The sequence below is a fragment of the Vibrio sp. D420a genome (genome assembly GCF_030248625.1).
Taxonomy (GTDB): domain Bacteria; phylum Pseudomonadota; class Gammaproteobacteria; order Enterobacterales; family Vibrionaceae; genus Vibrio; species Vibrio fortis_A.
In genome coordinates this window covers 1-57,671 of the sequence record NZ_JAHGAN010000021.1, presented here as the reverse complement: position 1 = coordinate 57,671, position 57,671 = coordinate 1, and the positions used below count along the sequence as shown (strand labels likewise).

The following is a 57,671-nucleotide window of genomic DNA, read 5'->3' as shown; positions in this document are numbered from 1 at the left end:
TATTTAGAGCTTTTACGTGATAACTCTCAGGTTTCGTTCTCACAAGTTTACAAAAATCAGCTCCCGTTACTCTTCAATGGAAATTTCTCTTTTTTATCTTACGCTTATCTTATAAATCTATTATTAACGCCGTCTTATTTTATACATATTTTCATGTCAAAAAGATGCTTCATCGTCCGATTTGCGAGCCATGAACTTTATGAACTTTATTAATTCAATGCTCTTTATCCTCAATATCACCACATTAAAGACAATTCATTAACACAACATTAACCTTTGAGCATCGACTGGTTATTTGAACTTCGCTCAATACCCAGTAGTTAATACATCAATAAGTTTCTCGCTTAACTAAGAGAACAATACATAAGGAACGTGAAACATGTTCAAGGCAATGAAACCCTCTATCGCAGCGACTGTGATCGCCGCTACCTTCTCATTCAACACTTTTGCGGCAGACGTAGAGAAAATCCACTTCTTAATCCCTGGCGGCGCAGGCGGCGGTTGGGACATGACTGCTCGTGGTACTGGCGATGTATTGGTAAAGTCTGACATCGTAGAAAATGTCTCTTTCCAAAACCTGTCCGGTGGCGGCGGTGGTAAAGCGATTGCACACCTTATTGAAACGGCTAAGCGTCAAGAAGATACGCTGATGGTCAACTCAACACCGATTGTTGTTCGCTCTCTAACTGGTATTTTTCCACAATCTTTCCGTGACCTAACTCCTGTTGCTGCAACCATTGCGGACTATGGCGCGATCGTAACGTCAGCAGACTCTAAGTACGATACTTGGGAAGATGTGGTTAAAGAGTTCGAATCTAACCCTCGTAAAGTCAAAATCGCTGGTGGCTCAGCACGTGGCAGTATGGACCACCTAGTCGTAGCAGCCGCATTTAAAGGCGAAGGTTTTGACGCTAAGAAAGTTCGTTACATTGCCTACGATGCGGGCGGTAAAGCGATGGCAGCTCTACTATCTGGTGAGACTCAACTCCTTTCAACAGGCCTTGGTGAAGTGTTGGAGATGTCAAAATCTGGCCAAGTAAAAGTACTAGCTGTGACAGCGCCTAAACGTCTAGATGCAGCACCAGACATCCCAACGCTAACTGAGTACGGCAATGAAACTGTATTTGCTAACTGGCGTGGTTTCTTTGCTGCACCTGGCACAAGCCAAGCGAAAATTGATGAGTGGAACCAAGCGCTTAACAAAATGTACACCACTGATGAGTGGCAAGTAGTTCGCGACCGTAATGGTTGGATCGACAACTACAAAGCCGACAAAGAGTTCTACTCCTTCCTAGAAGACCAAGAGAAGCAAATGGGCGACCTAATGCGCGAGCTTGGCTTCCTCAAGTAACAAAACTATTCAGGGGGAACCGACAGCTCCCCCTTCCTTATTCTCTGTTTTGCCATGCATGAGTTCACTCAATCTCCTTTGTAATTTGTAGGCAGTTGAGCACTACTCTCTTCCTACATTCCGTTAGTGATCCTAGACATTCTTCATTAACCCGCTCATGCATGGCTTTTTTATTTTTTATGGAGTTGGATATGTCGGAACAATCGAACACGTTCTTATCCAAAGAGAACCTACTCACTCGCGATCGAATTGGTGCCCTAGTTTTCCTATTGGTTTGCTTGTGCTATGGCTACCAGACAACCCTTATCCCACTGTTCCCCGGTGATGAATACGAACCTTTTACAGCACGAACACTACCAACCCTACTCACCTTTGCGGGTATTGGGCTGGCGCTGATCTTACTTGTAACCGGAAAACAAGAACCGAAGAAATCCTGCGATACCACACCGCTTAACTGGAAGCTGTTAATCGGTTTCTTAGTTCTAATGGCATCGTATGGTGTTGGACTTACCTATCTAGGCTTTGTACTGGCAACCGGCTTTTTCTTATTGGCAGGCTTTTACCTACTGGGTGAGCGCAGAAAACCAATCCTGATTGGAGCTTCATTCCCGTTTGTCATCGTTTTTTATCTTCTATTAACTCAGGGATTAGATATCTATCTAGAACCTGGGCTTATCTACACACTTTGGTAGGAACCGCATTATGTTAGATGGAATTTTACAAGGACTCTCGACCGCGGTAATGCCGATGAACATCATGATGGTGATCGTGGGCTGTTTCGTTGGTACCTTTATCGGGATGCTACCAGGCTTAGGGCCTATCTCTGCGATCGCGCTAATGATCCCTATCACTTACGGTTTAGAGCCTTCTTCAGGTTTAATCCTAATGGCTGGTGTTTATTATGGTGCGGTATTTGGCGGCTCCACTTCGTCGATTCTCATCAATGCGCCGGGATGTTCATCAACCGTGGTAACTGCATTTGATGGCTACCCAATGGCGCAAAAAGGCCAAGCAGGTAAAGCTCTTGCGTTGGCGGCTTACTCTTCATTTACTGGTGGTACGCTATCAGCGATCATGCTTCTTATCGCAGCACCAGCGCTTGCAAGTGTATCGCTAAGTTTCCAATCGTCAGACTACTTTGCGCTGATGCTACTTGGCTTGTCAGCAGTTGCAGCCTTTGCTGGGCCGGGACAAGTCATCAAAGCATGGATGATGACCATTCTAGGCCTAATGCTTTCAACGGTAGGTATCGATAAAGGTGTCGGTGTTGAACGATTCACTTTCGGCTTAACCGATTTAATGGACGGCTTTAGCTTTTTACTACTGGCGATGGCAACATTCGCACTTGGTGAAACTCTGATGGGTGTGCTTAAACCTCAAAAAGACACCAGTGAAGAAGAAAGCCGCAAAATGTCCGACATCGGCAGCATGAAAGTGACTAAAGAAGAAGTCAAAGACGTAGCCCCTGTATCGATTCGTTCTTCTATCCTTGGTTTCTTTACAGGCGTACTACCGGGTGCTGGTGCCACTATCGCAGCTTTCCTAAGCTATGGTATGGAACGTAGTCTAGCACCAAAAGAGAAGCAGAAAGAGTTTGGTAAAGGCAGTATCCGTGGTCTTGTTGCGCCTGAATCGGCAAACAACGCAGCTTCGAGTGGTTCGTTTGTTCCTCTATTAACACTTGGTATCCCAGGTTCAGGTACGACGGCGATTATGCTTGGTGCTTTGATTGCCTACGGTATTCAGCCAGGTCCGCGTCTGTTCGTTGAGCACCCTGATGTATTCTGGTCAGTTATCATCTCTATGTACTTCGGTAACATCGTACTGGTGATTTTAAACCTACCGTTGATCCCATACATCTCTAAGCTACTAGCTGTGCCAAGAACCGTGTTACTACCTATGATTCTGTTCTTCTCAATTACTGGTGTTTACTTGGTGTCGTTTAACACTATGGATGTCTTTATCATGTTGCTTGTAGCAATGGCAGCAATAGGATTGAGATTAGCCGACTTCCCATTAGCGCCTCTGTTGCTAGGCTTCATCCTAGGCGGATTAATGGAAGAGAACTTAAGACGTGCACTTATGATCAGTGACGGCGAATTAAGTTTCCTTTGGGAGCGCCCGATTACTATGAGCTTTACCATTCTTGCGGTGTTGGTTCTATTCAGCCCTCTATTTATGAAGTTGTTTAAGAGCCTAAAAGCTAAGCCTGTAGAAGCGTAATCAAACTGCACTTTACCTAGGGAGCTTCCGGCTCCCTTTTTTTATTGATAACTTAAGCATCCATTGCAACAAATCACAAACTTGTTCATAACATTCTGATAAGACTGGTTTTAGATTCAAAATGCAGTAAGTTAGTTATTCGTCTCTCAATTAGGAACTGTGCCATGGAATGGCTGATACTCTTTCTCGCTGGTGTGCTTGGTGGCATATTGAACTCCATTGCTGGAGGAGGCAGTTTTGTTACGTTCCCCGCTCTACTATTTGTAGGCGTCCCTCCGGTCGCTGCCAACGCAACTAATACCTTTGCCTCTTGTGCAGGCTACATCAGTGGCGCTTACGCATTAAGGCAAGAGATCCTATCGGGCACAAAGCAACTCAAGTTGACTTTGATTCTGAGTGTACTGGGTGGTGCAATCGGTGCATTCTTACTGCTGCACACTCCTGAAGCTCTCTTTACCCAATCTGTTCCTTGGCTGCTCCTATTCGCTGCACTGCTTTTTACCTTTGGTGGCCACATCAACAGCTTGATTAAAAAAGCGGCATCAAAGCACAAACACGCAGGTAAAGCTGGGGCCTTCTTCTCTGCTCTATTACTGCTTTTGGTATGCGTTTACGGTGGTTACTTCAATGCTGGCCTCGGTATTGTCACGCTAAGCTATCTTGCCTTAGCTGGTTATACCAACATCAATGTCATGAACGGTATTAAGTTATTGGTATCAGCAAGCGCTTCAATGGCAGCCATTGTTTTGTTTATTGTTGATGGTTCAATTGATTGGAGTTCAGGACTTGCGGTATTGCTCGGCACACTAGTCGGTGGCTACTATTCGGCTCAGATATCACGCAACATCCCACAAAACTATGTTCGCAATAGCGTTATCATTGCAAGCTTCTTAATCACCGCGTACTTTTTCTACGCCAATTAATCGGTTATTAAAAATCGCCAGATATGTCCTTTAGCTATAGAAGTGCGTTCGACTTTGCAGTGTTACTTCCGTTCATTAAAATAGCGTTCGCTAAATTTGTGAAGAGAGCCTGATAATCATCTTGTTTGATATTAATTTAGATTAATTTTTATCCAATAATGAGATACTTACTGCGTAAAAGAAGCAAGCATATTAGGGGGCATTATGAACATCAAACTCGGTCATGTTATGTCATCAAGCAGACTGATCTGCTTCATTGCGTTCTTAGCAGCAACCTTTGCGTGGATACTAAAAATGCCCGCTCTGTTTTCGGTTTCTGCTCTGTTTCTCGTCTTCAGCGCTGCAATCTACGTAGGTGATTTCATCAAGAATCAAAAGAAAAATCGCGAAGCCTAATCACTCGCAGAGCAATACAACTTTGATGGGTTTACCCTACTTCAAAAGTAGATAGCAAAAGAAAAGGAGCATGATGCTCCTTTTTTGTATCTTGTTCAGTCCACCATAGCGATTAGCGGCGGAAATTGCGCCCTTTACCACCCGAGCGACGCGCTTTAAAAGAAGACGCGGCCTTAGCTTGAGATGCAAGGATGGATTCTACCGTCAGCTCCATTGGCTCTTTAGGCTCAAGCCCATGGCGGAAAGTGCGTGAACGTGGTGGCATTTGATATTCAAGATCAGATGCTTTTGGCATACGCTTGAAGCGGTACAAGTAAAAGTTCTCCACTTTCTCGCGCGCCCACTGTGTTTTCTTCAAGTACTTCACCGCACTCGCGACAGACGGCTTAGTGTTGAAACAGTTCATGCGCATCGCTGCATCAAGGATTTCCCAACCGTAATGATCCACCAGCTCAGTGATCATGGTTTCTAACTTTAAGCCGTGCAGTGGGTTGTTTTTCTGCAGCTCAATTCTTTCTTCATCTGTCATCGTCATACCTTAAACAGAGCAAGCACTCTGCGTTAGTTCACCATCATCAATAACGGTTGTTTACTTAGGTCTGCTTCCTGCACGCCTGTCAATGAGGGTAATGATGGCACAAAGCCTGCCACTCTCCTAATTATCATCGACGCATATTTCCAATTTTAGTTTGATCGCGTGAGAACTAACCATCACATCACTCAATAAGCTCGTTATATATACCAAATATTTAACAATTATGGCTTCAGTTCGCGGCTAGAACACATCCATTTTCATTATTGGACACACCAACTTATTAATAATCATCATGTTTATTGACTAAAATTTCTGGAACCGACATCGCTGTAAATACCCAAAATGGATTAGAAATCTGGATCGATATAACAAAAAGCCAACCCAGTTAACAAAATGGATGACTCTTAAATGTAATAACCACATTTTTAGTGATGTGATTAGAATTTATAGGATGACAAGATTACAATTCGTTAACAGGACTGGTATGTTCGTATTCTTAAATATGAGAAATCAATAAATCAAAGAAAAACAATTACATAATTATAAATTAAGGTCAGCCCCGCTCATGTTTGACTACTCCCAACTCAGTAAAATCGCAGCTAAAGATCAAGATATTACCTCGACGTTAGACGACCTGTTTCAGCTTGTGCGCTCGTTCTATCCAATGCTCTCGCGCCTCTCCATCGCCTTAACTAACGAAAACAAGGCCACTAATTACTTTGTTTCCGATGCCTTGTGCCAAGAGGCAAGCCATAACTACATTGAATACAACATCAGACCAGAATCCTCGCTAAGAAAGATGTCTGAACTGCCTTCTGTTCGCGTTATCAATGACTTATCGACGATGAACCCAACGCGCCAAATTTGTCGCTTAATCGATATAGGGCATCAAAGTAGTTACACCTCCCCTATCTACTATCGTGACAAAAATCTTGGGTTTATCTTCATTAATGCCACTGCGATTGGCTTCTTTAACCAGAAGAGCATACAAGCTGACATTGCGTATCTATCCCAGCTCATCGCGAGCTTATTTACTCGATTGCATGAGAATCAAAAACACTTTCAAACTTCTCTCGCGATTGCCCTAAATATGGGCCATGCAAGAGATCCTGAAACCAAAGAGCATTTGATTCGTATGGGACGTTACAGCGAGATATTGGCGCGTGCCATGTCTGAGCAAAAGCCAGAAATCACCTATCAGTTCATTCATCGAATTCGTGTTTATGCACCTTTCCATGATATCGGAAAGTATCGAATCCCCGACCATGTACTTTTCAGCACTAAACGATTTACCGATGAAGATCGCGCCATCATGAATCAGCACACCATTTATGGTGAGGCCATGATTGAGGATGTTGTCTCGATTTCTGATAATCACTCTATCTCACACGATGAAGTGCAGTTTCTGAAGAACATTATTCGCCATCATCACGAACGCTACGACGGAACTGGCTTACCAGACAGACTGTGTGGTACTCAAATTCCATTGGAGGCACGTATCGTTACCTTAGCGGATGTGTTTGATGCCCTACTGAGTAAGAGAGCCTATAAATCAGAATGGGAGCTTGATGATGTGCTTGAGTACATCGAAGAAAACGTTGGCATTATGTTCGACCCAAGCTGTGTCGAAGCGCTTAAGCAGAATTTAGATACCTGTATGGCGGTAAGGGAGCAGTTTTCTGACAAAGAAGAAGTCACCAGTTTCCAAGCTTAATGTTGGTTAGGTATATAACTAGAAATCACTAGGGCGTGTTGACAGAAACAAAAAAGGATGCCAGTTAGCACCCTTTTCATTTTTAAAACAACTAATTACAATTATACGTCGTAAGTTGTTGAAGCAGTGTCACCGCCTGTACCAGTCCAGTTAGTGTGGAAGAATTCACCACGTGGACGGTCTGTACGCTCGTAAGTGTGAGCACCGAAGTAGTCACGTTGAGCTTGAAGCAGGTTAGCTGGTAGACGAGCCGTTGTGTAACCGTCTAGGAAAGATAGCGCAGAAATCGTACATGGCATTGGGATACCAGACTCTAGAGATTTCGCTGCTACTTTACGCCATGCCGTTAGGCTGCCTTGTAGGATGTTTTTGAAGTACTCATCAGAACCTAGGAACGCGATGTCTGGGTTTGCTTCGTACGCATCACGGATGTTGCCTAGGAATGCAGAACGGATGATACAACCACCACGCCACATTAGTGCTACGTTACCGTAGTTTAGGTCCCAACCGTTCTCGTTAGATGCTTCGCGCATTAGCATGAAGCCTTGAGCGTAAGAGATGATCTTAGAAGCTAGTAGAGCTTGACGTAGTGCATCAACCCACTCTTGCTTGTCGCCTTCAACTGGAGTAATTGTCTTACCGAATAGAGACTCAGCTTCAACACGTTGATCTTTAAGCGCAGATAGACAACGAGAGAATACAGACTCAGAGATAAGCGTTAGAGGAATACCTAGGTCTAGTGCGTTGATACCAGTCCATTTACCCGTACCTTTTTGGCCTGCTGTGTCTAGGATCTTCTCAACTAGAGGCTCACCGTCTTCATCTTTGTAGCCAAGGATGTCAGCAGTGATTTCAACAAGGTAGCTGTCTAGCTCAGTCTTGTTCCAATCAGCGAATACTGCTTGCATCTCGTCTGCAGACATACCAAGACCGTCTTTCATGAACTGGTAAGCTTCAGTGATAAGCTGCATGTCGCCGTATTCGATGCCGTTGTGTACCATCTTAACGAAGTGACCAGCACCGTCGTTACCAACCCAGTCACAACAAGGTTCGCCAGCGTCAGTTTTTGCAGAGATACCTTGGAAGATTGGCTTAACCGCTTCCCAAGCTTCAGCTGCGCCGCCTGGCATGATTGAAGGACCGAAACGTGCACCTTCTTCACCACCTGATACACCAGTACCGATGAAGTGAATGCCTTTTTCACGACAGTGAGCAACACGACGGTTTGTGTCTGGGTAGTTAGTGTTACCACCGTCAATGATGATGTCGCCTTCGTCTAGAAGTGGAATTAGGTTGTCGATGAAAGTATCAACAACTGCACCAGCACGAACCATTAGCATCACTTTACGTGGTGCTTCTAGCTTCTCAACAAGCTCTTCTAGAGAGTAAGCACCAACGATGTTTGTACCTTTCGCTGGACCTTCTAGGAACTCGTCTACTTTCGCAGCAGTACGGTTGTGAGCAACAACTTTAAAGCCGTTGTCATTCATGTTTAGGATAAGGTTTTGACCCATTACTGCTAGGCCAATTACACCGATATCACCTTTCATTATTTATATCTCCTTGCGGCTATTCGCGATTATGCGATAGCACTTGCTGCATTTGAATCTAGGAACCACTCTGTTTCGCCAGTTTTAGACTGGATTTTCGCTGCCGGATAAGGCAGTTCTGAAGCAGGAGTCGTATGAATTTCTTTAACGATATCAACTTTGCCAGCACCAAGTACTAGATAGCTGATTCGTTTTGACGCTTCTAAAACCTTAGCTGTTTTAGAAACACGGATTTGACCAGACTCAGGGTGAGAAGCCAGTACAGACAGGTTCTCATCTTGGTAGTTTGTTGCACCCGGGAATAGTGAAGCCGTGTGGCCATCTGCGCCAACACCTAGCAGAATCCAATCGAAAACAGGTGTGCCGTTTTCACAAGGAATCACATCAGCCATCTCTTTAGCAAAGCGTTCTGCTTCTGCTTTCGGCTCATCTTCACCACGGATGCGATGGATGTTCTCAGCAGGAAGGTTTACTTGAGAGAATAGAAGTGTGTTTGCTTCACCGTAGTTGCTTTCCGCATCATCTGGTGCCACGCAACGCTCGTCGCCCCACCAGAAATGAAGGTTTTTCCATTGGATACCTTCTGCGTATGGCGCCTGTGCCAACAGTTTGAATAGCATTTTTGGCGTGCTGCCACCTGAAAGTGAAATATGAATAGGTGTGCCCTGCTCGCTGTACGCTTTCATTTCGTTTGCTAGGTTTTCAACAACTAGCTCTGGCGTTTCAAAGATCTTATGGTTGATCATAATTCGCAATAATCCGTATCTGTTAGGTTTTTACAAGGGAAACGCCACGCGCGGCCGTCTCTTTCAAGAAGCTCGTCTGCTTCTTGTGGACCCCAAGTACCACAAGCATAACCAAATAGAGCTTGAGGATCTTGTTTGAAATCTAAGATAGGTTGAACGTACTTCCAACACGCTTCTACCGCATCAGTACGCGCAAACAGAGTCGCGTCGCCATTCAGAGCATCAAGAAGTAGACGCTCGTAAGCCGTTAGCATTTGAGTCTCAGGCAAGTCAGAGTAAGAGAAGTTCATTTTCACTTCTTTTGCTTTAAAGCCTGCGCCCGGCTCTTTCAAGCCAAAGCTCATTTGGATGCCTTCATCCGGTTGAATGCGGATGATCAGCTTGTTCTCTGGTGCATCTTGGCCGAATACTGGGTGTGGTGTGTTCTTAAAGTGAATCACAATTTCCGTAACACGTGTTGGTAGTCGTTTACCTGTACGTACGTAGAAAGGAACCCCATTCCAACGCCAGTTATTGATATGAGCTTTAAGACCAATGTATGTCTCAGTACGAGAATCGTCTGCTACACCCGGCTCTTCACGGTAACCTAGTAGGTGCTGACCACGTACATCAGACGCCGTGTATTGACCAAGAACCAAGTCTTTACGTAGGTCTTCTTCTTCAAGAGGCTTTAGACATTGAAGTACTTTAACCACTTCGTCACGAATTGAATCTGCATTGATTTGTGCAGGCGGCTCCATACCAACCATTGCTAATACTTGTAGCAGGTGGTTTTGGAACATATCCCGCACAGCACCAGAACCATCGTAGTAGCCGCCACGCTCTTCAACACCAAGGAACTCAGCACCTGTGATTTCAACGTAATCAATGAAGTTACGGTTCCACAGTGGTTCAAACATTGCGTTAGAGAAACGAAGCACTAGAAGGTTTTGTACCGTCTCTTTACCTAGGTAGTGGTCGATACGATAGATCTGGTGTTCTTGGAAGTGATGATGGATTTCTTCATCTAGCGCTTGAGCAGAAGCTAAATCATAACCAAATGGTTTTTCGATGATTAGACGACGCCAGCCGTTCGACTCATCGTTCAGGCCATGTGCCGCTAGGTTCGCTGGGATCACACCATATAGGCTTGGCGGTGTTGCCAAGTAGAATAGAGTGTTGTGATTTTCGAATTGATAATCTTGTTCTAGCTTGTCTAGGCGCTGTGCTAAACGAGCATAATCTTCTGTGTCAGAGGTATTAATCGCTTGGTAGTGCAGGTGATTAATGAACGCGTTTAGCGTCTCTGGCTCAGTTTCTTCCATTTCCTGAAGAGATTTCTTCAGTTTTTCACGGTAAGACTCATCGCTGTACTCAGTACGGCTCACTCCAAGAATCGCAAAGGATTCCGGCAGTTGATTGCTAGCATACAAGTGGTATAAAGCGGGGATCAGCTTACGATACGTGAGATCACCCGACGCACCAAAAATAACGATGCTGCTGTTTTCAGGTATTACCATCATCTTTCCTATAAAAACAAGGTTTTCAGTATTCGCCAACGGTATCAGCGACATACAAAAATAGATAATAGGTCTTGGCTATTAGTTCAATAGCGAGCGCCTATCACACTAGAGAATGCGTTTGGTAAACGAGGGTGATATAGATCACCTCAATTCGGGTCAGTATTGTCTATGACTATTTGATTTACATCAACCACTGTGAGGGCAATCGATTAAATATTGACTCATTTAGTCCAAATAATTTGCCATTAGTTAGAACAAAAATGATTAAACGAAGACGGAACTGCATTCCAAATCATTGTAGTGAAAAATAAATGGGATCTGGTCGGCGGAGTAGCACGAAAAACCAGTTTGATAACTATTTAGCAGTTAATTATTAAACTGGTTTTATAATTTGGACTGTTTTGATTAGTGCTTGGGTTTGTGTGCAAATGCCAAGCTAGGGTGGGAAGTGATTAGAATGAATCGTCGATTCTAGTACGATTCTCAAAAGGTTACCGCGTCGCTTTATTATAACAACGTTCTGGTCGGCCGACTGAACCATAGTTTAGATCAGCATTCAGTTCACCAGTGGTGATCAAGTATTCCAGGTATCTGCGAGCCGTGGTGCGGCTTGCACCAATGCGCTCCCCTGCCTCATCTGCTGTCAGATCTTTCGTTTCGGCACTTTCAAATAGCGCTCGGATTTTATCAAGCGTCACGCCATCAATACCTTTTGGCAGTGTTGCTGCTGGTTTCGAATCGGCTTGATTGGCAGCTTGCAACATCTTATCAACTAAGCCTTGGTTGAGATCCGATACACTCTCTAGTTCTTGTTGTTGCGAACGGTACTTTTTGAGTGAAGCTTCTAGGCGTGGAAACATTACTGGCTTTAGCAAATAGTCAACAACACCACCACGCATTGCCTGCTGAAGCGTATCAACATCGCGTGCCGCTGTGATTAAGATGACATCACAGCCTTGGTTGTTGCCTCTTACATGATTCAAAATATCTAAACCACAGCCGTCAGGTAAATAGACATCAAGCAGCACAAGGTCAGGCTTTAATATATCCAACTGCATAATTGCCTCAGATTGAGAGGTAGCAATCCCAACCACTTCGAACCCGCCCATCTGTTCTAAGTAACGATGGTGCAACTCCGCAATCGCAATATCATCTTCAATGACCATGACTTTAGTGACTGCATTCATTTAACGCTCTTCCTTAAACGATATTTGTTCTTCTTTTGGTAGGTAAACGGTCATCCGTGTACCAAAATCTCTGTTTTCAATCATATCAAGCTGACCTTGGTAACGATCCGCAATCTGCTTAACCAAATACAAGCCCACGCCTCGGTTTTGCTTAGCCTTGCTTGAAACCCCTTTGCGCGTGAGATCCTCAATGGCTAGACCTTCTGGTAAACCGCATCCTTTATCGTCAACTTCTAGAATGACTTCATTACCATAATCGCTGACCGAAACCTCGATGATACGTCTCGCAGGCGGGAATGATTCTGCCTGGCTGATTGCCATTCGAGTCGCATCAAACGCGTTATCAATCAGGTTCCCCAAGATGGTCACAACATCATCGGCGTTTAACCACCTTGGCAGAGTTTCTAATCGAGAGCCCTCTTCTACCACCAGCTCTAAACCAATTTCACGAGCACGTTCTGTTTTGCCAAGTAGCATACCTGCTACAAGAGGCTCTTTAACTGTTCCTCTCAAGAATTCGATAAGGCTCTGATAGTGAGCAGTTTCTTGGCCAATTAAATGTTGCACCGCTTCTAGCTCACCCATTTGCAACATGCCACTAATAGTGTTGAGCTTATTACGGTGTTCGTGAGTTTGTGAGCGCAGCAGGTCGGCATACTCTTTGGTTTGCGAGAGCTGCTCGGTTAGATCGTTGATTTCATCTCTTAATCTAAAACTCGATACTGCACCAACTACTTCCCCCGCCACAACGATTGGGCTACGGTTTGCGATAATGCGCTTATTGTTTAGATAAAGCTCGATATCGTGATCCGATTGACCGCTCGACAATAGTTGCTCAAGGTCGCTATTCGGCACTACTTGAGAAAACGGTTTATTAAGTGAGGACTCTCTATCGATAGAAAGAATATCGCAGGCACTCTTGTTGATTGAACGAAGAACGCCGTGGTTGTCGATACTCAGAATACCCTCTTTCACCGTGCTCATGGTGACATCAAGTTCAACGTACAGACGACCGATCTCTTCAGGCTCAAAACCAAGAATTGCTCTCTGGAAACGTCTCGAGACATAGCTAGATATCAAGGCATTCACTGCCACAACCAACAATGCCATGATGATTAAGAATGCCAAATAGGGCTCAATTCTATCTTGTAAAGAGTCAAGCAGATAACCAACTGACACTACCCCAATGATGTCGCCATTTGAGTTTTTAACTGCCGACTTACCACGAACAGAAAGTCCCAACGAGCCTTTGGCTGTTGACACATAGGACTCACCGAAAACCAGTGCTTTTTGGTTGTCTCCCCCTCGCATCGGCTTACCTAATCTTTCATCGACAGGGTGTACAAGGCGAATTCCCTGTTCATCGCCAATCACAATGAATGCTGCGCCGATAAGATGGGTTAAGTTGCGAAAGCGTTGTTGATGTTCAGAATCTAACTGAGACAAAAGATCAGGGTCACTTGAATGGCGTTGGATCAGTTCGATAACACGTGGAGATTCCGACAGGAACTCGGCTACCCCCAAGGCTTTGAGCCCCATCTCTTCTTCTTGGGAGTGTTTGATGTAGGCAAAACCAGCCGCGCTAAGAATCAACAACTCGACTAACCCTGTCACTGTCATAATAATCAGCAATCTTTTCCTAAAGCTGATACTGCTCCACTTCATCGACACCTACTCCCTATGCGATCTAACAATGTTAACACCAAGTTAATTATGAGAGATTTCAAAGGTTCAGATTTGTGACTAAAGCGCATGTTATTAACAGAGTTTTTAGTCTAAAGCCGACTGACTTCAGATTTAGATCAAACCTCAAAATCGCTTTTTAGAAATTCTTAGCTCTTACACTCAGTTACCTGATTAATTGTTGACCTAGATCACTCCGATTTTAGCTGTTTTTTAGGTTGGTTATAAAAAATACAATTATACTAGTTGCACATAACAAATTAAGCATAAAGCTATCACTTAAGAGACGCCGTTTCTCTTGATAGTAGACACAACGAAACAAGTAACACATTGGTAACAATTAGCGATTATCGTATGTGTCACACGAGCACGTAGGAAATGAGCCCTCCTACGTTAATGTGGATGAATTTCCCTATTGATATGGGTCGACTTTCCACCAAAATCACAACAACAAAAGAGGTAGTCTTTAGTTCTCAGACACTCCAATAATAAATGCTGATTGGCAAAAGTGACGCAGTCGATTTCAAAAACGGATTAAAAACATAACGTAATAACATTGTTGAAAAGGAAACCAGGCAATGAAACGCGATTCTTTTGGAATTTGCCTTACTAAGGCTATGCTGTTCAAAAACTTACAATCGACATTTACGCACGTCAGAGCTTACGAAAAAGATGCTACTTCGCCACTTGATCTAAAAGTGTTATTGGCGTTCCCCCAAATGTCCGGAAGAGATTTGCTTCAAACAATGCAAGGTTCGCGTCACCTAGTTTGGCGTGCAGACCACCACTGCCCAGGCTTTGATTAGAACATTTTCATTTTAAAACAATCACTTCTATATTTATCTAAAGAGCACGTTCTAGCGTGCTCTTTCTATTTCTAATGCAACACCGCATCTAGACTGAACGTACTGCTCATCGCAATAGATAATTGCTCAATCAGTTCAAGACAAATTCGGATCGGCCTGTTAACATTAGAGTTATTACTCTAATTTGGTAAGTATGAAGATGACATCACCAAAATTCAGACCAAAATTTTCGCTGACCGCACTGCTAATAAGCTGTGTAAGTTCGGCCAGTTTTGCCGCGCCTCTCTCCTTTCCTGATGCGTGGGATCTGCTACAGCAAAACAATAATTCTCTGGCAGCACAGCAAGCAAACGTAGAGCGCTATCAGCACCTCCACAACGCAACTGGCAGCCTCAATTTACCTTCTGTTACCTTAGGTGCAAACTACACACACCTCGACAGCGATGTCACTATCAATGGCGAGCAGTTTGCGGATAGCTTGAGTGGAGTACCCAGTTTAGGTGCACTAGGTCCAGTATTGCAGCCTATTCTCGGCAGTTTAGGCGGCATCACTTCAACCATTACAGAACAAGACATTTTTAGTTCTTCTATTCGTGCTGTGTGGCCTATCTTCACTGGTGGCCGAATTACTGCAGCTCAAACTGCGGCTGAAGGCCAGAGTGAAGAAGCGCAAAGTCAGTTCTTGATGGAGAAACAAGCGCGCTACGAAGATCTTACCAAGTACTACTTCTCTGTGATTCTGGCGCAAGATGTAGTCCAAACCCGTTTAGCGGTAGAAGCCGGCTTAACTCAGCACCGAGATTTCGCGATTAAGCTGGAAGAGCAAGGTCAGATTGCGCGTGTAGAACGATTACAAGCAGACGCCTCTCTCGATAAAGCAATCGTCGAAAGAACCAAAGCTCAAAACGACCTTAAAATCGCCCAGCTTGCATTAACTCAGATTCTTGGCCTTTCAGAAACTGTTGAGCCATCAGAAGCCCTGTTCATCAACAACAACCTGCCAAATATGGACACCTTTGTTGACCAGACACTAACGACCTATCCAGGTTTGAGCATTTTAGACGCTAAAGAGAAGCAAGCGAGCAGCCTAATTAAAGCCGAGAAAGGCAAATACTATCCAGAAGTTTACCTATACGGCGACTACAGCCTGCATGAAGATGACTCACTTGCGAGTGAAATGAAACCCGACTGGTTAGTGGGGATTGGGGTCAATGTGCCTCTTATCGATACGTCAGGTCGCTCCGACAAGGTTGCTGCAGCGCACAGTGCGGTTTCACAAGTTCAATATCTAAAGTCTCAAGCAAAACAAGACCTCACTGTATTGGTTCAAAAAACTTATCTTGAGGCGCAACAGGCTGTAGAAGAGGTGCAAGGCCTCAACTCAAGCCTTTCTCTTGCACAAGAAAACCTATCGCTACGTAAGAAAGCGTTCAACCAAGGTTTGTCTACATCACTAGAAGTAGTTGATGCCGAGCTATATCTGGCAAGCATAAAAACTCAACAATCAGTCGCTCGCTTTCAATACCTAGTATCTCTAAACAAACTATTAGCGCTAAGCAGTGAGATGAATACATTCCCAAGCTATTCAACCTCTGCTGTTTACCCAAATGCTCACAACACCAATACAAAAGGATGATTCATGAAATCAGTTAAACCACTTATCGCTTCAATCATCGGTATTGGCATTGTCGGTTGGGTTGGGTACAGCTTCTACCAAGCATACCTGCCACAGCCTGTTAAGATTCAAGGTCAGATTGATGCTCAACAATACAGCATCTCTTCCAAAGTGCCAGGACGTATCGACCAAGTGTTCGTTCGTAAAGGTGACACCGTTGAAAAAGGTCAATTGGTCTTCTCGCTACTGAGCCCAGAGATCGATGCAAAGCTAGAGCAAGCAAAAGCCGGAGAGAAAGCAGCAGGCGCACTTGCACAAGAAGCCGAGAAAGGCGCACGTGAGCAGCAAATCCAAGCAGCGAAAGATCAATGGCTAAAAGCAAAAGCAGCCGCTAACTTAATGGAGAAAACATACCAACGAGTCAACAACCTCTATAAAGATGGCGTCGTTGCTGAACAAAAGCGTGATGAAGCAAAAACTCAATGGCAAGCAGCGAAATACACAGAAAGTGCCGCGCTTCAAATGTATAAACTGGCTCAAGAAGGCGCTCGAGATGAAACCAAAGTCGCAGCAGCTCAAAGAGCATTAATGGCAGCAGGCGCCGTTGCCGAGGTTGAGGCTTACGCCAAAGATACCCAAATCCACAGTTGGTTTAATGGTGAAGTTGCTCAAGTACTATTAAGCAGTGGTGAACTGGCACCTCAAGGCTTCCCTGTTGTCACTGTTATCGACACGCAAGACGCGTGGGCCGTGCTCAATGTTCGAGAAGACCACCTCAAGTACTTCGAAAAAGGATCCCAGTTCGATGCTTATCTTCCTGCACTTGATAAAAACGTAACATTCGAAGTGAGTCATATTGCCGTCATGGGTGATTTTGCGACTTGGCGCTCAACAGATGCCGCACAAGGCTTTGACCTAAGAACATTTGAAATTGAAGCTCGCCCAGTCGATAACAACGATACGTTACGCATGGGTATGAGTTTGGTCGTTGAATTGTAAGGTCAATTATGTCCTATTCTCCTCAACCCAACGATGTTGAAGCCACTGATACCGAATTTGTGCGTCAGTGGCGAATCGTGCGCAAAGACAAATGGTTGCTATCGAGCCTCACTTGGATCCCACTACTTCTGGTAGCAAGTATCTGGTTGATTTTCTCTCAAGGTATTGCTCGCGATCTGCCTGTTGCGGTGGTGAACTTAAATCATGGCCAGCTTTCTCAGCAGTTTGTTCGTTTAGTTGATGCCTCTCCAACGTTAGCGGTGACGCAAAAATACACAGATATTAGCCAAGCAAAACAAGCCATGGTCAAACGTGATATTTATGGCTACGTGATCATCCCTAAACATTTTGAGCGCGATATTTACCTTGGACTGAACCCTAAGGTTTCTGTGTTCTATAACAGCCAATTTATTCTGATTGGTAAGCTGGTCAACTCGGCTCTGTTACAAGCACAAGGAACGTTTAATGCTCAAGTGGAAGTCGCTAAGCAGTTATCCCATGGCGACAAAACGGTGAAATCAGCACTTGGCCAAGCAGTGACAATCCAAAGCCAAATTACCCCGCTATTTAACAAGAACACCAGCTATTCGCAGTTCTTGGTATCGGCGATCATCCCTGCCCTGTGGCAAATCATGATAGTCGTCGGCACCATATTGGTTTTGGCAGCCAATTGTCGTGAAAGAGTGTTAAAACATTGGCTCGGCACATCGCCAATCAAAGCACTTACCTCGACATTGCTGCCTTACACTCTACTGTTCTTAGTGTTTGGCATCGGCTTTATGACTTGGTTTTACGTGTTTTTGGATTGGCCTTATCACGGGAGTTTTATAGCTCTGATATTCGCACAATTGATCACCGTCATTTGTTGTATGATCATGGGCAGTGCCTTCTTCTTTTTGACACTCGATCCCGCGAGAGCCATGAGCTTTGCAGGTGCATTTACGGCTCCAAGCTTTGCATTCATGGGGATCACCTTTCCAGTAACAGACATGAATGCAGCCGCGCAAGCATGGCGTAGTCTGCTGCCGATTAGTCATTACATTGAAGTTCAAACCGCACTGTCGAGTTATGGCATCAATGCAGCGCAAACTATAGTGCAGCTGCTACCAATGTTCGGCTACGTGATTCCAGCTATCATCACACTGCTTCTGATCCGTAAACATTTGAACGCACAACCAGTGAATGGGGCCCTACAATGAAACCAGTCAGCTTCATCGAACTCATTAAGCACGAGCTCTTAGCCGTCGTCCGAAACCCTGTCGTCTTATTGACCGTCTTTGGTGGGGTGATTTTCTACTCTTTCCTCTATCCTTTGCCTTATGCGCAACAGACCCCTGAGCAACTAAAAGCTTCAGTGGTCAATTTGGATGGTAGCCAGAGCAGCTATCAACTAGAGCGTATGGTTGATGCCACACCTCAAATTGACATCACTCGCCGTGATTTTAGTCTCGCTGACGCTAAACAAGCGCTACTGAATCAGGAAATTGGTGGCTTTTTGGTGATTCCAGAGAATTTCTACAAAGATTTGCTGCTAGGTAAAAGCCCAACGCTGTCGTATGCGGGCGATGCTTCGTTCTTTCTTGTGTACGGCACTATCATCGAGGGCTTGGCTAAAGCGGGCGGCACACTCGCCGCACAGGTCAAAGTCAGCCACCTACTCGTTGAAGGCGTACCGTTAAAAACTGCGGCCAATGGGTATAACGCATTCAGTCTCAACCTGAAACCAACGTTTAACAGTCGTATGGGCTACATAGATTACGTTGTACCCGCGGTTTTTGTTTTGATACTTCAGCAAACCCTCGCGATGGCATCTGGCTTAATTGGCGCAACCCAAAATAGCCAAGCAACCCCAGGATATTGGTCACGGGTTTCAAGCTTAAAGCTGATTGTCGCTCGTTGCTGTGTACTCGTGGGCATCTATTACCTACTCGCTATGTATTACTTTGGGGCGAGTTTCGATTTCTACGGTATCAACTCACTGGCAACTCATGGTCAATTACTCACACTACTGCTCCCATTCTTAGTCGGTAGCTGCTTAGTTGGTATCTTGATTGGTGAATTTGTGCCAAGAAGAGAATGGGTCACTGTCGTTGTTTTGATCAGTTCTATGCCTTTGATTTTCTCCTCAGGCTTTATATGGCCTGTAGAGATGATGCCAACTTGGTTGGTTGGACTGTCGCAACTCTTTCCAAGCACCCCAGCAATACAAGGCTTTCTTGGGATAAATCAGATGGGCGCCACTTGGCAAGATATAGCACCGCAGTGGACTTTATTATGGGGACAAGTCGCGCTTTGGTCTTCATTATTAGCGGTTAAGTTGTTTCACAAATCTCAGAAACGAACCGCTGGGTATAACTAATAACTACTAGCAATAAGCTTTGTGGTTTATAAAAATAACGTACACTAACAATTACTTCTCAAAAGGCCCTTTATTATAAAGGGCTTTTTTATTCGCCAAATATAAAGTAACACCGGTAAATAGCTCTAACTTTTATACAGCCAAAATATAAGATTTACCGACTACTACTTGCTCACTTCTGTCGTCAGTTTTTTACTGCACCAAGGGCCATGTCTAGAAGCTCAAAACACTCCCTTTAGCAACATGGTCAACACAATTTCACAGGTTTGGCTCAGCATGCAAACTGATGTCCATTCTAAAAGGCCAATAGTCGCAATTTCAAAACAATGACTTACTGAAAACGATGACTGAGCCCAAACAAATGTAAATTAATTGTAAAAAATTCTTTAATGCCATTATTTTTATGTATAGGATTATCAACAAGGTCAGTTATAAAAATAGAACGACCTTACTCACACAGAGAAGCTATATCCATATAAAACTTGTTCAGTAATTATATTTATTCGAAGTATTGAGTTGGTTACAAGCCGTTTGTTGCTGACCAAATGAATAGATAACTTGTTGAAAATAAAAGTTAATAGAAAGCAAGCTCAACAGCAGTAAATAAAATTTAGTAAAATACAGGGAAAACCATGAAAAACATAAGAGCATTATTTTTAGGGTTTATATTATTATTCAGTTCCACCGCATTTGCAGAAGAAGGGTCATTTAATCAAACAATCAGTAATTTAAGCCAGAGTATTGATGGTTTTTTCAACGAATATACTGGATGGTTCGTTGGATTAATATTCAAAAGTGTGCCAGTTGGCGAAGCTAACTTCCCGATCATTGTTGGTTGGTTATTGCTCGCTGCACTCATTTTTACTGTTTATTTTGGCTTCGTTCAATTTAAGCGCGTGGGTATGGCCATCGACATTATTCGAGGCAAATACACAGACCCTAACTCCAAAGAAGACGGCGAGGTTTCTCACTTTCAAGCGTTAGCTACTGCCCTTTCCGGAACCGTCGGCCTTGGTAACATCGCAGGTGTAGGTGCTGCTCTAGCAATTGGTGGTCCAGGTGCAACATTCTGGATGATCTTGTGTGGCCTTCTTGGTATGGCATCAAAATTCTGTGAGTGTACGTTGGGTGTTAAATACCGCACCATCTTACCTTCAGGTGTTGTATCTGGTGGCCCAATGTACTACCTAAGCCAAGGTCTAAGCGAACGTGGCATGGGCGGACTAGGTAAAGCACTGGCTATTGGCTTTGCACTAATGTGTATTCTGGGTTCTCTGGGTGGCGGCAACATGTTCCAAGCCAACCAAGCTCACGCAATGCTAACTTACGCATTCGACATTCCAAGCGAGTACGGCATCATTACAGGCTTTGTTCTAGCTGGTTTAGTTTTCTCTGTAATTGTTGGTGGTATGCCTTCGATTGCTTCTGTAACTGAGCGTGTTGTACCTTGGATGGCAGCGCTATACATCGGCATGGCTCTTATTGTTATCGGTTCTAACCTTGATCAAGTAGGCCCTGCGTTCAACGCTATCTTTACTGGTGCATTTACTGGTGAAGGTGTTGTAGGTGGCTTCATTGGCGCCCTAATCCAAGGTTTGAAACGTGCGACATTCTCGAACGAAGCTGGTGTAGGTTCTGCTGCGATTGCTCACTCTGCGGTTAAAACTAAAGAGCCAATCACGGAAGGTCTTGTTTCACTACTAGAACCGTTCGTTGATACCGTTATAATCTGTACAATGACAGCACTTGTTATCACTATCGCAGGTCTAAACACAGGTCCATTCGATGGTTCAGGTCTAACAGGTGTAACACTAACAGCCGCTTCGTTCACTGAAACAGCTGGCTTCTTCAAATACACTCTTGCTCTTGCTGTTATCATGTTTGCTTTCTCAACTATGATCTCTTGGTCTTACTACGGTCTGAAAGCATGGACTTACCTATTCGGTGAAGGCAAAACAACTGAGCTTGTGTTCAAAGTGATGTTCTGTGTGTTCGTTGTAATTGGCGCGACAATTCAGTTTGGTGCGGTAATCGACTTCTCAGATGCAGCTATCTTCGCGATGTCTATCTTCAACATCCTTGGTCTTTACTTCCTAATGCCTGTTGTGAAAAAAGAACTTCAGTCATTCGTAGCTCGAGTGAAGTCAGGCGAGATCAAAACATACGGAAAATAGAATCTTGTTTTAACAACAGGTTCCTATTGACCAAATAGCAAAAAGTCCATATCAAGCAATGATATGGACTTTTTTTGTTTAATCGAATGTAGAAAAAGTAAGAGGGATTATAGCCCAATCTCTTCAGTCAGGTCTTTGATTTGCTGAAGGTCCATTCTATGAACTTCTATCATCTGTCTAATGTCGCTCAAACGAGAATTAGCAGCATCAAGCTTGTCACAAGAATCTGATTTCGCGTCCCAAGACGTGCCCTCGAGGAACGTATCACACTGCTTCTTAAGCGGCTTTAGATTAGGCTCTAACCTATCACGTTCCGCCTGTAACGCTTCAAGAGCTTGGGTAATTTGTAACTCTTTACGGAACAGTTCACGTGAGCGCTCAAACATGGTCGATTGCATGTCCGCTTGGCGGTTGAGTTTCTGATTGTTTTGTTCTGACTGCTCTAGTGCTAATTTTTGTTCATTCAGCTGTTGCTCTAACGAGTAATTTGCCTTTTCAAGCACAGCGGTCTGCTTTGTAATCTCATCCAACTCTTTCTGGTGCGCTTCAGCTTGTTTTTGCAGAGCGGCTTCAACTTGGTTACCAATTTCTGAGTCAACTTTAGCGACCTTAGCTTCAACTTGTGTGACCAACTGCTGCTTACTGTTCTTCAACTCTTGATAGCGAGACTCTAAGACTTGATAGGTTGACTCCCATTTCGATGCTGTGACCGAAGAGCCAATCAGACCTCCAAGGGCTAAACCCATAACGGCGGCAATACCAATGTATAACTGACTGCGTTTGTCACGTTCTTCTATGACAACCACTTCGTCTTGTTCATTTTGCCCAGATTGTTGGCTCACAGGGTTACTCCAATTCATTAAAGGTTACAATGTCACTGTAAAGTTAACAGCAACAAGTACTACTCTTGGCTCTGGCATACTTCCACTTAATGAAGTCACCAGTCAACTTCAGCGCGTTAGCTCAGAAAACATTAAGCTTGCGGTATACAACAAAAAGCCACCTACGATGACAATCACTACGCTTTTCTGCACTTTTTCGTTGGTCCGATAACGAAACAGCACAAACGCCAACGCCAATAAAAAAACAATTGCGATTAGTCGAGTCATAACTCCTCCTTGTTTCTCTATTTTATACCATTTAAATAAGCAAGTTACGTCAGAGTCACGTTGTTTGATCATTTAGTTGAACAAGATTTGTGCAAACAGATATTTTACTACTGACATCACACTTTTTCTGATCTAGGATACGCGTACAGATTACCTATTCATCTAGGTAATTGTTCCGATGAAGACTGCAGGAGAGTGGTTTTTAACTAAATATTAACATTTAGTTAGATTGACCCGCCGAAGAAGTAAATCTTTCAGGTGCTTTATACTGGTTAAAACCAGAAAGCGAGGACTGTCGTTGGAGGAACCTCTGGAGAGAACCGTTAGATCGGTCGCCGAAGGAGCAAGCTTAGAGACCAAAACTTCTCAGTAAGTTTTTCGCTAAGTGAAACTCTCAGGCAAAAGGACAGAGGAGTGGAAAGCAACAACCTTAATTCAGAACACTAACTACAGTAATAATGTATTAAGTGGTGCGATCTCGTTGATCAGCACTGCCCTTTCACTCTTCTCCTTAAATTTTTATTTATTAAGGGGAACCTATGAACTATCTACAAGAAACATTACAAACCATCAACCAACTTGTTTGGGGACCACCGCTGCTTGCTTTGCTCGTTGGTACAGGTATCTACTTTACTTTTCGCTTAGGCTTACTCCAGTTTAGACACCTGCCAACTGCTCTGAAGATGGTGTTCACCAAAGATAAATCTGGTCATGGTGATGTTTCTAGCTTTGCTGCTTTATGTACCGCTCTTTCTGCGACTATTGGTACTGGTAACATTGTTGGTGTTGCTACTGCTATTAAACTTGGTGGACCGGGTGCGCTTTTCTGGATGTGGCTTGCAGCCCTGTTCGGTATGGCGACTAAGTATGCAGAGTGCCTTCTTGCCGTTAAATATCGCAAAGTCGATAGTAAAGGCGAGATGGTTGGCGGACCAATGTACTACCTGCAATACGGTGTTGGTTCTCGCATCTTAGCGGTTCTATTCGCTGTATTTGCACTAGGCGTAGCCTGTTTTGGTATCGGTACTTTCCCGCAAGTGAACGCGATTCTAGACGCAACTGAAATCTCTTTTGGTGCCTCTCGAGAGCTAACTGCAGTCGTACTTACTCTACTTGTTGCTATTGTAACTCTCGGTGGTATCCAGTCTATCGCTAAAGTAGCCGGTAAAGTCGTTCCAACAATGGCTGTCATGTACATCGTCGCATGTATGAGTGTCCTGCTATCGAACGCAGATCAACTGTTAGATGCCATTAGCCTGGTGATCACTTCGGCGTTTACCAATACTGCTGCAACCGGTGGTTTCCTAGGGGCAAGCATCATGCTAGCAATTCAATCGGGTATTGCTCGTGGTGTATTCTCTAACGAATCTGGCCTAGGTAGTGCACCTATGGCAGCTGCAGCGGCGAAGACCGACTCATGTGTTAAGCAAGGCCTTATCTCTATGACGGGTACCTTCTTCGACACTATCATTATCTGTACTATGACAGGTTTGGCGCTTATCTTAACAGGTGCTTGGCAAACAGATCTTTCAGGTGCAGCGATGACCACGCACGCCTTTGCTATTGGTCTTAATGCCGACACAATTGGTCCAATGCTGGTGTCTGTTGGTCTGATCTTCTTTGCTTTCACGACTATTCTAGGTTGGAACTACTACGGTGAGCGCTGTGTTGTCTTCCTGTTTGGTACCAAAGCGGTTCTACCATACAAGGTGATCTTCATTGCGTTGGTTGCATCAGGTGCCTTCCTAAAACTCGACGTGATTTGGCTACTTGCTGACATCGTCAACGGTTTGATGGCTGTACCGAACCTAATCGGTTTGATCTTGCTACGCCAAGTCGCGATTGAAGAAACGAAACAGTTCTTTAATCAAATGACAATGAAAGGCGAACCAGAGAGCACACGTAAGCCGTCGATGGTTTAAGCGAGTAGATTGGTAATATCGAACATACAAAAAAGCCGAAGTAGAACACTTCGGCTTTCTTTTATCCAGACATTCAGTTATTAAACTGTTGGCGTTGGTGGCTCTTCCAGCATCAACTTGATACCTAGTGAAATCAATACTGCACCCGTCACGCCTTCCATCCAACCAATCACTTTAGGGCTCTTGAATAGCTGTTTTGCTGAACCTACTGCACCAGCGATGCCACACTGCCAAATCATAGCAATCATAAAGTGGATTCCGGCCATCAACATCGACTGCATAAATGGCGAACCTTGAGGGTCAATAAACTGCGGTAAGAATGCTAGATAAAAGACTGCCGTTTTAGGGTTCAACACATTAGAGAGAAAGCCCTCTCTAAGAGAGCGAGATACGCTCAGTTGTTCATGTTTTGCGTCTGATACTTCAAACCCTGCATTGCCTTTGAAGACACCATAAAGGCTAGAAGCACCTAACCAGATCAGATACGCCGCACCAATCAGCTTAACGGTTTGAAACAGCTCTGCAGATTGCAGAAGAATCGCTGAAATACCGATCGCCGAGAAAGTCGCATGCACAAACAAACCCAAACAAACACCAAAACTTGTTACCGCACCATCTCTCATCCCAGAGCGGGTGGTATTACGAATCACCACTGCTGTATCTAACCCGGGCGTCAAAGTCAAAATGGTGATCGCCACAATAAAGGCTTCAAAGTTCACTATCATAACCGCATCCTTGCAAAATAAACTCTTAGCTTGCCCGCTAATATCTAAGACGAATAAAACTGAGGCAATGCATCATCAATATGGAGCAGATTAACTCAATTCGTCCTCGCTTGTTAAGCTTTGTATTGCTCCCGCCCGCCCATTTTATAAAAAACCAATCTTCTTTCAGCCATGTGGTTTACAAATTATTTACAACCAAGGTCGCTTTGTAGAACAAACCTATTGGTCACTATCGCGTTGGTTGCTAAACTATTTCTTTTATTCTCAGGGAATTATGATGAGCGCATTCAAAAAACTGGTTGAACATTCTCAAAAATGTTCACGCTTCCAACATTTATCTGCAATTTGTAGCTGGGACGCCGCATCTATGATGCCTGCAGGTGGTAACCAAGCACGTAGTGAAGCGATGGCAGAGCTATCCGTTCATATTCACGGTCTAATGACGCAACCTCAATTGGCTGATTGGATCGCAGACGCTGAGAATGAGAACTTAAATGCAGAACAAAAATCATCCCTGCGTGAAATAAAGAGACAGTGGCAGCAAGCTAACCTTCTTCCTGAAAAGCTAGTGCAAGCAAAATCTCTAGCTGGTTCGAAGTGTGAACATGCTTGGCGAACACAGCGCGGCGAAAATGACTGGGTTGGTTTCGAGAAAAACTGGCGTGAAGTTGTCGAACTTTCTCGTGAAGAGGCACAAATCAGAGCCGATGCTGCAGGCTTAACACCTTATGATGCAATGCTGGATATATACGAGCCGGGGACGAGCTCTGCCTCTCTTGATGCTCTTTTCAGCGATGTAAAAACTTGGCTTCCTGGCTTGATTGATCAAGTTATCGAAAAGCAATCGACGGAACAGTTGATTGCCCCAACAGGTCACTACCCAACAGACAAGCAAAAAGCGCTTGGCCTTGAGGTGATGAAACTGCTCAAGTTCGACTTTGAACATGGTCGACTGGATGAAAGTGTGCACCCATTCTGTGGCGGTGTCCCTTCAGATGTCCGTATTACAACTCGCTACGATGAGTCAGAGTTCGTTCAATCATTAATGGGGATTGTTCATGAAACTGGTCATGCACGCTACGAACAAGGTTTACCAAAAGCATTAGCGGGCACACCAGCAGGCGAAGCTCGCTCAATGGGTATTCATGAGTCTCAATCTCTGTTCTTTGAGATGCAAGTTGGTCGCAGCGATGCTTTTATTGCACATTTAGCTCGTATGGCTGGTAATCAATTCAGCGGCCCAGAGTTTGAACAAGAGAACTTCAAGAAGATCTACACCCGCGTTAAGAAAGACTTTATCCGTGTAGACGCCGATGAGCTAACTTACCCAGCGCACGTTATCCTGCGCTATGAAATTGAACGCGATTTGATTAACGGCGACATCAAACATACGGACGTACCTGAGCTGTGGAACCAAAAAATGCAAGATTACCTAGGGCTCAGCACTCAAGGTAATTTCACTAACGGTTGTATGCAAGACATTCACTGGACAGACGGCGCATTTGGCTACTTCCCAAGTTACACACTGGGTGCAATGTATGCAGCGCAGTTTATGACTGCAATGAAGCAAACTGTCGATGTTGACCACGTAATTCAATCTGGCGATCTTACGCCGATCTTTAGCTGGTTGGAAAGCAACATCTGGAGCAAAGGAAGCCTACTCACCACGGATGAGTTAGTGAAAGGCGCGACAGGTGAAACGCTGAATGCTAAGTTCTTCCAAGATCACTTGAAAGCTCGCTACCTATAAAACCGTAGTTGAAGCCAATACCGAGCAGCGCAATTCACACGCTGCTCCTTTTCTCCTTCCCAAGGAAAGATAACCATGGAATGGATCCTGTTCACTGTGCTTGCCGCTTCTAGCCAAGCATGGAGAAACGCTTTTCAGAGCCGCTTAAGTCAAACCTTGAACGTTTCAGGGGTAACGCTTGCGCGTTTTCTTTGGGCAAGCCCTCTCGCCCTAATCTACTTGTTCTGCCTCTACCAATACCAAGAAGCACCAATGCCAACCTTTACGGGGCACTCTTACTTCTTTCTGGCTGGCGCCTCTATCATGCAGATCGTCGCAACAGGTTTAATGGTGGTGCTATTTAAGCAACGTAACTTTGCGATTGGTGCGGGTCTGGCAAAAAGCGAAGCCCCTGTTTCAGCACTATTGGGAATGCTGTTTTTTGGTACCTCATTAACTTTGCTTGGTTGGGTTGGTGTCGCTTTCGGTATGGTCGCGGTATTTCTATTGAGTTGTGCCAATGGTGTTCGCAGTGTATCTCTAAAGACGGCTTCAATCGGCCTCGCTTGTAGCACCGCTTTCGCTCTCACTTCGCTATGGATCCGTGAGGCGAGCTTAAGCCTTAACTTGTCATTCCCACACAGTGCGGCGTGGGTTTTGTTTATTGTAATTCTGACGCAAACCCTACTGCTGTTAACGTATTTGCTTTTAAAAGACCGCGATACGTTGAAGCTGATGTTCACCAAACCCAAATTGGTGATCATGACCAGTATCGCGAGCTTTGTCGGTTCACTCGGTTGGTTTAGCGCAATGTCGCTCCAGGCAGTGCCTTATGTAAAAACACTCGGGCAAATCGAAGTGTTTTTTACCATGCTTATCTCGATGTTCTGGCTTAAAGAGCCAGTTAAGAATAAAGACATGCTTGCCCTATTCTTTATCGCAATTGCAGCCATTTTGGTGATGTGGCAATAGTTAATTGATATTGCTAAGAATGGACACCTACCCCCATGGACTGGATTCAACGACTAGGAATCATTAACATAGTCCTGTTTTAGTTATGAGCGAAGAGTAATGGAAAAAATCTACCTAGCAGGTGGCTGCTTATGGGGAGTCCAAGAGTTTATCAAGTACGTACCCGGTGTTATTGACACTAAGGCTGGGCGGGCCAATGGTAAGAGTGCGACAACTCAAGGCGATTACGATGGTTATGCTGAGTGTGTAGAAGTGACTTTTAATCCGACGGAAGTGTCTTTAGAAACGCTAATACATCACCTTTTCGAGATTATCGACCCATACAGTGTGAACAAGCAGGGAAATGACGTTGGCGAGAAGTACCGAACTGGTATTTATAGTGAACAGCCGAACCATATTGAGCAAGCCAAGCAAATCATTTCAGCTCGAGATGATGCCGACAGAATTGCTTTAGAGATTTTGCCTTTGACAAATTTTGTCCTGAGTGACGACATCCACCAGCACCATTTGTCACTTCACCCAGAGAATCACCACTTGTGTCATATTCCTTGGGATCTGCTGCATAAGTACAAGAATCAATAACAAAAAGAGCGTTTAACCCTACGATTAAACGCTCCAACACTTATCCTATCTTTAACTAAGAAAAATCGAAACCCTATCTCAGTTGCAAGTCTTCTTGGACTTCAAATACTGCGGTAAATTTAGCGCCTCCCAAAGAGGAGTCTTCAATTTTCAATAAGCCGTGATAGCTAGATAGAAGTTCCTGCGCGATGTTAATTCCGAGCCCGTAGCCTTGAACTCGACTGTCTAATCGCATTCCACGATCGCCTAACTTCTCTTTTAACGCGTCTGGTACACCTTCTCCATTGTCCTCAACAACCACGTAAAGACACTTTGAGCTCTTGATGTAAGCGGAAACATGAACTTCACCATTACCATATTTACATGCGTTATCGAGAAGATTGCCCACCACCTCCATCAAATCATTACGCTGGCCGACAAACACGACATCTGCTGGGACACACAACTTAAACGTCACGTTCTTTGTCGCATGTATCTTTTTCATACCAAACACTAACTGATCGACGATTTCAGAAACCTGATGACTTTGTGCCGATAAAACAGAACTGTGATCGTTAGATGCAACTTTCAAACGATGTTGGATTTGATCAACCATGTTTTTAACTTCTTGATTTATCACGTAATCAATCTTCTTATTGTCGTGCAGCGGAATGCCTAATGAATGGCTCCGCGCAACTCCTTGTAACACCGATAGTGGTGTTTTCAATCCATGTGACAAATCCGAGAGAAGCTGTCTTTGTTTCTCTTTTTGTTGGCGCTCGTAATGAATCAAACCATTCAAGCTTTCAACCAAAGGCTTAAGTTCCTTAACAGTACTATTGTCTAATCTATCTATTTCATCTTGCTTAAGTGCTAGAAGTTGGTTGTTAATCTTGTCTATTGGCTTCAAGCTCCAATTTGAGAACCACCACATCAAAGGAATGATCAACAAAATGTGTAGAGCAAATATCACCTTGATATAAACAAAGTTTTGATCAACTTCATTGAAGAACACGGGGTCAATTGCATGATGTTCTTTGATTGTCACGAAAACTAAACTAGGCAGAGTATCAGTCTTCTGATAGTGCTTAACGCCAACAAAATAATTAAGGTCCTCTGACTCAATCGAGAACTCTTCAAAGCGGTCATGATTTAACCACTTTTTTTGTACATAAACTCTAAGAGAGTCTTGTGGGTTAGTCTCAAAAAGCAGCTTGTGATTTTCATCAAACACAAGGAGCTGTTCGATCCGCCCTTGAAAACGTTTGGGAATTGGACGATTCAATTGAAGCTGCCCCTGCTCATCAATGGCAAAGTCGTCTATTAGATATTCACCACCAGACGAGAGCCACATATTCACAAACTTATCAGAGTTCGAATAAAAAACCGTTAAATTGGCTTGCCCATATAAAAAAGAAAGAGTGAGTAAAGCCCACCCACTAGCAACTATGTATCTAAGCTTTAAACTCTTCAACATAGCACTCACCTTATGTTGCACAGTTTATAACCTTGATTTCGTAATGTAGTAATTGGGTCTTCATTAGTAATTGAAACTATCTTCTTTCTAATACGGCTCAATAAAACGGTAATAACATTGCCATCTTCCGTTAACTCGTCACCATAAACTTCAGCTCGCAAGCGCTCTTTTGAAACGACCTTATCTTCGTTAAGCAATAGGCACTTAAGCAAACGGTATTCATAAGCACTTAAATCCAAAATAGATTGCCCAACAGAGATCTTCTTGGCATCCATATCAAGGGAGAATAAACCAACATCGACAGTAGATTGAGCAACGCCATAAGAGCGGCGATATAGCGCTTGAACACGGGCCACAAGTTCTTCAAATACAAAAGGCTTAGCGAGATAATCGTCAGCGCCAGCAGACAGCCCCGCCACTTTATCTGCCCAGTTGTCACGAGCGGTCAATACCAATACAGGAACCGTAACCCCGTTGCGACGCCACTTCTCAAGCCATTCAATGCCATCACCGTCAGGCAAGCCAAGATCCAAGATCACTAAGTCGACCTGGAAATTATTAAGACAATAATCGCCCTCTCCACCTGTCTCAGCTCTATGAACACGCATATCTTTGTGGACCAATTGCATGGCTAACTCATTGAGAAGTTGGATGTTATCTTCGACAATCAATATGTTCATAGTTCTTCCTAAAATTATTCAAATACAGGTACAGAAAAACCAAGTCGACGAGACTAATTGATAGCCAGTTTCACTATCTAATAAAAGATGGCCACATAGAAGGGTTATATTAACCATTAGGTCAATATAAGTTAGTGGCTTTATTATAATTTGGTGCGAGAAGTTATCATAAATTTATTAAATTACAATGAATCTAATGAAAAATAGTTGGCTTATTGAGAGTAATTTTCTTATGTGGAAGTATAAGAATTCTTTCAACTAGAATAGATAATCAAACCACTGTTTAATATTTAGCCTCTATCTGGGTGGGGAGTAATGTTTTTTACTGGTTTTATAATGCTTTACACACTATCAAATTGACAAATGTTACTAGAGATCACTATTGACCTTGAATATATAAAAAGTGAAAAATTAGACGTCAAAACATGATAAGAACCACATCTAGCCCAACTTTTTTAGGCATCACATCAAAAGTAACAAGGAATCTGGGAGATAGCATGATGAACAGGTTTAGACAGCAAGTACCCTTGATACAGCCTTGCCCCATTGCTTTTGGCGAATTCGTACTGCTCTAAATACTCGATGCCTTCATAAACCAAGGTGATATTCTCTGTTTGAGACAGCGCGGCCAGTTTTCTAAGTTCATTGTTTTTAAATATCTGAGAATAAAGCAATAATTCACGGCTAACTTTGACGTAATGGGGTTTAATTGCAGCCACTCTTGAAAAGTCTGAATACCCCGTACCGAAGTCGTCAATCGCAATAAGTATGCCTTTACTCCTCAACTTATCTACACCCAAGTAAAATTCAACTAAATCATCAATAGGACAAGGGCTTTCTGTTATTTCTAAGACAAGTTGATGAAGCTTAATGTCTTCGATGAGAATAGCGCGAACCAAACTCTGTAACACTTCTTCATTTTGATAAATAATTTTAAAAAAACTCGGAACCATATTAATAAATAGCTTAGACCTTGAATCATAAATACTTGAATATCTAAATCCTTTCAGATGCATATTCACTATCAGCATATTCAACTCTACCATTTCAACAAATGAACGAGATTCCAAATACTCAAAGAACTTACATGGTGCAACTTCAATACCATTCTCTTTTATGCGACATAATGCTTCATGGCCATAAACATGACCTAACTCATTGCGTAACTCTTGGTAAGCACTGCTGATCACATAGTTTTCAAAGCAAATTTCAAAAACTCTGCTGTTGTAATTAAAACGAATCATATCGTCCTCAGTAACCATTTATTCTAAAAAGATAGAGAAGTCTATTCGTCCCTGAATAGGAGCCAACTATTACGTTCCTAACGTTGTTTTATTATTAGAAGTAGTATGCGACCGATGCGCCTACTAACCATTGATTAGCACTATCGACCAGTGGAGAATCTGCAATATCAGAACCCAAGCGAGTGTATGCTGAAGTTTGAGTTAACTCTAAGTTATCGGTTAATGGCATCACCAGTTTATAACCTAGGCTGTAAGAGAACGTGCCATCCGCTTTATAGGCTTTACGATTCGCTGCCACCTCTTTTTGAGTAACACCGAAATAGTAGTCAACGAAGTCTTCGCTTTTGTAATCGACGCTTGCGAAAGGCACGAATACCCACTGGTCTAGCTCAACGATTGCTGTATATTTCAAGCCAGTTTTGAAACCTTCAGACTTGCCCGTCACGTCGTGTTGGAAGAAGGCTGAAACAACGTCGGAGCCGAAATCTAAATCCATGTTAAGGCCGAAATCTATTCCAAGGTCACGATCATTCATTCCTTTAAGAATCTTGGCATCGTCAGATTCGTAGTGCATACCGCTGGTTTCAACAAAGACGTTCATATTGATAAAGTCGCTGTTGTTACCAATAAAACGGTAGTTGATCTCGTTAAGATCTGCGTTGAAATCATCACCGTGATATCCAAAATTCAAAAGTGGCACTACGCTGTGCTTCTGCCCTTTAAATAGGTCACTCGTTGTTGCGACACCCGCTTCTGCACTCCATTTTCCTTCGTGTGAATAAACGTTACCGTTACGAATGTATGTCTCTGCCGCAATCGTTGTGCCTGAAAGGAGTGTTGCTACCGCTGCTAAAACCCAAGTTTTCATAATTATCTCTTCGTCTGTTTGATGTTTAAATAATCACTGGTGCAAGCATGCTGACTGATTACAAATTTATTAGTAATCAACAAGAGGTAAAGTAACCCTTGCACTTACGTGTCAAACACGACCTCGCACTCAGTTGATGGCGGGCAGTATAGATTCGCTTTATAAACTCAAAATAAACGAAGCTAATTTTATTTTTCTTAAAAAATTAAGTTTTTGTTACAGCCAATAATAAGCAACCAAACGAATAATCAAGACAATATAAAACAAAAAGCATATATGGTTTATAGTTAATATCTATCGTTAATCTTTTTCTCAAAATGAGAATTAAATGAACTCTTTTGAATGAATCTCCACTTTAATTCCTCTATATAATAAAAAAATAAATAGCTCTGATATTCATTAAGTTATAGCGAGCATTTTTATATTTGGCTCCTTTTAACTTGATCATAATTTGTTCTTCGCCAATACTTTTTCCTAATTTTATTGTCAATTTGACGTATCGTTTTTGCTGTAATTTTTGGATTTGGAATTGTGTGAATGACTAAAACTATGTTGACAGCCACTCTGATGGCAATTTCACTCAATGCGGTTTCAACTGAGTTCCCTTCTGCAGGCACCGCTTTTATCCTTCCAGGACAACACGAACCTACAACCAATCACAATGGTGTTGAGCTGACAGTCCAAGAGCTAATTGATTGGGAGCTGAGCAATAGTGATATTGTTTTCGGTTCTTATGGTACTCCCTCCGATAACGCCCGCAGCAATACATTGGGTTACATGTACAACCAAAAACTGGAGATCAACTCAAGTTGGGTTGAAGAAGAACTTAGAAACTACGCTGAAGCCAACGCCCTAAACTACGAAGATTTCTTCCTACACTTCTCGGAAGACACTGTGATTGCGGAGGTTGATTCAACCCACGGTGAGAACACCACCCTCAATAGAAAGCCCATGATTGTTGGATACACCGTCGATCAATCGCACGCTGGGTTTTGGTTATACCAAAAACCGCCATGGGATGCCGATGTCTTTGAGCATTCTGCAAACAATGGTGCTCTCTACATTTATCACTCCGAACCATTTGATCGCTTAACGCTGAAATTCTCTCAATTTGCGACCGGCGGAAGCTTTTCAATTGAGTATCCCAATGCGGTCGACCAACGCGGCCAAGCTAGCCAATGGCAAACCATTTCGATCAAAAAAGATAAGACTCTGAACATGACCAAGAACCAGGCGGTGATTTGGAACATGCCGGATAATTGGAAGCGTGCAACCACGCACGATGGTAGCGGTGCCAGTTACGGCGGTGGGCAGTATTTTGGCTCTGAATACCTTCGTGATGGTGGCCGACTCTATGTAGTTCGCATTCGATGGAATGAGCCAGAGCACAGGCCGCGTCTAAAAGAAGTAAAACTCAAAAACTCTTTCCCAACGATGAAACTCACCAACGCAGCAGAAACGACGCCAGATGGCCGAACAATTGAGAGATGGAGAAAGATCAGAGGCTTTGATCACTCAGCAGACATCAATAACGACAACTATCTATCAAACTCTGAATACAAGGCTCGTACAAACAAAAACGCAACAGCACGTTTTCGCTGGGAATCTCGGGTTATCCCTTTCGGCCGCATGTGGAATCAATCTTCATCTTGGGCATTAACAAATTTAGCTAACAACGACTATCAAGAGGCTATGTCAGCTTACTACGCAACAAATTGGGTAGAACAAGGCTTAAATGGGGCTTACAACGATGACACTAATAAGCTATTGGGCAGTAATCAATTCTTCGTTTATTCCGGAGGTAACATTACCGAACTACAAGCAATAGCGGGCTCTGACGAAGCAGACTTTCTATACAAAAAACACTTCTCGTCGTTCCTAAACAGACTTGCAACCGATCAGCCCGGTACACTTATTGGTTTGAATATCGGGACAGCAAATCTGTATGGCCGAAATGGGCAATCTCATCTCATCGATGCAGGCTCTCTCTATCTTCGAGAGCACTACCTCTTCCCCACTACTGGCTTCAGTGGGTATGCGGGAATATCTAAATTCTGGGATAACTCAGCGTTAGCTCAGTCTGGTAGTAGCGTCATTTTCCAAGCTACGACACGATATGGTCGAGTTCAATATTTTGGGAATACGCAAGAAAATTGGCAACAAGACCAGTATTCTGCCCTTGCCATCTACTACCTCAATCACCACACAGATCGCAGCTACTTTAATCAGTGGAATAGCAGCTATATGTATGGGAGTCATAACACCACCAGTGGTAATTACTACACCAGTGGCATTGCTCAAAACATTGCCTACCAACCTACTTCGCTATTGAAGGTGGACATAGGTGCGCCTTCAGGGGAAATCCCGATCAATCACAATGCAATCCCACTCATGCTATCAACATCGACGCCTTATGCTGCCGATTACACGATTGTTGGTGATAGTGCGATGACCGAGTTAGTTCATCAAGATTTACCCAATGGTATGGCTCATGTGATGCCTACCCATACTTACTTCGCTTACCAATCGGAGAATCAAGTCGTCAATAGCGGACCAGAAGAGATGGTTCTCGCACGTCAGTTTGAAAAAGGTTTAGTGTTATATCGAACCGACTTTCATGGCCGAAGTATGAGTTATTTTTCAGAACCTTTGATTACGATTCAGTTGGGTAAGCAAATGAGACCTGTAGATGCTAGTGGGAACCTCGGAGAGCCGGTAACTGAAGTTCAAATTGCAGGATACCAAGGTCTAATATTGGTCAACGCAGAGTAAGCAGTGAGTACCAGGTGTCTCACCCTAAAATTCGTCACAAATAGAAAAGCCTCTTGTCATATAGAATCAAGAGGCTTTTTCTTTAGTCATTGTGCCGTGCTTACCATGGGCCGCTTTTCATCAAACAAGTCGCTATCAAACCTAATCATCAAACAACAAGTTGATCGCAACAGAGAGCATGACAAGGCCAGCAATTGGCGCGATAACACCAATCGCAGAACGCTCGATGTACGGTAGATTCTCGGCAATCAGCAAGCCCCATTCTGGTTCCGGTGGCTTCGCTCCCAAACCGATAAAGCTCAAAGACGTTAAACTCAACGTAATAACGGGCAGTCTTAACAATGCATGCCTTATCAGTGGTGGCAGAACATAAGGGAGCAAGTAATACCGCAAAACACGTAGACGACTGGTTCCCCAAACAGGAGCCAAATGCGTATACGGCTGAGCCTTTGCTTCTAACACCAAGCTTGAACAGTGCGCAGCCAAAGGTGCCCAAGACACTAACACGATGGCAATCAAGGCACTGTTCGGGTTCATCCTAGTTAAGCCAGCAACCAAAAGACCTGCCACGATATAAGGCACCGCTTTGGTGATCTCGATAAGGCCTTGGCTGTAACGAGTCACAAATCCAAGCAATAAGCCGATCACCAGGCTTAGGAAGGTCGCCAGTATTCCCATTTTCATGGTTGAGAACATCCCTCCTCCCACTCTCGCAAGCAGATCTCGACCTACCGCATCAGCACCAAAAGGGGCTGCAAGACTCGGTGAGGCTAATCGAGGAAATTGGATGAGGTAAGGGTCACGGACAAGCGCCCACACAGCACAACCAATAAGCAGAGTAAAGATCGTTAAGCTGGCATTTCTTTTTGTGCGGCTCTGGGTGAAGCGAAACGTGCTGTGACTGCTGATCAACTTTCCGCTGGTCGCACTGTGCCCGAGCAAAGCACGCTGGATCATGATGCTGATGCTACTGATCAGGATCGAGAATGCTAGCAATACCAACAGACCACCTTGAAGCAGTGGAAGGTCTTGCGACTTAGCCGCGCCCAGAATCAAGCGACCAATACCGGGAATAGAAAAGATCTGCTCGACTGCCACCGCACCGCCAGTCAAACCAATCACAATCATGGCAAGTTGCGGGATAAGATTGCTCAGTGCTCGCCACAAGGCAAATCTCAAGATCTGAAATTTGCTGATGTTTGCCGAAAGCCAAGTGATAACCCAAGGTTCACCAAGAACTCGAATCAAGCTGTCATTCAATAGTCGGCTAAATAAACCACTTGCAGGTAAAGCGAGTGCTAGTGTCGGTAACCAGAGGTTTTGGGTGCTGGTCCAACCGTAAGGTGGAAACCAACCTAGCCAAATTGCGAATACCAAGATAAGTAATGACGCAATCACATACTCAGGGAGCGACACCAACACAGAGCTTAAGCTGTTGTGTTGATTATCAAGCTTGTTTTGTTGCCAACGATGAATGGTGAACAAGACACTGATAAGGCAGAACACTAACGTCATAGTCAGTGCACAAGCCATTAGAAACAGTGACGTTTTCGCCGTAGATTGAACACTCTGCATAACAGGCGAACCATCTACCCAAGAAACACCCAAATCGCCTTCCGCAGCCAGCACCAACCAGTCCCACAATCGTTCTGTAGCAGAACGGTCTAACTGCAAGTCAGCACGAATCGCTTGCAGTGCTTCAGCCGTCATTAATTGCTGAGCACCTGCTCGCGCACGCAAGATCGCCTGACTTGGGTCAATCCCAGCTATATCGGGCATTAGACCCACTAAAACCACCACCACGCTCAGAGAAGCTAAGCGTGAAAGCCATGGCATACAAGCGCCCCAATTGAGGCGCATGTTGGCAACAAGTGACATTGCGTTAGTTCACCTCAGTAAACTGGTCGATAAGACGACGTTCACGTGGATCACGCTGTGCATTTTTCACTTTGTCGCTTTCGCCTTGAATCACACGCTCGTGCAATAGAGGAATCGCAGCGTATTGACCCAGAATCAAGTTCTCAGCTTCAATGATAGCTTGTTGACGCAGTTCACCTAGAGGTTGACGGTCAGCATGATCTAGTGCCGCATCCACTTCTTCAGAACAGAACTGACCTAAGTTAAATGAACCGTCACAGCTAAAGTCACTCTGCATGTAAGCAACTGGGTCACCCGAATCTAGAACGGTCGCACGCGATAGAATGAAGGCATCAAACTTACCTGCAAGTGCGTCGTTTTCAATTTGAGCATATTCACGAACGTCTAGCTCAACCACAAAACCTGCCGCTTCTAGTTGCTGCTTTAGAAGTACTGCTACTTCCGGCAGTTCAGCACGGTCGGTAAAGGTACCAATAGTGATCTTCTCACCGTTAGCTTGACGAATTTCCATTGTTTCCATACGTGGATTCTTATCACGTACTGGTTGTGCCCAAGCCAATGCTGGCCCTAAAAGACCTTTAGCAAGATCAGCATGGTTTTCGTAAACCGTTTCAATGATTTGCTCGCGATTCACTGCTTGACCTGCCGCTTTACGCAGAGCAAATTGGCTAAACACTTCAGACTGATTATTTAGATATAGTGTGTTTGTACGAGGCATCGCAACTTCATGTAGTTGAGATTGATCCATCATTGCGATTTGAGAAACCGGAACCGCTTCTACTACGTCAGCTTCACCAGTACGCAGAGCCGCTGCACGTGCGAAGCCGTTAGGCACGTATTCCGCCAAGATGTTTTCAACTTTTGCTTTCTCACCCCAGTAACCATCAAAGCGTGTCAGTCTCGCGCTCGTTGTACCGTTGATTTCTGTCAGGATAAATGGACCAGTACCCGCTTTAATCGAGTTCACACGGCCATCTTCTTGGTAAGCAGCTGTCGATAGAATAGAAAGCTGTGGGCTTGATAGACGGCTTGGCAGAAGTGGATCATTAAACGTTGTTTTTATCTGAACCTTAAAATCACCAATCGCCTCAACTTGCCATTCAATACCATCAAGGATACGTGGCTTCGGCGCTGCATCTAGCGCTTTTTGAAGTGAGTTAACAACAACCGCAGCGTTAAGATCTGAGCCGTCATGGAACTTAACGCCTTCACGTACGTTGAAAGTCCAAGTCATTGGGTCAACTTGTTCCCACTCGGTTGCTAGCATAGGTTCCGCCACCGATTGGTCACTTAGGTTTACCAATGTTTCAGCCGTGCTCCAACGAGACAGCTTGAATGCGTCGTCAGATAGAGGCGAAAGGCCTGTTCTTGGCGGTTGCATCATCGCAACACGAATTTCTGATGATTTAGCAACAGGTGTCGCCGTCTGTTCAGCGTCTTGTTTCTTCTCTTCAGAATCGAAACAACCTGTTAGCAATGTGCTTAGAGCTAGCGCTACTGCTAACTTTGGCGTATTAAGGTGCATACGAGACCTCTCCAATGGTTTTTGTGTATTCATGATTCGTTTTTTGCGCACTCAATAAAGCTCGAGTGGTCATATGTTCGGGTTGTTTCATCACTTGCTTAGCATCGCCGTATTCAGCGACTTTGCCTTTGTCGAGCACTAAGATCTCATCACACAACGCTTCGGCTGCATTCAAGTCGTGAGTCACCAAGATCAGTCGCATTTGGCGTCGCTGCTGGATGGATACAAACAAGTCTAGGACCTGCTGTCGACTCACTGGATCTAAGCTACTGGTGGGCTCATCAGCCACCAGCACACAAGGCTCTACAATCAAAGCGCGAGCAATTGCGACTCTCTGTGCTTGGCCAACGGAGAGCTGTCTTGATGGACGAGCTAATAGTGGCTCGTTAAGTCCAACATCTCTGAGTGCCTTTTCAATTTTTTGCTCTTTATTATCAGTAAGCCCCATGCTGATAAGTGGCTCCAATAACAACTGTTCCACTGTGTAGTAAGGGTTCAAGCTCGATTGCGGCTCTTGTGGAATAAGCTGGATATGCTGGCATAATGCTCTGCGCTGTTTCTCTGAACTTGATGAGAGCGGTTGCCCACAGATATACACCTCACCCGACGTAGGTCGGCGTAAACTGAAAAGCAGCTCAATCAAAGTAGACTTACCGGCGCCTGATGGCCCGACAATCGCCAAGTTCTGAGTTTCGATATTTAGATCAAGTTGATCGAGCGCTTTGAATGGCTTTCCTCCAAGCCAAGCAGGCTTCGAGTAATAATGGACGTTCACATTTTCAAAACGAACTTGTGCGGACATAGGTTGATTATGATTGTGCATAAAGGGACTCCGACTCTGAACTACGGAAGTAGTTGAGCCAGTTGCTGACAGAACTCGTGATTGCTTGAGGTAATCGCCTCTTTCGGAGTACCGTAAGCCACCATAGTACCCTCAGCAATCACCAACAGCTTGTCGCAAGCGAGCGCTGCAGATAAGTCGTGAGTAATCAACATTCCGCCAATGTTTCTTTGCTGAATGCTATTTCTAAATAGAGTAAGGATCTCTGACTCGGTAATCGGGTCAAGCGCACTGGTTGGCTCATCAGCAATAAGCAGATTCGCTCGACCAAGCAGAGCAATGGCTATACATATACGTTGTCTTTGACCACCAGATAACTGACTTGGATACTGCTTTAAAGCCATGTCAGCGTCAGTAAAGCCAAGTTGGTCAAGCAGTGTGAATACGGTTGCTCTGTGAGTCGAGTTGAGACGCGTTTTATTGCCCGTTAAGGCTAAACTAAGCTGTTGCTCGACTGAAGCCAATGGGTTCAGAGCTTGTAACGCGTCTTGAAAAATCACCGCAGGTCTTTGAGCCGCTTCTCTTTGCAGCATCGCTTGCGTGCTGACTTCCTTACCATTGATAAAGACCTCTCCATGAGCATAGACATCTTTAGGTAAGAAACCAGCAACAGCTTTGGACAGCATAGACTTACCAATCCCAGACGGTCCCATAACGGCAAGCACTTCACCCTCTGCAAGAGTAAAAGAGATATTGCGGAAAAGAGACTGATGAGAATCTGAGATTTGAAGTTGATTTACAGCGAGTATTGGTTGTGTGTTCACGACAGCTTGGCTTGTAATAGTATAACATAACAATACTATCATGCGGGTTTGGCTGAGAAAACATCCCGTAAGGGTTAAATCTGACTGTTTTTTGGTTTTCGAGAATAAAGGGCAAGCTCACCTGCCCTTAATTAGTTGGGAATTTCAATACTATGAGATAAACATGTTTGATTTATAAATATGAAGCTATAAACACTTTTCTCGCACTTGCTGGATAGATGGATATAGGAAAACAAAACGTCCAACATAAAAGAGCGTAAAGGCTAGCCATAAACCATGATTTCCCCACTGTGGCACAGCTAAAAGCTGAACCACTAAAAACACCAGCAGCGTTATAAAGCTTGAGTTCCTTACCGGTTTCGTCGTACCTGTCCCGGTGAAAATACCATAGAAAGTCAACCCGTATCCCGCCACCAGTTGGAATACAAGTAACCAAGGGCTCATTTCAAGATACAGGGTGTTCAGTTCCGGTAGCGTGGTGAATAGCATGACGATTTGCTCTTTAAACACCAGAGTTAAAAGCGTCAGTACTACAATAAATGCCGTCGTCCACTGAGTGTTTAACTTAATCACACTATCAAGCAACTTCGGATTTTTCTGCCCTACCGCTTTACCAGCAAACACACTCGAGGCATTAGCAACACCGTCAAACATATAGCTAACGATGAAAGTCACTTGCATCAATATCGCATTCGTTGCTAACACGTCTGGACCAAGCTGAGAACCAACGCGCGCCATCATATTGAAGAAAACCAAAATACAAATCGTACGTAGCAACAGATCCATATTCGAAGACATGATCACTTTCAGATCTTTCTTGGACATTTTGGCTGTAGATAGATGCTCGAACAGCGAAAATTTACATGTCTTAAGAACAAAGCCAACACCGATAGCAAAGGTAGTAACCTGCGCAATCAAAGTAGCAACTGCGACGCCTGCTATCCCCATATCAAAATAGAGTACGAATACTATATCCAAGACGATATTGAGTACGTTACCAAACACTTGCGTGAACAGAGTTTCTTTGGCTTTGGCCTGCCCCATTAACCAACCGATTATGGTGTAGTTCAACAATACAAACGGAGCGCCGTAAATCATGATGTCAAAATAGATCTTGGCGTTTTGCCCAACTTGAGCGTCTGGCGAGATGATCCACTCGGCTCCCATCCATATGAGTGATTGCAGAGCAATGAAAACTAATCCAACACACAAAGCCAGTACAAATGGGCGAAACAGACTACTCGCCTGTTCTGAGTGACTGTTTCTGCCAAGCGCAATAGCACTCTGGCCCGTTGTACTGACACGGAAAAAACCGAACAACCAATATAAGGTGTTCATGATGACGGTGCCGATTGCGACGCCACCAATCAGCTCAGCGACACCGAGTTTGCCAATAACGGCAGTATCTACCGCACCGAGTAAAGGTTGCGTAACAGTCGAGACAATAAAGGGAAAAGCAATCTTAAAGTAATCTTTATGAGTCAGATTCATTAGGGTTTAACTCGGAACAGTTGTGAGTTGAGGTTAAAAAAAGAGCCTCCGTGGATTCGAGGCTCTTGCTTTCTCTAATAGAGAGTCACATTCATCAAGGTAACACAGTCAAGAAAGGCGGATATTTACCTTAATCAAGAAATCTCCCAGATGATAAAGTTAATGATAATTAATATCAATTGTTAATATTGTCTGACATGTTTTTCTAGCGCATCAAGCCTTAGGTAGCTTTAACTGGTAAATCTTCTCTGCTTTCGTCCCCAACAGCCAAAAGCTCACCGCGAGAATCGCAAAGAACAAGGCTTTGTGCATACCTTCCCAAAGGTACTCAAAGAAACGGCTATAAAGGTTCAAGAAGATGAACACCAAAGCGACACCTTTAGTCATATCATCATGGTGCTTCAATCCGAGATAGAGTCCCGCAAGCGAAACCACCAAAAGTAGCACCGACCAATACAGAATCGAGATCTGCTCTATATCCAACCAAATACTGAAATCAGCATGGTTTCCGAATATCGAGAGCAGCCAAAGGGAGAAGAAGAAATAGAGCAAGCCAACAAACTTGGTCACACTTTCAAATTCCATCGCTGCCCTGATCCTTGGTAAAACGTAGAGGCTCGCCACCAGCAAAAGCCCACCAAACAATGCAAAGCGCAGCGGGTAATTCATACCTAGATAGTAGCCATCACTCTGCACCTGATAGGAATGGAAACCAAACCACGCACCTAACGTCATCAGGGCGAATATCCAAACCGTTTGCGAAGGCAGCCAGAGCCCAATCAATCCATAAATCGCTGAGGCTAGTAGAATCAGTGGTGCTAGGTTCTCTGTCTCTATGACCTTTCCAAGGAAAAAGATCGACAGCGCGGTGCTTATCATTCCGAGAACGAACAGCGCCTCATTGGCCAAGACTTTACTTGGGTAGAGTTTCTTTCTGCGAATACCGAACACGTAAAAGCCAACAGCTCCCGCTAAGAAGAACAGACTCTTTGCTAGTTCTGGCGCAGTGAAGATGCTTTGGAACAGCTCTATCAACCACTCATCAAACACAAAGGATAAGGTTGCCAATACAACGCACGTCACCGCAATAGTGAACGAGTAACGAGCAATCTGAGTCCAATCGAAAGCCGACACCTCGAAGGTGCTCGTCAGCTTGTCATGCTCTTCTTGTGTTAAAACACCTTGGGATTGCCACTCATCGAGCGCATTACCAATGATTCTGCGTTCCTTCTTAGACACTTTCATGTCTACCTCTCTTAAACCGATATTCACGAGTGAGAACTTTCTGTTTCTAACTCTATTATGGCTTAAGAGTAACATGGAGTTTCCGTCTCCGTAGATCAGACACGGATAAATTCATGGTTTTTAAGATCTTTAAGGGTTATGAAATCGGGCTGGTACTCGAATTAGTGCTAAGAGATGAAGCAATTGAAGGCGGTAATACGAAGATAAATAAAGCACGTAAATACATACTTTGAGAGGGTGCTTACTGACAAATAAATCAGACAAATAAACATCCCTACTCATGAGAGAAAAGGAAGAAAAATTCTCATGAGCAGGGCTTATTTGTATTACTTCTCTAGCTTAGTGAAGTAGTCAAATAGTACTGGAACGTCGTTTTGACCTAGACCTGCATCAACTGCAGCTTGTAGGCTCTTAGACGTACCTTCAGCAATTAGAGACTCTGTACCTAGGTCTGAAACCATTTCTAGGAAGTAGCCAAGATCTTTGTTCGCGTTTGCTACAGAGAAACCTAGCTTCTCTTCGCCATCTACTGCGTAGAACTTACAGAACTGCATGAATGGAGAGTTAGATGGACCTGCAGACATGATGTCGAACAGTTGTTGACCATCAACGCCAGCCAGTTTTGCAACAGCGAATGCTTGAGACATTGTTGCTACAGTCGTCATACCCATGAAGTTATTTACAAGCTTAGTTACGTGACCTGAACCTAGAGCACCTAGGTGGAATACGTTTTCGCCTTGCTCATCAAGAACAGGTTTAACTTTGTCGAATGTTTCGATGTCGCCCGCAGCCATGATGTTTAGTAGGCCGTCTTTCGCGTGAGCTGGTGTACGACCTAGAGGTGCATCAATCATACCAGCGCCTTTCGCTGCAAGGTCTTCGCCAATCTTACGCGTTGAAGCTGGGATAGAAGTACCGAAGTCAATCAGTGTTGCACCTTCTTTGATACCCGCTAGGATACCTTCATCACCGTATACCACTTTTTCTACAACAGCAGACGTTGTAAGACATAGCATTACGATGTCGCTGTTTTCTGCAAGTTCTTTGCCAGAAGTTGCTTCTTTTGCACCACGAGCTACACAAGCTGCAACCGCTTCTTTGTTAAGATCCATAACGTTTAGCTCATAACCACGTTTTTGTAGGTTCTCAACCATGTTGCCGCCCATAAGACCAAGGCCAATGAAACCAATGACAGGTTTTGTCATAACTAACTCCTAAACTCAAGTAATGTGTTATTGTATGATTATATTATATTGGTGCAGAGCCTATTGTGCAATGACCTTGAGTTAGAATCTGTGATCAGCTAGACGTATTAGGCTTATCATGGGGTATAAATCAGACAATATGTCAGTTAATAGTCAGACTAATTGCTACTTTTGGCAATAAAGTCTAATTACGCGTTGGTTTGATCTCTTTCTTCTTCTCTTTCTGTTAGTTTTAATTCTCACACCAAACACAACAGACAATAACAATGAAAAAGATCTCTTTATTACTCGCTTCAATCGTTCTTGCTGTGAGTGGAACAGCAGCGGCTGACCAGTTGGAAGATATCCAAGAGTCAGGTACGCTAAGAGTGGGCACGACAGGTGACTACAAACCTTTCTCATACTTCGATGGAAAAAGCTATTCAGGCTACGACATTGACGTCGCCCAACACATAGCGGAACAACTGGGTGTTGAGCTCAAACTAGTTCGCACAACTTGGAAAGATCTGCTCACAGACTTAGAAGAAGATAAGTACGATATCGCAATGGGTGGCATCACTCGTAAGATGCAACGTCAACTTGCTGCAGAACAAACCCAAGGTTACATGACTTTTGGTAAGTGCTTTCTGGTCGCCAAAGGTACTGCCGAGAAATTCAATACTATAGACAAAGTTAATCAACCTTCGGTCAAAGTTGGCGTCAACATTGGTGGAACCAACGAAGCGTTCGCAGATAAACACCTGCAACAGGCAAGCTGTACTCGTTATGAGAACAATCTCGATGTACCGAAAGCGGTCGCGACAGGCAAAGTCGATGTGATGGTGACAGAAACACCAGAAGGTTTGTTCTATCAAGTCACCGATGAGCGCTTAGAAGCCGCGCGTTGTGAGACACCATTTACTAATAGCCAATTCGGTTACTTAATTCCAAAAGGCGAGCAGCGCCTACTGAACACAGTCAACTTCATTATGGATGAGATGAAGCTAAAGGGTGTTGAAGATGAGCTATTACAGAAGAACTCTTTAAAATAGCCTCACCCACTATCTAGTCTCTTCTCCTATCTCAACAATTAAAACGCCGACTCAATTGAGTCGGCGTTTCTCCTATAAAGGTTGGCCTTTAGCCATGAATAATCACGTTCTGCTGTACTAGCGCATCTAAGATGTCATCAGGCATGGTACTGGCGAGTGTCAGTTGCGGAGCAAGATCCTCCACCACGATCACTTGTTGTGTAGTGCCCATACCATCTGGATTTATCGTTAGCTCTATATTATTAACGTCTACAACTTTTGCATCTATCTGTTGCAGCAGTACTGCCATATCTAGCGTAGTGTTTTGAAGCTCAGGCAACACTTCTCTCAGATCTATGTTATCCCCTTCCGATAAATCAAAGTCGGTAATCGTGTCCTCAACTCCATCTTGAATATTGAGCCAAACGAACGAGTCCATACCATCGCCACCGGTGAGGATGTCGAAACCATCACCACCGATTAAGGTATCATTGCCATCACCGCCAATCAGCTCATCGTTACCACTACCTCCCTCGATAAGATCATCACCACTCCCCGCTTCAAGAACCGCATTACCGCCATCGCCAAGTAGCTGGACATCATCCGCTGTCGCACTTAAATCGATGTCAGTTGCATCCGCGACAATCGTCAGATTGAGGTCTATCTCTGAGGATGTTGCCCCAGGAGAGATCACCATATTCATGTCGTCTAGCTCCGAAGAAACTGCCTCCAGCTTGATAGTGTATGGTGTTGCGTCTTCAGGAAGGTCGACAATTTTTAGGCTGTCAATCGCATCAGCGGATGCTACCCAGACACCACCATTGAGTGCGACGGTACCGGCACTACTAATCACAGAGGCACCCGCCGGTACATCTTTGATATTCAGAGTCAGGATCTCATTGATGTCAGCCAACGCCGCTACAATACCAACCAAAGGAATACCACTCGCGCTCGCCGTTTGGCTTGCGGTAATGTTGCGAACATAGTTCATTGCAGGGTCGATAGACAAACTCGGTGTATTCGCGACCGGTGTTACCTGAATCGTAAACTCTTCTGGTGGGGTTTCGATGATAATGCCAGATGGGTTGCCGCTGTCTTCCGCTACAACCTGCAGGTTAATACTATTCGATGGAATGTATTGCGTATTCACAAACACCCCGACTGGGTTGGTTGGTGTGTTGAGAATATCGTTAATGTCGGCAGGTATCCCTTCCAGCATAATTGAACTTGTACCTTGCCCACTGACTGTCACTGTCGTTGTTCCAGGAAGAGTTACCGACAAAGTACCAAAATCGACACTTAAGGTGACCGTCATGAAGTCACCCGCATGAAGACCAACATAGTCTGGGTCTGCGACGGTAATGCCGCTAATCAACTGGTCGACATCTTCGTCAATGACTGACGTGACATTGTCACCGTTAATAACAGGCGAATCATTAACACCCGTTACCGTTAAGCTCAATGTGCCACTGTCTGTTAAGAAGTCATCAACGCCATTAGTTTGTCCGTCATCCTGAATGGTATATGAGAAACTGATATCGCCGCTGACCACATCATATTCGTCATTTGCAGTAAATATCCAATAAGGCCCAGTGATTGACATATTGTCATCACCATTAACGTTTTCAAAATACTCTAATAAACCTTGTCCTGATGCCAGAGTCAGTGCGGTGACTGTTCGTAGATCTCCTTCCGGATCAGTTGAAACAGCTATTATATCTTCCGCCTTGATAGTTATCTGATCCCCTTCAGAAATCGTACCTAGATCTATAACATCTACTGCATCTGGAGCATCATTCACCTCGGTAACCTTAATTTCAAATGTGGTTACATTGGTGAGCGGGCCCGGTGCGCCATTGTTACCACCATCATCAACAGTGGCAGTGACTGTCGCAACGCCGCCCTGATTTAGGTAGTTTTCATCAGCGCCAAGTTCAAATCTAACGCTACCATTGTCCAGAGCATCATTGATATCAGCCAAAGTGCCCGTAAGCGTCAATTCAGTTCCAGTACCGGATACAGGCTCTACGGTTACCCCTGTAGAAGAGGTATAACTCAAGATGCCTTGGTCGACCTCTAAATCTAATGTATATATTGCACTTGGATCATCATAGACAGCGTCTGGGTCCTCAATTTTGAAGCCCGACACATCACTTAAGGCTATAGACGTATCTTCTGGAGTCTCTAAATTTTCAATGTTGACGAAGGTTGGTTGGTCATTGATTGGATCAATCACCAAATCCACATCGAACGTGGTTTCTGGACCTAAATACTCAGTATTGTCGGCATCGGTATCTACTGAGCGCACAGAAATAGACAACGGAGTATCAATACCAAGCGCGTTACCAGTGTCGGAATTATGTTCCCCGGAGTTAAATACAATCTTATCGAGTGAGGTTGCATCTACATCTAGTGTCCAAGTATCGGTGCCCGCATCATAAGTGCCTAACGTTGTTCCATCTGGATACAAAATTGAAGCATCTGAAGGGACATTGCTGACGACGACTCGAATTGTCTCGTGATCGTTCTCTGTATAAGTCCCACTGCCTGTAGCCGAAAGTGCGTTATCCAAAACGGTCGCGTTAATTTCAATATCGATATTCTCACCTTCCACGCCTGATATGGAATCAGTCGGGTTAGTATCGATATCATCACCCTCTGGAACAACATGAACTAAGAAGCTTGGTAATGTTCCTGCGTTGGTTGGTACACCAAGAAGGGACTCTTGGGTAAACACCTCGACGCCAAACTCGAAAGTACCACTGAAGTCTTTCGGTGGCAGCACAGATATTTCACTCAAATCAAAGGAATTCGACACACTTGATGGTAGTTGGACACTCCACACGCCTCCACCATTATTCTTAACAGTAAAGTCAGAAGAGTTATCTACTCTAAACTGGAAACCATCTGGCACATCGGTGAACTTGATAGAGACAAACTCTTCCGAACCATCTAGGTCAGTCAATGCAATCGACACAGGACTTGAGCCAGCAAGTGATATCTCCTGATCTTCGGTACCTGTGATTTCGATGATATCAGGGTCACTGCCCGGTCCTGTAATTTGAACATCGTCCACAACAGGAACAACATCGAAACTCACTACCGTTGAGAAAGACTCGCTTGTTGCATCTTCTGTTGTGCTAGAACCACCTTCATTGAACGTCGCCGTATCTAAAATGTTCCCACTCACAGTAACGCTCACAGTGCTGACATCAACACCATTCACATCATCATAAGTCGGGAAGTTTTCTTTCGGTCTAAACAACACGCCCGACAAGGCACCGTTTTCAATTTCACTTTCGGTGAAGGATATGGATGTACCCAATGGCGTTCCAGTATCACTGTAGAATTCACCATTACTGGTGTCAGTTAACGTTAAAGTGATATCAGTGAAACGCTCATCACCGCCTTCAACACCATTGACTTGGTCTGCAACCGAGCCAGAGAAATCAAGCACAATATAGGTGTCTTCATAACCCACAGCTTCAGCGCCCGGTTGACCATCGATATCGACTGGATTCAACGAATCATCCAAAGAACCCGTAATATCGACAGAAATACTTGGCGCTACATCGGTTACCGCAGAGACTTTAATGATGGCGCTAGTATCAAGTACCTTCTCATCACCCGATATCAGGTCTTTGGTGATCACCGTAAATGGCAAGTCAAAGTCACCTGAATAATTTGCAGGTAAATTCAATACCAAATCAGAGAAGTCTGGCGTTACTCCTTGTACCAAAGTGGACTGATATACATACTCGCCGTTAACGAAGTCAATCTCACCACTGCCGCCAATGCTTATATTTATGGTTGTTTCGTCAGGGTCTCCAGGGTTAACAACCACGGTATCATCAATAACGATGGTAATTTGGTCATTAAAGGCATCGCCACCGCTGAAGCTAATGATACTTTCAAGAGCATCACCGAGCATAAGCTGAGTGTCTTCAACCGCGTCGATTGTTTGATTTGGAGTCGCAGCAATATCAGCAGCGATTTCACCACCACCTGCAATTTCTTCAGGGAAGGTTAATGTTATCTCACCTTGTCTCTGAACAATCGCTGAGTTCTGATCACCCGCTTCATCCCCTAAATCTTCAACTTGAGTAAAGACCGTCATTTTGATGCTACTGGTGTTGGTATCTACACCATCATCATATGGTGCAGTTAGATCTAGACCTTCAGGGGCGCTAATCGCAAATGCATCTTCGTCTGTTACCACCCAGCGGCCGTCACCTTCATAGACCGCGCCAGTCACGAGCAATTGACTCAATACCTCTTCTGGCAATGTGCCATCAGTCGTAGTCGTCAACTGAATGACGACTTCGTTAACGACTTCATTGATAGCAAACTCGGGAGACACATCTTCCTCTTTATAATGAATAACGTACTCGCCACTGGTTGCTAGGTTATCGCTATTGGTTGTGAATTTAATAACCCCCGCAGTATCAGAGGTAATCGTTGTCAGTTCCCCACTGCCATCTTCATTGGAAAATACAATCAAATTATCAGCATCTGTTGGTTCTACAACAGGTATAACTTGCACTGTGATTGTGCCTGCAATCGGTGGATTGGCCTCGATAAAACCACCATCTTCGTCCAACAAGCCGCTCGGCGTATATTCGAAATCTCGCTCTTCAACTTCCAGAATTGTAGTGATGGTAAAGTCTTCACTGGAATTTTCCGGAGGCGTTAGTTGGATGAAGTTGTTGACTAAAGCAATCTGGGTAAACTGCTCTGGAGTTTGGGATGCGTCTTTCGGGGTAATGACCAATGTACCGGCAACGCTGTCATCAACGGTAACATCACCATTAACGGCCGCGATAACACCTGCAGGTATTCCATTAATCGTGATGGAAGTAAAATGCTCATCGTCATCAATATAATTTGCACCTTGAGGATGCCAGTCGATATTGATGGCTGTATCTTCGTCTCCGGAAGTAATGTTACTGTAAGTCGCAGAGGTGTCGATCCTTGGTTTGACGAGAACTCGAACTTCTTGGTCGAATGTTAAGGTATGGCCGTCATTCTCTGTAACGACGATTCGCCCTTGAATATGAATATTCTCGGTCGATGAGTCGACAGGTCGAATAATGATACCTGACGTTACGCCAGCTTCAGTGATATTCGCTTCATAGATAGGCTTATCAAGATCAGGGTTACCACTACCATCTTCTTCATAACCAACGAAGTTGAGGTCTATTACCGTGCCATCACCGTCTTCGATGACCACACCTTCAGGGATACCTGATAACACGACAGTTATTGATTCTGAACCATCACCTGCAAGAGGAGCATCAGCTGGATCATCAGGTCTTCGCTCACCAGACAGCACCGTAAAGTCAAGAACTGCGAAGCTGTCTCCGTTCTGGCTCTCTTGGATTGTCGTTTGTACCCCACTCACACCACCATCGGTAAACTCTTCCCAATCAGTGCCGTTAGTACCGCCGAATGGTACATCCGCAACACCAATAACTTCGATATTGACGGTCTTTGGACCAAACGTAACTTCATCGACTACAGTACCAGTTGAGAGGGACGCTTCATCTTTAACTACACCTAGAACATCAAAGGTAAAGTCTTCGTTACTGTGCTCTTTAGGAATAACCTCTACATTAGCTAATTCAGAGTAAAGAATTTCTTGATAATCGATGCCGTCAATTGTCACTGTTGGGATAACGTTGTTGGTTCCTAACTCGTAAAGCTCGGCGCCTTCAGTGATATTGTTGATTCGCACATACAAGGTTTCCGAACTGTCTGAGTCGGCTGATGTGGTCATCGTAATTACTTGGTCCAGTGTCAACGGAACTCTATTGCTTGGATCTCCTACGACATCTGGGTCGAGAATATTATCTTCATTAATGGTTTTACGATTCACGGTTAAGGTGCCCAAATCGGCATCTGGAAGCACATCAATGACGATTGTTCGCTCTTCAGAAGTAGCAAACTGTTTACTGTTAGTACCACTGTTATCGCTATCGAGGAATGGATTACGAGTTTCTTCTGTTAAAGCCACAACTTTGAAACTAATGGTGCCTGAAAAGTTATCAATCGGGTCGACGACTGTGCTATTAATGTCCGCCGCGTCAATAACATAGGGACCTCCATCAGGCCCTATCGGGTTACCTGAACTATCCAACAAAGTGAATTTTCCAGCGCCCTCATCAACCGTAAGTTGATATGTCAGTGTTTCAGGACGAGAAGTATCTTGAGAGTCCGCCTCAAGGTTGAGGGTGATAGTATTTCCGTCCTCCGTTACCGGTATATCTGCGCCCATATTGTCGGTATCTGGGAGATAAGTGAACGTGCTATTTACACCATCCCACTCAGCTTCATCGGCCACCGCTTCTATTTCAATTCTAAAGTTAGAGCTTACGGTGTGGTCAGGTGCACCGTTGTTGTCGATCTCCAACTCATAATTGATTCTGACGCCATTTTCACCAGTACTAAAGTTTCGGTCAGGGACAAAGTAGAGGTTGTCGATGGTAGCAATAATATCTTTTGGATCTGTGGGATCATCAGGGTCTGGCATGAAGCTCTGAACAATATCTGCGCCATCCAGAATGAAATTGCCATCTCCATCTTCCGATAACTTCACATACTCTGAGCCATCAAAGTAGTAGAAGGTACCTCTATGGTTGGTATTGTCGAAGATCTTCAGTTGCCCGATCGCCTCAGTATTGTCTTGATCGTACAAATTCACTTGCAAGGCAACTTGAGCGGGAGCATCAGACAGACCATCTTGATTATCAAAGGTGTTTTCTAGGTCTATTGGCTCGCTACCAGAGGCATAGTCTATTGAAGGGTCACGACCGATATCCTCAGTAGTGGTGACTTTCAATGAAACAGCCGTTGAGTCGCGATCAACAATAGTGATATCTAACGGGGTTTCAGATGTGTCTAAATCCGCATCGGTTGCTATTACGTTAATCGAGAAGTTAATCTCATCACCATCATGGTCTAGATAGCCGTTGGCTCTGAACTCAACTTCACCGTTAGAGTTGATACGCAAGCGCCCTAACTCTCTTTCGTCTATAACATTACCGCCAGCATCATACTCCTGTTCATAAACACGTATCTGTTGACGACCTGAGTTAAGATCATAGGTATCACTTTCTGTGTCACTCGGTCTTCTACGGAATACGATGCCAGTGTCGCCATCAGAAGTACCCTCTATTTGCGTAAGCACAGCCCCATCAGCACCAGTGTCTGTCGCAGCAGCAAACATGTTTACTTTAGAGCCACCATAATTCTGCCCTTCAAGACGAGTAATAGATTGAGTCGTCACAAGAGGAACATCATCCGTCACGGATAGGTTAAGCGCGATAGCGTTAGATTGATCACCATCGAAATCTTCGGCGACCACAGAGAAGTTAAGTGGGATACTGTTTTCTGTATCCGCATCTGGGTGTTTGAGCGGTTTAAACAACTCAAACTGATAGCTGTTGTCGCTCGTATCAAACACAATCTCAAACACAGCTTCGTTGCTTGTCTCTGTTTGTGCTGTGTAGGTAAATGTCGTGCCACTCTCAACGACCGGAAGCCACTCTAAGCTTTCTCCATCAGAGGTGAGCCCAGATAAGACGGCATCAGGGTTTACCAATTCATAGAGGACGACTCCATCAGCACCTTCATCGATGGTAAACAAGCCATTTATGATGGTATCTTCGCTTTGGTCAGAACCAATTCCCGCCAAATCATCTTCGTCGACGACAGTTTCTCCCGTTGGGGCGGTCATAGTTGGACCATCATCCAGTACTTCTATTGGTAATCGGTATTGATTCGAATCATCACCATCTCGATCGACCGCTACCACGTCGAAAGGTATAGTCAGCGTATCGAGATTTGTAGGTGTGGTGGCGTGGTTTAGTGGCCCCAACAAGGTAAAGGTGTAATCACCATCATTGGTCAATGCTAGAGTAAAGATTGGGGTACCCGATGTCTCTGTAGCACCTTGGTAAGTCGTTGTATTAGCCGTGCCTGCTATCTCGGTGATCTCAATACCTTCATTTCCAGACGAAAGCATCGCTTCCAAAGCGGCTATATTGCGAAGTTCGTAAGCATCGACCTGGTCTGCACCTTCAGTCGTAACAAAAGAGCCTGTCGCTTGCGTTGGGTTACCTATATCTTCTTCATCAACAATAAAGGTACTGCCAACTCCTGTATCTGTAATTTCAGGTACGTCATCGGTAATCGTCACGCTGAGCGGCTTCATAGCTGAATCCGTTTCATCGGTATCAACAGAGTAAACTGGCAGTGTGAATACTTGGTCATTATTACCCTGCACGTCAGCATGATCGATCTCTTGCAGCAGTGTAAAGGTGTACTGTCCTAATACGGTGGTAGAGAAATCAATCGTAAAGATATCAACTTCAACGTCGAGGGCATCTTTGGTAAAGCCAACATAATTCCCTGAATCAGCTGGATCTTCTTTTATCTGAATTGCCAAACCGTTCGATTTAAGAGCGCCACCTATATTGAACTCAGTAGGTTCAATGCGGAAGTAGCTTACATCGTCACTACCAGCAGTGAACGTTATCTGTTCCGTCTGGCTAACAGGTAAGCTTGGTGAAGAGCCATCGGCTAAGTTAACTTCACTCAAGCCCACGGGTGGAATGATGTCAATCGTCGGTGGAGCACCATCACTAATTATTAACCTGACAGTTGCGTCTTCGATGTCGAGATCTTGGTCTTGCGATGTCACAACGATCGTCTTAACGATGTCGCCATTTTCATGATCTAAGTTTCTATTTGGCTCAAAGCGAATGTCGCCATTCAATTTAATGAATAATGTTCCTTCTGGATACACAAACTCCTGTTCACCAGTATCGCTTTGGTTTAGAAGTACCTCTGAACCACCATCATAAGTAAACTTAGTAATGGTTGAACCGTCGGCACTATCACCTGTCATGGTATCTAGAATATTGCTACTCACTGTGCCAGATGTAGGCTCAGTAACGAGTAAATCTCCAGACTGCATAACCTGAACATCATCACCGATAATTACTTCGAGCGGTTTAGGATCAGAAACATCACCGTCTGTATCTTGAGCGCTAACCGTCAAGTCAAAACTAATCTCATTATTATCATCGCCATCTGGATGATCCAAACGTTCGAGAAGTGTGAAGGTGTATTTGCTTGGAATCAGATCATCAAACGTTAATGTGAAAATAGGCACTTCAACGCCCGGTGACACGGTGGTAAACGCTAAATAATCTCCCGAATTTACCGGGTCTTCTCGAAGTTCAACGACCAATCCATTTGACTTGATAGTACCCCCAACATTGAACAGCGAGGTATTGACGATAATCTTCGCAATGTCGTCACTACTAGCAATTGTTGTGATGGTATTGGTCTCGCTAATCAAGTTCGAGTCTGGAGAAGAGCCATCGGATAGATTACTTTCCAATAAATTGACGCCAGGAACCACATTCAGCTCTGGGTCTTCACCATCAATGATCGTCAATCGAACACTCGACATAAAGACATCGTTATCAAAGTCTGAAGAGGTGAAAACAATGTTCTTAACGATGTTCCCACCCGAGTGATCTAAGTTTCGGTTTGGCTCAAATCGAACATCACCATCTAATGTGACAAACAAAGAACCTTCCGTGAAGGTAAACTCTTGTTCACCAATAGCCATTTGATCGAGCGAAATTGCTAGCCCACCGTCGTAGGTAAATTCAGTGATAGTCGCACCATCGGCACTTGGCAATGGCATGACATCAACGGTCGCCGTTGTAGGTGTGCCTGAAGTTGGCTCAGTAATCGTTAAGATTCCATCCTGCATTTGCTGAATATCATCTTCAATCGTTACCACAATATCGCGTCGTGCTGACTCTGAATCATCCGTATCAACAGCATAGATAGGCAAACGGAAGTTCAGGTCGTTGTAATTGAGGCCATTTAGATGATCGACCGCCTCTAACAAGGTAATCGTAAATTGACCTTTGCTAACACTATCGAAGCTTATAGTGAAGACATCTGTTTCATTATTTGAACCGTCAGTGGTGAAACCGATGTAATTTCCTGAATCCGCAGGATCCTCTTTCAATGCCACGACTAAGCCGTTCGATTTCAGCAAACCTCCAAAGTTGAATTCATTGGTATCGATACTGAAATGGCTGAAATTGTCACTTCCTTCTGTGTAAGTAATGGTATGCGTTGAACTCACTGGCCCCGAGCTTGGCATCGAGCCATCGGTTAGGTTCACTTCTGACAAGTAAACGTCTGGCACAATATTGATGAAAGGATCAACACCATCCGTAATAGTGAGCGTCACCGTCGCTGTTTCGACATCTTTATCAAAGTCACTTGTGGTAACAGTAATGGTGCGAACGATATCACCACCAGAGTGGTCGAGATTTCGGTCTGGCTCAAATCGCACAGAACCGTCTAACTTAACGAACAGTTTCCCATCTGAAACGGCAAACTCTTGTTCAGTGAAGTTCGTTTGGTCTAAGACGAACGGTCCGTCAGTACCGTACATAAACTGAGTGACCGTTGCGCCATCTGCACTGTCTGTTGGCATCACATCTACAATACCCGTTGACGGTGGCCCACCAGCGCCTGACGTTGTCACTGGTTCAACAATGCTTAACGTACGGTCTTGAGTCTGTTGCAAGTCATCGGTAACTGTCACGTTCAGAGAAGACGAGGCGGAGTCCGTGTTGTCAGCGTCAACCGCTATCACGGGAATATCGAAATCTAAAGTATTGGCAAGGCTTGCATTTGCATGGTCTAACGCTTCCAAGAGTGTGAAAGTGTATTGACCTATGTTGCTGTCTGAAAACTCAAGCGTGAAAACATTGGTCTCAACATTTGACGCGTCAGTAACAAAGCCTACATAGTGGCCTGAATCCGTTGGTTGTTCTTTGATTTCAACGACAAGGCCATTTGACTTCAGAGCTCCCAAAGTATTGAAATTGACGGTATCAACTCTAAAGTGCGTAACGTCATCACTGCCCTCAATGAAAGTTATGACTTTGGTTTCGGCTACTGGCGTGCCTGTTGAAGCAGATCCATCACTCAAGCTCGCTTCATTTAGCGCAACATCTGGGATAAGGTCGATAACTGGAGCATCACCATCTTCAATCGTCACCGATACGGAAGTACTAACAATATCCCCATCACCATCCACTGAGTTAACTGTAATAGTTTTTACAATGTTGCCACTTGAATGGTCCAAATCGGATACAGGCTCAAAGCGCATGCTGCCATCAATAGAGACAAACAGTGTGCCCTCGTCATAAGTAAACGACTGCTCCCCCGCCACATTTTGATTCAGTGTTTGTAGCGCCTCACCATCATAGCTAAAGCTGGTCAGTGTTCCGCCATCCGCACTGCTATCTGGCATTAGATTAATGGTATTAGATGTTTCAACGCCTGTTGATGGTTCTTTGGCGGTCATAGAACCAGCAACTAATGATTGGATATCATCAGTGATAGTGACAGCTAACGGCGACATTAGAGAGTCATCGCCATCGCTATCAACCGCGTATACCGGCAAGTTGAATGTCAGATCATTATTACCCTGAATTGGTCTGTGATCGATAGCTTCCAATAAGGTAAAGGTATATTCACCCAATGTACTGCTACTGAAATCTACGGTGAATACTGTCGTCTCTACATTCAAGATGCTGGTGGTGAAACCAATGTAACTACCCGACCCTGCTGGCTCTTCACGGATCTCAATGATCAAACCATCTGACTTGAGTGAATTGTCTGTATTGAACTCTGTCGGCTCTAATCGGAACTTCTCAACATCATCACTTTGGTTGGTAAACGAGATGGTTTCGGTTTGGCTTACTGCACCAACAATTGGTGACGAGCCATCAGCTAAATCTGCTTCCGCAAGAGCGATGCTTGGCACGGATTCAATAGTCGGGATATC

39 protein-coding genes and 1 riboswitch are annotated in these 57,671 nt (G+C 44.2%); of the genes, 18 read left to right on the top strand and 21 right to left on the bottom strand.

Annotated features, from left to right (window positions below; genetic code table 11):
* The first annotated feature begins 379 nt into the window (after positions 1–379).
* From KI743_RS14435 to KI743_RS14415, 5 genes are all read left to right on the top strand, one after another.
* Entirely contained in the window at positions 380–1,351 is a 972-nt protein-coding gene (locus tag KI743_RS14435) for a tripartite tricarboxylate transporter substrate binding protein (RefSeq protein ID WP_150872282.1), read from the top strand.
* Positions 1,352–1,542: 191 nt separating this feature from the next.
* The gene (locus tag KI743_RS14430) at positions 1,543–2,043 is read left to right on the top strand and encodes a tripartite tricarboxylate transporter TctB family protein (protein WP_285466942.1); all 501 of its coding nucleotides are present in this window, start codon (positions 1,543–1,545) and stop codon (positions 2,041–2,043) included.
* 10 nt (positions 2,044–2,053) lie between these two features.
* The gene (locus tag KI743_RS14425; protein WP_032549164.1) at positions 2,054–3,574 is read left to right on the top strand and encodes a tripartite tricarboxylate transporter permease; all 1,521 of its coding nucleotides are present in this window, start codon (positions 2,054–2,056) and stop codon (positions 3,572–3,574) included.
* 164 nt (positions 3,575–3,738) lie between these two features.
* A complete protein-coding gene (locus tag KI743_RS14420; RefSeq protein ID WP_285466941.1) occupies positions 3,739–4,497 on the top strand; it encodes a TSUP family transporter in 759 nt (252 codons plus the stop codon).
* 204 nt (positions 4,498–4,701) lie between these two features.
* Positions 4,702–4,893: a hypothetical protein gene (locus tag KI743_RS14415; protein WP_032549167.1), complete on the top strand. Its 192-nt coding sequence runs from the start codon at positions 4,702–4,704 to the stop codon at positions 4,891–4,893.
* Positions 4,894–5,005: 112 nt separating this feature from the next.
* Here KI743_RS14415 and KI743_RS14410 read toward each other — a convergent pair whose 3' ends face one another.
* Positions 5,006–5,422, bottom strand: a complete 417-nt coding sequence (locus tag KI743_RS14410; protein WP_032549168.1) for a VF530 family DNA-binding protein — start codon at positions 5,420–5,422, stop codon at positions 5,006–5,008.
* Between the two features lie 571 nt (positions 5,423–5,993).
* On the opposite strand from KI743_RS14410, the gene KI743_RS14405 reads away from it, so the two are divergent.
* The gene (locus KI743_RS14405) at positions 5,994–7,142 is read left to right on the top strand and encodes an HD-GYP domain-containing protein (RefSeq protein WP_152468619.1); all 1,149 of its coding nucleotides are present in this window, start codon (positions 5,994–5,996) and stop codon (positions 7,140–7,142) included.
* Positions 7,143–7,243: 101 nt separating this feature from the next.
* Here the strand turns inward: KI743_RS14405 and gnd are convergent, their stop codons facing one another.
* From gnd to KI743_RS14380, 5 genes are all read right to left on the bottom strand, one after another.
* The gene (gene gnd, locus KI743_RS14400) at positions 7,244–8,692 is read right to left on the bottom strand and encodes a decarboxylating NADP(+)-dependent phosphogluconate dehydrogenase (RefSeq protein WP_285466940.1); all 1,449 of its coding nucleotides are present in this window, start codon (positions 8,690–8,692) and stop codon (positions 7,244–7,246) included.
* Positions 8,693–8,721: 29 nt separating this feature from the next.
* Positions 8,722–9,438 carry a 6-phosphogluconolactonase gene (gene pgl, locus KI743_RS14395; RefSeq protein ID WP_285466939.1) on the bottom strand — a complete coding sequence of 239 codons (717 nt, stop codon included), beginning with the start codon at positions 9,436–9,438 and terminating at the stop codon, positions 8,722–8,724.
* The gene (zwf, locus tag KI743_RS14390; RefSeq protein WP_172974265.1) at positions 9,435–10,937 is read right to left on the bottom strand and encodes a glucose-6-phosphate dehydrogenase; all 1,503 of its coding nucleotides are present in this window, start codon (positions 10,935–10,937) and stop codon (positions 9,435–9,437) included. Before zwf ends, pgl begins: the two co-directional genes overlap by 4 nt.
* Before the next feature lie 494 nt (positions 10,938–11,431).
* Positions 11,432–12,127 carry a response regulator gene (locus KI743_RS14385; RefSeq protein WP_150894852.1) on the bottom strand — a complete coding sequence of 232 codons (696 nt, stop codon included), beginning with the start codon at positions 12,125–12,127 and terminating at the stop codon, positions 11,432–11,434.
* Positions 12,128–13,747 (bottom strand): ATP-binding protein, encoded by a 1,620-nt coding sequence (locus KI743_RS14380; protein ID WP_373417834.1) that lies wholly within the window; start codon positions 13,745–13,747, stop codon positions 12,128–12,130.
* A gap of 641 nt (positions 13,748–14,388) precedes the next feature.
* On the opposite strand from KI743_RS14380, the gene KI743_RS14375 reads away from it, so the two are divergent.
* From KI743_RS14375 to KI743_RS14350, 6 genes are all read left to right on the top strand, one after another.
* Positions 14,389–14,616 (top strand): hypothetical protein, encoded by a 228-nt coding sequence (locus KI743_RS14375; protein WP_032549176.1) that lies wholly within the window; start codon positions 14,389–14,391, stop codon positions 14,614–14,616.
* A gap of 193 nt (positions 14,617–14,809) precedes the next feature.
* On the top strand, positions 14,810–16,252 hold the full coding sequence (locus KI743_RS14370; RefSeq protein ID WP_285466937.1) for a TolC family protein: 1,443 nt from the start codon (positions 14,810–14,812) through the stop codon (positions 16,250–16,252).
* Positions 16,253–16,255: 3 nt separating this feature from the next.
* A complete protein-coding gene (locus KI743_RS14365) occupies positions 16,256–17,230 on the top strand; it encodes an HlyD family secretion protein (protein ID WP_285466936.1) in 975 nt (324 codons plus the stop codon).
* 8 nt (positions 17,231–17,238) lie between these two features.
* Positions 17,239–18,429: an ABC transporter permease gene (locus KI743_RS14360; protein WP_285466935.1), complete on the top strand. Its 1,191-nt coding sequence runs from the start codon at positions 17,239–17,241 to the stop codon at positions 18,427–18,429.
* Complete coding sequence (locus KI743_RS14355; RefSeq protein ID WP_285466934.1) at positions 18,426–19,589, top strand: ABC transporter permease; 1,164 nt, start codon at positions 18,426–18,428, stop codon at positions 19,587–19,589. Before KI743_RS14360 ends, KI743_RS14355 begins: the two co-directional genes overlap by 4 nt.
* 632 nt (positions 19,590–20,221) lie before the next feature.
* Positions 20,222–21,763: a sodium:alanine symporter family protein gene (locus KI743_RS14350; RefSeq protein WP_285466933.1), complete on the top strand. Its 1,542-nt coding sequence runs from the start codon at positions 20,222–20,224 to the stop codon at positions 21,761–21,763.
* A 107-nt stretch (positions 21,764–21,870) separates the two neighbouring features.
* Here the strand turns inward: KI743_RS14350 and KI743_RS14345 are convergent, their stop codons facing one another.
* Together KI743_RS14345 and KI743_RS14340 are read right to left on the bottom strand one after the other, a co-directional pair.
* Positions 21,871–22,605, bottom strand: a complete 735-nt coding sequence (locus tag KI743_RS14345; protein ID WP_285466932.1) for a chromosome partitioning protein ParA — start codon at positions 22,603–22,605, stop codon at positions 21,871–21,873.
* A gap of 108 nt (positions 22,606–22,713) precedes the next feature.
* Positions 22,714–22,872, bottom strand: coding sequence for a hypothetical protein (locus KI743_RS14340; RefSeq protein ID WP_032549183.1), 159 nt, complete (start codon positions 22,870–22,872; stop codon positions 22,714–22,716).
* A 300-nt stretch (positions 22,873–23,172) separates the two neighbouring features.
* Positions 23,173–23,292: riboswitch (glycine riboswitch) on the top strand.
* A 119-nt stretch (positions 23,293–23,411) separates the two neighbouring features.
* Between KI743_RS14340 and KI743_RS14335 the strand changes: the two genes are divergently transcribed.
* Positions 23,412–24,794 (top strand): sodium:alanine symporter family protein, encoded by a 1,383-nt coding sequence (locus KI743_RS14335; RefSeq protein ID WP_285466931.1) that lies wholly within the window; start codon positions 23,412–23,414, stop codon positions 24,792–24,794.
* An 80-nt stretch (positions 24,795–24,874) separates the two neighbouring features.
* On the opposite strand, the gene KI743_RS14330 is transcribed toward KI743_RS14335, so the two are convergent.
* Complete coding sequence (locus KI743_RS14330) at positions 24,875–25,519, bottom strand: LysE family translocator (RefSeq protein ID WP_285466930.1); 645 nt, start codon at positions 25,517–25,519, stop codon at positions 24,875–24,877.
* 277 nt (positions 25,520–25,796) lie between these two features.
* Between KI743_RS14330 and KI743_RS14325 the strand changes: the two genes are divergently transcribed.
* The 3 genes from KI743_RS14325 to KI743_RS14315 all read left to right on the top strand — a co-directional run bounded on the left by KI743_RS14325 (position 25,797) and on the right by KI743_RS14315 (position 28,802).
* Entirely contained in the window at positions 25,797–27,269 is a 1,473-nt protein-coding gene (locus tag KI743_RS14325) for a carboxypeptidase M32 (protein WP_285466929.1), read from the top strand.
* A gap of 75 nt (positions 27,270–27,344) precedes the next feature.
* Positions 27,345–28,220, top strand: coding sequence for a DMT family transporter (locus KI743_RS14320; protein WP_285466928.1), 876 nt, complete (start codon positions 27,345–27,347; stop codon positions 28,218–28,220).
* A gap of 99 nt (positions 28,221–28,319) precedes the next feature.
* Positions 28,320–28,802: a peptide-methionine (S)-S-oxide reductase gene (locus KI743_RS14315; RefSeq protein ID WP_285466927.1), complete on the top strand. Its 483-nt coding sequence runs from the start codon at positions 28,320–28,322 to the stop codon at positions 28,800–28,802.
* A gap of 73 nt (positions 28,803–28,875) precedes the next feature.
* On the opposite strand, the gene KI743_RS14310 is transcribed toward KI743_RS14315, so the two are convergent.
* The 4 genes from KI743_RS14310 to KI743_RS14295 all read right to left on the bottom strand — a co-directional run bounded on the left by KI743_RS14310 (position 28,876) and on the right by KI743_RS14295 (position 33,050).
* On the bottom strand, positions 28,876–30,258 hold the full coding sequence (locus KI743_RS14310; RefSeq protein WP_285466926.1) for an ATP-binding protein: 1,383 nt from the start codon (positions 30,256–30,258) through the stop codon (positions 28,876–28,878).
* A gap of 5 nt (positions 30,259–30,263) precedes the next feature.
* Positions 30,264–30,938 (bottom strand): response regulator transcription factor, encoded by a 675-nt coding sequence (locus tag KI743_RS14305; protein ID WP_285466925.1) that lies wholly within the window; start codon positions 30,936–30,938, stop codon positions 30,264–30,266.
* A gap of 467 nt (positions 30,939–31,405) precedes the next feature.
* On the bottom strand, positions 31,406–32,182 hold the full coding sequence (locus KI743_RS14300) for an EAL domain-containing protein (RefSeq protein ID WP_285466924.1): 777 nt from the start codon (positions 32,180–32,182) through the stop codon (positions 31,406–31,408).
* A 94-nt stretch (positions 32,183–32,276) separates the two neighbouring features.
* Positions 32,277–33,050, bottom strand: a complete 774-nt coding sequence (locus KI743_RS14295) for a MipA/OmpV family protein (RefSeq protein WP_285466923.1) — start codon at positions 33,048–33,050, stop codon at positions 32,277–32,279.
* A gap of 537 nt (positions 33,051–33,587) precedes the next feature.
* Between KI743_RS14295 and KI743_RS14290 the strand changes: the two genes are divergently transcribed.
* The gene (locus tag KI743_RS14290) at positions 33,588–35,822 is read left to right on the top strand and encodes a hypothetical protein (protein ID WP_285466922.1); all 2,235 of its coding nucleotides are present in this window, start codon (positions 33,588–33,590) and stop codon (positions 35,820–35,822) included.
* 141 nt (positions 35,823–35,963) lie between these two features.
* Here the strand turns inward: KI743_RS14290 and KI743_RS14285 are convergent, their stop codons facing one another.
* The 7 genes from KI743_RS14285 to KI743_RS14255 all read right to left on the bottom strand — a co-directional run bounded on the left by KI743_RS14285 (position 35,964) and on the right by KI743_RS14255 (position 44,771).
* Positions 35,964–37,700 (bottom strand): ABC transporter permease subunit, encoded by a 1,737-nt coding sequence (locus KI743_RS14285; RefSeq protein WP_285466921.1) that lies wholly within the window; start codon positions 37,698–37,700, stop codon positions 35,964–35,966.
* Positions 37,701–37,704: 4 nt separating this feature from the next.
* Positions 37,705–39,225: an ABC transporter substrate-binding protein gene (locus KI743_RS14280; protein WP_285466920.1), complete on the bottom strand. Its 1,521-nt coding sequence runs from the start codon at positions 39,223–39,225 to the stop codon at positions 37,705–37,707.
* Positions 39,215–40,048: an ABC transporter ATP-binding protein gene (locus KI743_RS14275; protein WP_285466919.1), complete on the bottom strand. Its 834-nt coding sequence runs from the start codon at positions 40,046–40,048 to the stop codon at positions 39,215–39,217. The genes KI743_RS14280 and KI743_RS14275 overlap by 11 nt, the downstream gene beginning before the upstream one ends.
* Positions 40,049–40,068: 20 nt before the next feature.
* Positions 40,069–40,830, bottom strand: a complete 762-nt coding sequence (locus tag KI743_RS14270; RefSeq protein ID WP_285466918.1) for an ATP-binding cassette domain-containing protein — start codon at positions 40,828–40,830, stop codon at positions 40,069–40,071.
* A 186-nt stretch (positions 40,831–41,016) separates the two neighbouring features.
* Positions 41,017–42,321 carry an MATE family efflux transporter gene (locus tag KI743_RS14265; RefSeq protein WP_285466917.1) on the bottom strand — a complete coding sequence of 435 codons (1,305 nt, stop codon included), beginning with the start codon at positions 42,319–42,321 and terminating at the stop codon, positions 41,017–41,019.
* Between the two features lie 213 nt (positions 42,322–42,534).
* Positions 42,535–43,566, bottom strand: a complete 1,032-nt coding sequence (locus KI743_RS14260) for a hypothetical protein (RefSeq protein WP_285466916.1) — start codon at positions 43,564–43,566, stop codon at positions 42,535–42,537.
* Between the two features lie 326 nt (positions 43,567–43,892).
* Positions 43,893–44,771: an NAD(P)-dependent oxidoreductase gene (locus KI743_RS14255; protein WP_285466915.1), complete on the bottom strand. Its 879-nt coding sequence runs from the start codon at positions 44,769–44,771 to the stop codon at positions 43,893–43,895.
* Between the two features lie 266 nt (positions 44,772–45,037).
* Between KI743_RS14255 and KI743_RS14250 the strand changes: the two genes are divergently transcribed.
* On the top strand, positions 45,038–45,802 hold the full coding sequence (locus KI743_RS14250; protein WP_285466914.1) for a transporter substrate-binding domain-containing protein: 765 nt from the start codon (positions 45,038–45,040) through the stop codon (positions 45,800–45,802).
* 88 nt (positions 45,803–45,890) lie between these two features.
* Here the strand turns inward: KI743_RS14250 and KI743_RS14245 are convergent.
* Positions 45,891–57,671: cadherin-like domain-containing protein (locus tag KI743_RS14245; protein WP_285466913.1), on the bottom strand; the 11,781-nt coding region annotated here is incomplete at its 5' end.

What these genes read in the sequence shown, in the direction of transcription:
- KI743_RS14435 (WP_150872282.1), top strand. Translation starts at nt 380, where the DNA reads ATGTTCAAGGCAATGAAACCCTCTATCGCAGCGACTGTGATCGCCGCT.
- KI743_RS14430 (WP_285466942.1), top strand. Translation starts at nt 1,543, where the DNA reads ATGTCGGAACAATCGAACACGTTCTTATCCAAAGAGAACCTACTCACT.
- KI743_RS14425 (WP_032549164.1), top strand. Translation starts at nt 2,054, where the DNA reads ATGTTAGATGGAATTTTACAAGGACTCTCGACCGCGGTAATGCCGATG.
- KI743_RS14420 (WP_285466941.1), top strand. Translation starts at nt 3,739, where the DNA reads ATGGAATGGCTGATACTCTTTCTCGCTGGTGTGCTTGGTGGCATATTG.
- KI743_RS14415 (WP_032549167.1), top strand. Translation starts at nt 4,702, where the DNA reads ATGAACATCAAACTCGGTCATGTTATGTCATCAAGCAGACTGATCTGC.
- KI743_RS14410 (WP_032549168.1), bottom strand. Translation starts at nt 5,422, where the DNA reads ATGACAGATGAAGAAAGAATTGAGCTGCAGAAAAACAACCCACTGCAC.
- KI743_RS14405 (WP_152468619.1), top strand. Translation starts at nt 5,994, where the DNA reads ATGTTTGACTACTCCCAACTCAGTAAAATCGCAGCTAAAGATCAAGAT.
- gnd (WP_285466940.1), bottom strand. Translation starts at nt 8,692, where the DNA reads ATGAAAGGTGATATCGGTGTAATTGGCCTAGCAGTAATGGGTCAAAAC.
- pgl (WP_285466939.1), bottom strand. Translation starts at nt 9,438, where the DNA reads ATGATCAACCATAAGATCTTTGAAACGCCAGAGCTAGTTGTTGAAAAC.
- zwf (WP_172974265.1), bottom strand. Translation starts at nt 10,937, where the DNA reads ATGGTAATACCTGAAAACAGCAGCATCGTTATTTTTGGTGCGTCGGGT.
- KI743_RS14385 (WP_150894852.1), bottom strand. Translation starts at nt 12,127, where the DNA reads ATGAATGCAGTCACTAAAGTCATGGTCATTGAAGATGATATTGCGATT.
- KI743_RS14380 (WP_373417834.1), bottom strand. Translation starts at nt 13,747, where the DNA reads ATGACAGTGACAGGGTTAGTCGAGTTGTTGATTCTTAGCGCGGCTGGT.
- KI743_RS14375 (WP_032549176.1), top strand. Translation starts at nt 14,389, where the DNA reads ATGAAACGCGATTCTTTTGGAATTTGCCTTACTAAGGCTATGCTGTTC.
- KI743_RS14370 (WP_285466937.1), top strand. Translation starts at nt 14,810, where the DNA reads ATGAAGATGACATCACCAAAATTCAGACCAAAATTTTCGCTGACCGCA.
- KI743_RS14365 (WP_285466936.1), top strand. Translation starts at nt 16,256, where the DNA reads ATGAAATCAGTTAAACCACTTATCGCTTCAATCATCGGTATTGGCATT.
- KI743_RS14360 (WP_285466935.1), top strand. Translation starts at nt 17,239, where the DNA reads ATGTCCTATTCTCCTCAACCCAACGATGTTGAAGCCACTGATACCGAA.
- KI743_RS14355 (WP_285466934.1), top strand. Translation starts at nt 18,426, where the DNA reads ATGAAACCAGTCAGCTTCATCGAACTCATTAAGCACGAGCTCTTAGCC.
- KI743_RS14350 (WP_285466933.1), top strand. Translation starts at nt 20,222, where the DNA reads ATGAAAAACATAAGAGCATTATTTTTAGGGTTTATATTATTATTCAGT.
- KI743_RS14340 (WP_032549183.1), bottom strand. Translation starts at nt 22,872, where the DNA reads ATGACTCGACTAATCGCAATTGTTTTTTTATTGGCGTTGGCGTTTGTG.
- KI743_RS14335 (WP_285466931.1), top strand. Translation starts at nt 23,412, where the DNA reads ATGAACTATCTACAAGAAACATTACAAACCATCAACCAACTTGTTTGG.
- KI743_RS14330 (WP_285466930.1), bottom strand. Translation starts at nt 25,519, where the DNA reads ATGATAGTGAACTTTGAAGCCTTTATTGTGGCGATCACCATTTTGACT.
- KI743_RS14325 (WP_285466929.1), top strand. Translation starts at nt 25,797, where the DNA reads ATGAGCGCATTCAAAAAACTGGTTGAACATTCTCAAAAATGTTCACGC.
- KI743_RS14320 (WP_285466928.1), top strand. Translation starts at nt 27,345, where the DNA reads ATGGAATGGATCCTGTTCACTGTGCTTGCCGCTTCTAGCCAAGCATGG.
- KI743_RS14315 (WP_285466927.1), top strand. Translation starts at nt 28,320, where the DNA reads ATGGAAAAAATCTACCTAGCAGGTGGCTGCTTATGGGGAGTCCAAGAG.
- KI743_RS14310 (WP_285466926.1), bottom strand. Translation starts at nt 30,258, where the DNA reads ATGTTGAAGAGTTTAAAGCTTAGATACATAGTTGCTAGTGGGTGGGCT.
- KI743_RS14305 (WP_285466925.1), bottom strand. Translation starts at nt 30,938, where the DNA reads ATGAACATATTGATTGTCGAAGATAACATCCAACTTCTCAATGAGTTA.
- KI743_RS14300 (WP_285466924.1), bottom strand. Translation starts at nt 32,182, where the DNA reads ATGATTCGTTTTAATTACAACAGCAGAGTTTTTGAAATTTGCTTTGAA.
- KI743_RS14295 (WP_285466923.1), bottom strand. Translation starts at nt 33,050, where the DNA reads ATGAAAACTTGGGTTTTAGCAGCGGTAGCAACACTCCTTTCAGGCACA.
- KI743_RS14290 (WP_285466922.1), top strand. Translation starts at nt 33,588, where the DNA reads ATGACTAAAACTATGTTGACAGCCACTCTGATGGCAATTTCACTCAAT.
- KI743_RS14285 (WP_285466921.1), bottom strand. Translation starts at nt 37,700, where the DNA reads ATGTCACTTGTTGCCAACATGCGCCTCAATTGGGGCGCTTGTATGCCA.
- KI743_RS14280 (WP_285466920.1), bottom strand. Translation starts at nt 39,225, where the DNA reads ATGCACCTTAATACGCCAAAGTTAGCAGTAGCGCTAGCTCTAAGCACA.
- KI743_RS14275 (WP_285466919.1), bottom strand. Translation starts at nt 40,048, where the DNA reads ATGCACAATCATAATCAACCTATGTCCGCACAAGTTCGTTTTGAAAAT.
- KI743_RS14265 (WP_285466917.1), bottom strand. Translation starts at nt 42,321, where the DNA reads ATGAATCTGACTCATAAAGATTACTTTAAGATTGCTTTTCCCTTTATT.
- KI743_RS14260 (WP_285466916.1), bottom strand. Translation starts at nt 43,566, where the DNA reads ATGAAAGTGTCTAAGAAGGAACGCAGAATCATTGGTAATGCGCTCGAT.
- KI743_RS14255 (WP_285466915.1), bottom strand. Translation starts at nt 44,771, where the DNA reads ATGACAAAACCTGTCATTGGTTTCATTGGCCTTGGTCTTATGGGCGGC.
- KI743_RS14250 (WP_285466914.1), top strand. Translation starts at nt 45,038, where the DNA reads ATGAAAAAGATCTCTTTATTACTCGCTTCAATCGTTCTTGCTGTGAGT.